Raw genomic sequence first — 43,665 nt, forward strand, 5'->3', positions numbered from 1 at the left:
ACTTCATCAATAAATAATAATTTTCAGATTAATTGATGAAAAATTGGGCAATGCGATCGCATTGCCCAAAAAACTGTGCTACAGCCAACTTTCCCAAACCGAGTCCGAGGCATATCCTTAAGAAATTTGGATTTTGGTATATTTTGTAGCCGTTTTCAGGATCTGCATTTAGATATTGTGGGACGACCTTAAATACCGCAGAAAACGATGAGTCTAAATACAGCCCGCACCCAAGCAATTTATCAAATTGCCAATCGAGACTCGATGCCCCCTAAAGCCCCAAAATCTCTAGAAACAATCTGGGCAGAAAATGTCTTTAACCTTGGTAAAATGCAGGCTACGCTTCCCAAAGCTGTTTTTAAATCGATTAAAAGAACAATTATCACCGGTAAAAAACTCGACCCCTCCATTGCCGATGCCGTTGCGACGGCAATGCGAGATTGGGCCATGTCCAAAGGGGCGCTCTACTATGCCCACGTATTCTACCCGATGACCAACCTGACCGCAGAAAAACACGATGGCTTTATCTCCGTACAAGGAGATGGTAATGTTATTTCCGAATTTTCCGGCAAGGTGTTAGCGCAAGGAGAACCGGATGGCTCTTCCTTCCCCAATGGTGGCATCCGAGATACTTTTGAAGCGCGAGGATATACCGGTTGGGATGTCACCAGTCCCGCCTATATTATGGAAACCGATAATGGGGCTACATTGTGTATCCCCACGGTGTTTGTCTCTTGGACCGGAGAAGCCCTCGATAAAAAAGTTCCTCTCCTGCGCTCCATTGCAGCAATGGATAAAGCCGCCAACAGAGTTTTAAAACTTTTAGGCAATACTGATGTTGCTCATGTCAATTCTAGCTGTGGTGCAGAACAAGAATATTTTTTAGTCGATACTAACTTCGCCAGCCAACGTCCCGATCTCCTTTTAGCCGGGCGTACTCTATTTGGTAAAGCACCGGCCAAGGGTCAGGAATTCGACGATCATTACTTTGGTGCGATTCCTGAACGGGTGCAAGTGTTCATGCAGGACGTGGAAGAAACCCTCTATAAACTCGGTATTCCAGCGAAAACCCGACATAACGAGGTCGCCCCCGGTCAATTTGAAATTGCTCCCTATTTTGAAGCGGCAAATGTGGCCAGCGATCATCAACAATTGATCATGACTGTCCTGCGCCATACCGCTAAAAAACACGGGTTTATGTGCTTGCTCCATGAAAAACCTTTTGCTGGAATTAATGGTTCTGGCAAGCACGTGAACTGGTCTGTGGGGAATTCCACCCAAGGGAATTTACTCGATCCCGGAGATTCTCCTCACGACAATGCTCAATTTCTCGTTTTTTGCGGTGCGGTCATTCGCGGGGTTCACAAGTACGGTCCCCTGATGCGGGCGGCGATCGCAACGGCCAGCAACGATCACCGATTGGGTGCAAATGAAGCCCCTCCTGCTATCATGTCCGTTTATTTAGGCTCCCAACTCGAAGAAGTTTTCGAGCAAATTAAAACCGGAAGTGTCAGCGACTCCAAGAAAAAAGGGGTCATGGATCTCGGGGTTGACGTGCTGCCCCATCTGACCAAAGATGCCGGCGATCGCAACCGAACTTCTCCTTTTGCGTTCACGGGAAATCGCTTTGAATTCCGAGCAGTCGGCTCGAGCCAGTCGGTATCGGGTCCCTTAGTCGTTCTCAATACCATGCTGGCAGATTCTTTAGATTGGATCGGCAACCATTTAGAAAACGAATTATCCCAAGGAATGGAACTCAATACGGCAATCCTAACCGTGTTGAAAGAAGTCATGGAAGCGCATGGTGCCGTTATTTTCGGTGGCAATGGCTACTCTGAAGAATGGCACAAAATGGCGGTTGAGGAGCGAGGTTTAGCCAATTTGCCGACCACCGCCGATGCCTTACCCGCACTTAAAGCTGAATATGTAGAAGACTTGTTCCAAAAAACTGGGGTTTTAACGCCTGTTGAGTTGGAAAGCCGTTTTGAAGTTTATGCAGAGCAGTATATTCTCTCCATTGAAGTAGAAGCTAAGTTGGTGGCGAGCATGGCTAAAACTATCATTTATCCAGCAGCGATCGAGTATTTAGCGAAGCTGTCCTCGACGATCGCCAGTTTGACGGGTTTGGGTATCGATCTCGAAAAAGAGAGTGCTAAGAAAGTGGCGGATCTGACGAATTCGATGGTGGCAGCGATCGCAAAATTGAGCGCTATGATGGCAAAGCATGATTTTGCTTCAACTGAAGAGAAGATGCAGTATTGTGCAAATAATCTTTGTCCTCTCATGAATGATGTGCGCCAATATGCTGACGCATTGGAAGGTGAAATTGCCGATCGTTTCTGGCCGCTGCCCACTTATCAAGAAATGTTGTTTATCAAGTAACTTCTACGTTGACATAATCCAACATAAGTTTCTGATTGAGGTAAGGAAGATATCTTTGCCTCACCTCAATTTTCTTTCTTTTTGGCCCTCCCCATTCTAAAGAGACGGAGATTCGGAAGCAGCCCAATCGACCCATTGGGCTGCTTCCCAAATTTGCAAATACATCCTTTCTTGATGATAAATATCGTAATTAATAATCCGTATTTTTCCTCCATTCAATGTGATTTCTTGTACTCCTAATATTGGATTCAGGTAAAAGGTTATGAAGCCAATTTTACTCGATCGCACCGATGAAAGCCTTCAACTCAACATCTTGGCAAAAAACAGTATTCTTGCTCTAATCCTAAAATTTTTAGGGATTATTCTGGTCTATTTGCTTCAAATTTGTTTAACGAGATGGATGGGAAAAACCGAATATGGAGCTTATGAATACACCATAACTTGGTCTCTGTTTTTAGCAGTCCCAGCGAGTTTAGGTTTACCTCGCGCGATAATTCGCTTTATTTCTGCATATCGAGTTCAACAAGAATGGGGACTTTTGCGAGGAATTGTCTTGAGGAGTTGGCAAGCAATTATTGTTATCAGTTGCCTTTTCTGTTCGATCGCGACGGGAGTTATTCTCTGGTGCGATCGCTACCATATTTTGCCAACAATTCCCCTTGCGATCGCTGGAATTTGGCTCATTCCCCTGCAAGCATTAGTCTTACTCCAAGAAGATATGGGACGAGGGGCTGAAAATCTCATTTTTGCCTATGTTCCCACCAAAGTAATTTATCCGCTTTTGGCGATCGCCGGCGGATTTTGGCTGTTTTCTCAGCACAACTCTCTCCCTAGCTCAATCATGATTCGCATCGCTGCGATCGCCTTATTCTCGGTGCTTCTCATACAAGCAGGACTACTTTGGTGTAAATTCGATCGCGAGATTCCCTCCGAGAAAGTAAGCTATAGGCTGCCCGAGTGGTTGAAAGTTGCCATCCCTTTGTTATTATTTCAGTCCTTGCGATCGCTCCAAACCCAAACTGATATTCTCATGTTAGGTGCATTGGTGGGAACAGAAGCCGTGGGTCTCTATAGCCCTATAGCTAAAACAGCATTATGGGCAAGTTTTGTGTTGGAAGCTGTTAATCTTGTTGTTGCACCAGCTTTCGCTATTCTCCACGCACGAGGCGATCGTCAAGGTTTGCAAGATTTGCTCGCGAATGTAACCCAATGGATTTTCTGGTCTTCGACAATCATCGCTCTTCTTTTAGTAATGTTTGCTCGAGACATTTTGGGTTTATTTGGTTCTGAATTTCAGGCCACAGATTTAGAGTTGAAAATCTTAGTCTTTGGACAATTGATTAATGCTTTCAGTGGCTCTGTAGGAAACTTACTATCAGTCACGGGCTATCAAAACCAACTGATGGTTGTCTCTGCAATTATAGCCTTTGCCAATTTGGGTTTAAATGCCATTTTTATTCCACTTTGGGGAACGGTTGGTGCAGCCATAACAACCAGTATGACACTCATTGTTTGGAATATTTGGCTGGTCATTATCGTCATGCGGAATTTACAAGTTAATCCAACAGTATTTTCTGTTTGACCCTTTACCGGTCTACAGGAAATTCCGAGGGCTTTTTTCACTTTTAACAGAGAAAAACTTACACACTTTATCTCTTATTGTTTGTGGGTCATATCTAAAGCATTTTTCACTAAACCGCGACCGTAAAACATCGTAAAAATACCCAAAACAACTAGCCCAGATCCACTCCAAGTCAGTCCCGTAACCCAAGCAGGCTCTCGCTTCACTTGTAAGGTAGACTGTTGCAAATCTCCCGGATTCCATGACGCTTGGGCAATCTTCCAACCTTGATACCAAGTTGGATGATTCATCCAGACTTTGCGATGTGCAGAAATGCCTTGATGAGCATCATCAATGCGAATTTTACTCGTCCACATGGCGACAGATTCTGAACCCTCATTTCTGTCTACAATAAAATCTTCGAGTTTCACGGCAAAAGGTAATTGTAATAATTTGGGACTAAATGCCGCAAATATTTCCCTATTGGAGTCATTAATTGCTGTGGGTTGCCCCCAAGATAACCATGCTTTTGTTCCTGACTTGGTTGCGATTAATAACGCCGGATTTCCAGTTCCATTGGTATCGGGAACAGGAACTGTTTCTCGTTGTAATTGAGCATCGGGAATATATTCTTCTAAAGTAATTTGAAAATCTGCCCAACCGGGAGTAATAGACTGTGCGATCGCCAGTTCTCCAGATTTAAATTCGCGAGAAGATTTTGCCGCAAAGTATAACTTATCTTCTTTATCAAGAATAACTCGAAAATAATCTTCAGATTGCTGGGGAGGTAACGTATAATTAACGCGAATTCCGGTTAAAGACTCCCCAGAAACAAGAGAACGCACGGGAGGGAAATCGCGACCGAAAACAAACCATTGTTCGACTCCGCGATCGCTGCTAATTTCTAGCTGGAGTGCAGGATTATTTAAACGTTCCGAAACACTGGTCGCTTGTCTGTTGCCATCTAATTTAAAATCGGGAAAAAAATCCACAAAGCGAACTCGTAAATTGTCATCGATACCCACTTCTCGCTGTAAATATGACTCCACATCCAGAGCAATTTCGACTGCATTCACAACAATTTTTACCGTCCCCAAAGGCTTATTATTTCCTTGGGCTGGAGTCGTTAATAACGCTTCTAATTCTGATGAATTATCGACTTGTATAATCTCTAAATCTGCCGGACCCAAGGCAATTTTACGGTAAGGAAGCGGCGCAATAGCCAACCATCGTTCTAAAGTTTGTCCCATGCGATCGCTATGCAAACTCAGTCGCACTGCCGGATTTTCTACTGTTCCCCCTTTAGTAAAACTGACAGTTTGTACCGCATTGTCCGTATATCCTAATAGCGAAAGACCTGCAAAAGATTGAGGTGAAATCGAACCATCTGCTTTCACAAAAATCCCAGCTTGTTGGACCTCTCCCTCTCTATTGGCAACTTCGAGTAAATCCCCTTGAACCCGAACTTGATTATTCGCCGCTAAATCCGTTCGTAAGGGTAACATCCCTTCCGCCCCCAAATGAATCACTGCTGCCGAACCCGCAATAATGACAATGAGACCGAGATGAGTCAAGGCAAAACCGATTTTACGCGCTCCTCGCCACGGATAGCGACTCAGGGCAGAAACACCCAAATTCAACGCGAGCAGGAACATTAACCCCCCAAACCACGGACTTTTATAGATTTCCTGCTGTACCGTCGCCGAACCCACTTGCGACTCGTAAAACGTTGCTCCAATGAGAATAATGGCGATCGCACTCAATAAAGGAACGGCAAATTGAATCGAACCGAGAAAACGGAAAATGCGGTTTTGCATAATTGTTGTTGACAAATTTCGAGCGAACTGCAAAAAGACGGCCAAACCTTACGGTAATCGGCAATTTAAAAACTTTTGTGTAGTTAAAGTTGCAAAAAGGATCAATTTATGAGACTTTTGCATTAATATAATAAGTTTTAATCATACAAGAGCGCGATCGCCGACCCCGGCTCGCTTTGATTTAAGAATTCGGCAATAGTAAAGCAAGAGAAGCGTATTACGACACCTTCTCAATTTGGCAATTTTGTTAAACTAGAGAAACGTTAAGAAATTTATCAATTTTTTGACAAACGCGATTTTTTCTGAATCGTCAATCGAATTTTCTAAAATCCATGATGGCAACCCAAATGGCCTCGGCATTAATCGAGCAAACCCCCCAAGACGAGCGATCGCTCAAAAAAGTTTGGGCAAAAATTCAGCCAGATAGCTGTCCCCGTCACTATAACTTCCATATGCACACCTTTTGTTCTGACGGACAATTGCACCCGAAGGAAGTTATCGAACAAGCGGTTGCCATCGGTCTCAAAGGTTTGGCAATCACCGATCACCATACCGTTAACGGCTATCGCGTTGCGCGGTGGTGTTTGGCGGAAATGGGGCAATGGGGAGAAATGCCCCAACTGTGGACGGGAGTTGAGATCACTTCAAGATTACTGGCAACGGAAGTTCATATTCTCGGCTATGCCTTCGATCCCGATTGTCCGGCATTAAACTCCTATTTAGAAGGATTTGCCCCCAAAGGCCAAGCCGCCCAAGCCGATCGCGTCATTGAAGCCATTCACCAAGCCGGAGGATTAGCCGTTCTTGCCCACCCAGAACGATATCGTCGTCCTGCAGCCCAACTGATCCCCACAGCAGCAGACGCGGGGATCGACGGCGTTGAAACTTACTACGCCTATCGTCATGTTAATCCGTGGCAACCATCCCCCCAACAAACCCAGCAAGTTAAAGCATTAAGCGATCGCTACGGTTTATTGAATACTTGTGGCACCGATACCCACGGACAGGATTTACTTTTACGACGTTAATTGAGGCGAATTGTAGAGACAAATTTTACGTTTCTATGGATTTGAAATCGGCGTTCCGATTTGAGTTAAGTCGATCGCGTATCCTCCCGTGATGAGATAGACAGTAGAAGCGATCGCGCCGATGCGTCGAGTTAAATTGCCAAGGCGATCGCGGAAGGTGCGACCGAGAGGATAAACAGGAACCAGACCCCATCCCGTTTCCTCAGCAACTAAAATGACCGTTCCCCGTGCTTGTTGCAAACTGTCTAACAGGTCAATAACCATCACTTCCCATTCTTCCTCCTCGCGATCGAGAAGATTTGCCAACCAAGTCCCCAAAGAATCGACTAAAAAACAATCTCCCTCTGCGATCGTGCGAACGGTTGCAGCTAAGTCTACCGGGATAGATAGTGTTTTCCATGTCCTCGGACGGCGTAAAGCGTGTCGAGAAATCTTCTCCTGCCATTCCGGATCGTCAGGATTTTCTCGTGCTGTCGCCACATAACTGACTGGTTTGCCCGAATCTTGTGCCAAGCGTTCTGCCCATTCGCTTTTGCCTGAACTGGCCGGCCCGATCGCTAAAATTAGAGGTGAGGGTAATTTTTTTCTAGACATTTCCTGAATAAATATGAAGAATGCAAAGAAGAGACAATACAATAGGAGCAGAGAAATTTACGATGGGAAAGAAAAATCATTTCCTAAACTCAATAAATTTCCCTTGGCGATCGCGGACAGCAGCCAGTTTAATTGCCATCCCCAGTCAGGCCCAAGTTAAATAGTGGCGAGAGATCCAACATGAGACCAGAACTACAACGCATCGAAACCGCTTTAGCTCAACTCGACAGAAATCCTCGAGAGTTACACAGCCCTCGAAGAACCCAACTCCCACTTCAATCCAAAACTCGCAATCCGTCTTTTTCTCTCGCCAAACCCGTTCAATTACCGCCATCTCAAGCTCAATTACCTCAAGCTCAATTACCTCAAGCTCAATCTCGGGGGGTCTCTTTTCCCCAACCTTACCAAAGTCAACTCACAACACTACCAAAGCTACAATCCGCTCAAATCAGCACTCATCGTCACGGTGTCAATCCTGCGCTTGCCACCAACCTGCTTAAAGAAATCGAGGAAATTACCCTAGGTTGGCAACAAGAACTCAAACGAGTTTTGATTTCCATTCAAGATCTTTATCTGGAAGGACCAATTGTGGATGGCTGGCTCGAATCTCAATCTCCCCTTCCCGATCGCCCCAGTTCCCCATCCCATTCGCTAGATTTAGAACGGTTTAACTCACCCGATCGCCCCGGTTATCGCCTCTGTGGTTTGGATGAGAATGGCCGTCTCTGGTCAAGAACTTGTCCCCCCGAACAAGTCGCCGGTGTTAGTGTTGCGATCGCGCGTTACCAAAAATTACGCCAATTACTCAAGAGCAAACAAAGTCTTGAAAATCGTCTGAGTAATCTTGCCGAAACATTAGTCATGGTTCACGGCAAACTAAAAGAAGAAGTTTAGCGATCGCTCATCTCCGATCTATTTTTCTATTCTTAACACTTCCTCAAAATCAAGATAATGACCATAACAAAAGTTCCTGTTTCAGTTCTCATTCCCGCTAAAAACGAGGAATTAAATATTGCTAATTGTTTGCGGAGCGTTTCCAGAGCAGATGAAATTTTTGTTGTGGATTCAAACAGTACTGATAAAACCGTAGAAATTTGTCAAGAACAAGGTGTAAATATCGTTCAATTCAAATACGAACGAGGAAGCTGGCCAAAAAAGAAAAACTGGGCATTAACAAACTTACCATTTCAGAATGAATGGGTGTTAATTGTCGATTGTGACGAACAAATTACAGATGCACTTTGGGAAAAAATTGAAACAATTCTTGAAAATCCCGAACACGACGGTTACTATCTCAATCGTCAAGTTTATTTTTTCCATCAATGGATCAAACACGGTGGTAAATATCCCGATTGGAACCTCCGCCTTTTCAAACATGAAAAAGGTCGCTACGAAAACCTATTGACGGAAAAAGATGGAGTCGATACGGGAGATAATGAAGTTCACGAACATGTCATTCTCGATACAGGATGTACGGAAGGATTCATTCACGATGCACCGATGCTCCATGAAGATTTTAAAAATATTTCTGCATGGCTGGAACGTCATAATAGGTACTCGAATTGGGAAGCAAGATTTTATAACAATCTTCGTCAAGGAGAGTATGAAAAATCCCCCGAACAATATGAGGGTAAAATTATTCAACCCAAATGGTTCGGAGGAACGCCATTAGAAAAAAAGCGCTTTCTCCGAAAAGTTTGGGTGTGGCTTCCTTGCAGACCTTTTTTGCGTTTTATTATTGTTTATTTTTTGAAATTAGGATTTTTAGATGGGAGAGCGGGTTATTTTTACGCAATTTTAATTAGTCAATATGAATCTCAAATTGGCATTAAATGGTATGAACTTAATAATTGTCAGCCTAGTAACAAAAAGCAAGCTAATTCTGATGAGATAAAAGATAATCAAAAACATCAAGCTAATACATCAGATAAAACAAAAACGGCTACACAATTAGAAACAAATGAAGCAAACTAAGTCATCTTCTTTTCTCGATGCCGAACCCTTTGCAGATTTGCGATATTATGACCAATCGGGATACGATCGCGGTAAGCCGAGTTGGTATATTTTATTATGGTGGTTTGTACAGGCAATCGCATTTCCTTTGACACTACACAATTTTAGTGGAATTCGTGGTGCAATTTTACGTTTGTTCGGAGCAAAAATTGGTAAGGGGGTTGTTATTCGTCCGACGGCTCGCTTTACTTATCCTTGGAAAATTGAGATCGGGGATTACAGTTGGATCGGAGATGATGCGGTTTTATACAGTTTAGATCAAATTAGGATTGGAGAACATTGCACAATCTCGCAAAAATGTTATTTGTGTACGGGAAGTCATGATTTTAGCGATCGCGCTTTTGCTCTACAAACCCAACCTATTTTAATTGGTAATGGCGCATGGGTGGCGACAGATTGTTTTATTGCACCGGGGGTTAAAATCGGGGCTAATGCTGTTATTGGGGCGAGAAGTAGCGTATATCGCGATATTCCCCCCGCGCAAGTTGCTTTTGGTAATCCCTGCCGTCCTCGCTATGAACGAGAAATGAAAGAGGAATAATTGATTATGTCCACGCTATCTCAAAAGTATCCTCAATTGGTCGTACCGCCTGCGATCGCACTGAAAATCAGCCATGAAGATTTTGTCCAATTGGCATTAAATAACCGAGAATTAAGACTAGAAAGAACTGCAACGGGAGAGTTAATTGTGAATCCTCCAACAGATGGCGAAACGGGTCGTAAAAATTTTAAACTAAGTGGGCAATTAGCCAGTTGGTGTGAAACAAATTCCCTATTAGGAGAAGGGTTTGATTCTTCTACAGGATTTACCCTTCCCAATGGCGCAAATCGTTCTCCCGATGCTTCTTGGGTGTGTCGAGAAAAGTGGGAGACTTTAACGGTAAAACAACGGGAAGGCTTTCTGCCAATTTGTCCAGACTTTGCGATCGAATTGCCCTCTAAATCCGATACTTTGGTTTCTCTACAAAGTAAAATGCAAGAATATTTGGACAATGGCATGAGTTTAGGTTGGCTCATCGATCCCAAGTCTCGTCGGGTGGAAATTTATCGTCCTCAACAAATCGTGGAGAGATTGGAAAATCCTTCTCATTTGTCGGGAGAGGGTGTCTTGCGGGGGTTTGTTTTGGATTTAACAAAAATTTGGTGACTTTGAGATGCGATCGCATCTCAAGAGAATTAAAAAAACCTTGTTCTCTCATAAAAACCTGTATCAAGACAACCTCTTGAGAAAAAAATGCGATCGCTGCAATATTTATTTATTTTTGTTGCTTTTGATTAAGCTCAGCTTTACATTTAAGCAAAATATATTGATGAGCAATTCTTATTTTGAAGGACGAACAGGCTCAGCTTATATTATTATCAATGACCTGAAGACTGATTGATGAAAGGCTCAATTTCCACAGCTTTCAAGTCTTAATCTCGCGCCAAATCCAAAGATTTAGCGTTAGATTTTAACGAAATCTTATCGATGCGCGATCGCTTACTCGGAAATTTATTGCAATGACCAATTTTCCTTTTACTCATTACCGCAATGCAACTTGTTAATCGCATACACTTTAAAAATCTTCGCGGTGACGTTTTTGGTGGTGTAACGGCTGCCATTGTTGCCTTACCTTTAGCTTTAGCATTTGGAGTCTCTTCCGGTGCAGGACCGATCGCAGGACTCTATGGTGCGATCGCAACAGGCTTTTTTGCAGCGCTTTGCGGGGGGACTCCCTCGCAAATTTCCGGACCCACGGGACCGATGACCGTCGTGATGGCGACAATTTTCACGGCGGTTGCTTCACAAAATTCTGAGACGGGCTTGGCGACTGCCTTTACAATTGTGATATTAGGAGGACTCTTTCAAATTCTCTTTGGGGTATTGCGACTGGGAAAGTACATCACTCTCATGCCCTATACTGTAATTTCCGGATTTATGTCCGGAATTGGTGCAATTATTATCATTATTGAGGTTGCACCCTTTTTGGGTTATCCCAACGTTGCCGGTGTTGTGGCTTCTTTCCGCGCCATTCCTCAAGAAGTTATCCATCCCGATCCTATTGCGACGGGACTGGGCATATTAACACTGGCGATCGTCTTTTTATCTCCCGCCAAACTCAATCGCATCATTCCTTCTCCGTTGTTGGCGCTGATTGTGGGTACTCTCATTTCTGTGTTTGCTTTTCCCGATAGTAATATTCCCCGCATCGGCGATATTCCCTCTGGGTTGCCTCAGTTGCATTTTCCTGTTTTTAATTGGGAACAACTCAATTTTATTGTCGGTTATGGCTTGATGTTGGCAGTTTTAGGAGCGATCGATTCTCTTTTAACTTCCCTTGTTGCCGATAATATCACCCGCACCCAACATCATTCCGATCGCGAGTTAATCGGCCAAGGAATTGGCAATACAATATCGGGACTCTTGGGAGGGCTTCCGGGAGCAGGGGCGACTATGCGGACGGTGATTAACGTGCAGGCAGGCGGAAAAACACCTCTTTCGGGCATCGTACACGCTTTGATTTTGCTGGCGATCGTCTTGGGGGCCGGGAATTTAACAGAAAGTATTCCCCACACCGTTTTAGCTGGAATTTTAATCAAAGTCGGGATTGATATTATCGATTGGGGCTTTCTCAAACGCGCTCATGTTGTCTCCAAAAAAGCAACCGCCATTATGTATGGCGTAATGTTATTAACAGTATTTGTCGATCTGATTGTTGCGGTTGCAGTTGGAGTTTTTGTAGCTAATATTTTAACCATCGAACGCTTGAGTAAATTGCAAAGCGAGAAGGTTCAAATTGTCACAGATCCTCAAGGAGAAATTCCCTTACAGCCAGAAGAACAAGAGATTCTCAAAGACGCAAACGGCGCAATTTTATTGTTTCACCTTGGCGGACCAATGAGTTTTGGCGCAGCAAAATCTATTTCTCGGCGCATGTCGATCGTCCAGCACTATGATGTTTTGATTCTGGATATTACCGATGTCACTTTGTTGGGGATTACAGCTTCTTTGGCAGTGGAAACAATGGTTAAAGATGCGATCGCAAAACGGCGGGAGATTTATATTGTCGGAGCAAAAGGTCAAGCTCAGGAACGCTTGCAAAAGTTGAAGGTTTTGGATCTGCTGCCGTTAAACAATCAATTGGATAATCGTCTCGATGCTTTACGCCAATCGCATCTTTTTCTCAATCCTTCTTTGGTAGGAGACCGGGAAAAAACGAATGTTTGATTTATTGTTGACGATCGGTTTGTCGGGATATTCACCGAGAAGTTGAAACCTTGAGCCGACAAGTCGTTCTCTTGATATCCCTACCGATGGGTTTGAATTTGGCAAAATAATCAGAAAAGCGATCGCATTACTCAAAGCGATCGCTTTTGCCACAAACTTCAGATCGCATGTATTGCAATTAAAGCTAAATCTTCTCGCATCGATAATTGTTCATTGTTCATTGCTCATTACCAAAGATTGTGTCAGAATCGGAAAGGAGATAATTCTAGACAAGTAGTGTAAATTAAGATGATCAAGCTGCGATTAAAGCGATACGGAAAGAAGAGAGAAGTTAGCTACCGCATTGTAGCCATGGATAGCCGCAACCGTCGAGACGGTCGCCCCCTTGAAGAACTGGGATTTTATAACCCTCGTACCGATGAGACTCGCCTGAACGTTCCAGCGATCGTGCAGCGACTCAAACACGGCGCTCAACCCACCGATACCGTGCGCGATATTCTCACCAAAGCCCAAGTTTTCGAGCAACTCAAAGATGCTGCAAGTAAGGATGTCTGAATCAATTACATATTCTCAGTCCAATTCTCAGTCCAATTCTCAGTCGGATCGTCCTAATTATGAAGAGTTAGTCCGGTTTTTAATTAAACCTTTATTAGATTCACCAGACTCTCTTAGCGTCCACTGCGAAGTTGCTCGGAGCAATGAACGAGTATTAATTCGCGTGGCTTTCGGCGAGGACGAACAAGGAGGACGAGTCTTCGGTCGCGGCGGTCGTAATATTGACGCGATCCGCACTACCCTCGAAGCAGCAGCACAGGCATCAGGTCAGTCTGCACGCTTAGAAATTTTCGGCGAAAGTAACCGCGAGTACAACTCTAACGGCTCGCGCTATAACGACGACGACGGCGATCGCCGTCGCTTCAAAAAACCCTATACCGTCCGTCCTCCCGCCCCAACACGCCGTCATTCCTTCCGACGCAAGCGATCGAGCGATAGTCGCATCAACGGTCGAACAGGCAATGACGAATGGTAAAAGTAACAAGCGATCTAATCCAGAGTGAGAACGGAAACCCTGCAATTTCCCAGTAATGAAAGCGCGATCGCTTTTGCCGGCTCGGGAGAAGAAAATCTCAAACTCCTCTCGCGCCATACGGGAGTGCAATTAGTCCTGCGAGGGCGGGATGTGATGCTATCAGGAGCGCCCAAAGCCGTTGAACGGTGCTTGCAGGTTTTTCACGCCCTCGCCCCTTACTGGAAAGACGGCAAAACGATCGTGCAACCCGATATTTTAACGGCATTTCACGCCGTGGATACGGGACAAACGGACGAATATAAAGATTTACAAAAAAATGTCTTAGCGGTTACTCGCAAAGGTGAAGGGATTCGAGCGAAAACTTTTCGCCAGCGCCAATATGTCAAAGCGATTCAAACTCACGATATAACCTTTGGGATCGGTCCGGCGGGAACCGGTAAAACTTTTTTGGCGGCAGTGCTGGCGGTAAAAGCACTGTTAAACGATGAATGCGATCGCATCATCCTCACTCGTCCCGCCGTAGAAGCTGGGGAAAAACTCGGTTTTTTACCGGGGGACTTGCAACAAAAAGTTAATCCTTTTTTGCGTCCTCTCTATGATTCTCTTTACGAATTCATTGAACCCGCAAAAATTCCTGACTTAATGGAGCGGGGAAAAATAGAAATTGCCCCGCTTGCTTATATGCGAGGGAGAACTTTAAGCCATGCCTTTGTTATTGTTGACGAGGCACAAAATGCAACCCCGGCCCAGCTTAAAATGGTACTAACCCGGTTGGGATTTGGCGCTCGCATGGTGGTCACGGGAGATATTACCCAAACCGATTTACCAAGCGATCGCGATTCTGGGTTAATTGTTGCCAAAAAAATCCTCAAAAATGTTGAAGGGATTGCCTTTTGTCATCTTTCCGCCGCCGATGTCGTGCGGCATCCCCTCGTACAAAAAATTGTCGCCGCCTACGAGAAACAATGAGCAATTATCAATGAGCAATAACTCATAAAAAATAATAAAGATAATTTTGATTTTGCTCATTGCCAGTTACTCGTCGTCGCCTTCAACTTGCGCTCGATATTCGCTTGCGTCAATCGTTTCTAATTCCTCATCGGGATTATCGAGGCGAATTTTGAGCAACCACCCCTCCCCATAAGGATCTTCCGCGATCGCTTCTGGGGTATCGAGTAGGGGTTCATTGCGATCGATAACCGTACCAGAAACTGGAGAACTAAGGTCTTCAACGGCTTTAACCGATTCAATGGAACCAAAATTTTCGCTTGATTCCACCGCATCCCCCACCTCGGGTAATTCCAGAAAGACAATATCCCCCAATTGATCGACCGCAAAAGCGGTAATCCCTACCGTCGCAATTTCACCATCCAAGCGCACGTATTCGTGGCTGTCCAGATACTTTAGATCTTCAGGATATTCAAAAGCCATTTATCTCTACCTCTCTCAAAACATTAGAAAAATTTCTGCAATGCAAGTTGATTCTCCCTAGGATAAAGGGAAGCGCGATGAAGCGTAAATAAGTATTTTTTTACTATTTCAGCAAAAAGAACCCAGAGCGATCGCCAGCAAAAAGATAAATATCTAAAGAGAAGTTCTTAACGAATCAGAAAAAACCGCCTTTCGCGAGATAATAGAGGGCTATAATGCAAGCCTTACCGCCCCCGCGAAACTCGTTTATCGTTTCTCCATCATGCAATTGTCCCCCCATCCCCCCGATTCCCCTTCCTTAACGGAAAATTACCGCGATCGCGTCCCCTTAAACCTAAAAAACTCGCCGTCGCGCCCGATTTCGAGACGCACCAAGATTGTTGCGACAGTAGGACCGGCTACCCTCAAACCCGATGTTCTCCGTCGCCTGATTGAAGCCGGTGCCACTACCCTGCGCCTGAATTTTTCCCACGGAACTCACGACGATCACCACCGTGCCATTCGCCTCATCCGACAACTGGCTTTTGAATTAGACCGCCCGGTAGGCATTCTCCAAGATTTACAAGGTCCGAAAATTCGCCTTGGTAAATTCGAGTCGGGATCGGTACAGTTGTCCAAAGGCGATCGCTTTATCCTCACCAGTCATCCGGTTTCCTGCAATCGCGAAATTGCCTTTGTCAGTTACCAAGGTTTAACTGATGAAGTCCCTGCCGGAGCGACTATTCTCCTCGATGATGGCAAAGTGGAAATGATCGTCGAGAGCGTCGATCGCGAGAATAAACAACTTCACTGTCGCGTCGTGGTAGCGGGTAAACTCTCCAACAACAAAGGGGTCAATTTTCCCAATGTTTCCCTCTCCGTTAGTGCCTTAACGGAAAAAGATCGCAAAGATTTAATCTTTGGCTTGGATCGGGGGGTGGACTGGGTTGCCTTGAGTTTTGTCCAACGCCCTCAAGATATTTTAGAAATCAAAGAACTCATCGCCAGTGCCGGAAAATCCGTCCCTGTCGTGGCCAAAATCGAAAAACATGAAGCGATCGAACAAATGGAGGCAATTTTATCCCTTTGCGATGGGGTAATGGTCGCCCGAGGGGATTTAGGGGTCGAATTACCCGCCGAACAAGTCCCAATGCTGCAAAAACGCCTGATCGCCATGGCCAATCAATTTGGCATTCCCGTCATTACGGCAACCCAGATGCTCGATAGTATGGTCAATAGTCCTCGTCCAACCCGGGCGGAAGTCTCTGATGTTGCGAATGCCATCCTTGACGGTACCGATGCGGTTATGCTTTCCAACGAGACGGCTGTCGGGAATTATCCCGTCGAAGCCGTGGCGACGATGGCTAGAATTGCCAATTGCGTAGAACCCCAGATGTTAAGCGATCGCGCTATCAAGACGAACACGCGATCGATTCCTAATGCTATCTCTGGGGCGGTGAGTCATATTGCCCAACAACTCGATGCGGCCGCTATTATGACCTTAACCAAAACCGGGTCAACCGCCCGCAATGTCTCGAAATTTCGTCCCGACACCCCCATTCTCGCCGTGACTCCTCACGTTGATGTCGCCAGACAATTACAACTGGTTTGGGGTGTTAAGCCTTTATTAGTTTTAGATTTACCCTCCACCAGCCAAACATTCCAAGCGGCCATTAACGTCGCTCAAGAAAAGCACTTACTCTTTGATGGAGATATTGTTATTCTCACTGCCGGCACCTTGCAAGGTGTTGCTGGTTCTACAGATTTAATTAAAGTAGAAGTCGTCACGGCAGTCTTAGGAAAAGGCATCGGTATTGGGGAAGGCACCGTTACCGGACGCGCTCGAGTCGTGCGAAATGCTAAGGATATTGCGAACTTCTCTCAAGATGATATCCTTGTCGCCACTGCAACTAATGTCGATTATGTGGAAGCCATCCGCAAAGCGGCGGGAATTATTACTGAAGACCCGAGTTTGACCAGCCATGCGGCGGTGATCGGCTTGCGTCTGGGCATTCCTGCGATCGTCGGCTTAAAGGATGCGACAGAGGTGATTCGAGAAGGAGCCATTTTAACTCTCGACTCTCAACGAGGTTTGGTTTATTCTGGGATGCGACCGGAACATCAGGGGCATAGTGTGGGGATCAAAGTTCCGGTGATTTAAACAATAGAAACGGTGATTTTTGGTTCTGTTTTCTCAACTTCCAACTTTTTCATTGATAATTGTTCATTAATAATGGCAACTTTAGTTACTGGTGCAGCAGGTTTCATTGGCTTTCATACAAGCAAGCGTTTATTAGAACGCGGCGATCGCATTCTTGGTCTCGACAATCTCAACGACTACTATGATGTTTCGCTCAAACAAGCACGCTTGGCAAAATTAAAGCAGTATCCTAATTTTACCTTTGTGCATCTCGATCTTGCCGATCGCGAAGGTATGGCAAAACTTTTTGCCGAACAAAACTTAGAAGTTGTTATTAATTTAGCTGCACAAGCAGGGGTTCGTTACTCCTTAGAAAATCCTCATGCCTATATCGATAGCAATATCGTCGGGTTTATGAATATTCTTGAAGGTTGTCGATACGGGAAAGTTAAACATCTGGTTTTCGCGTCTTCCAGTTCGGTTTATGGCGAAAATAAAAAGATTCCTTTTGCAGTCGAAGATAATGTTGATTATCCCATCAGTATTTACGCTGCCAGTAAAAAAGCCAACGAATTGATGGCCCATACCTATAGTCATTTATACGGCTTGCCCGTAACAGGACTGCGCTTTTTTACCGTTTACGGTCCTTGGGGCCGCCCGGATATGGCATTGTTTTTGTTTACCAAAGCAATTTTAGAAGACCGACCTATCAACGTTTTCAATCACGGAAAAATGCAACGGGATTTTACTTATGTTGATGATGTTGTTGAAGGAGTCATTCGCGTTAGTAAAAAAATCCCCGCTCCTCATAAAATTAGTGGTGCAAAATACAAAGTTTATAATATTGGCAATAATAACCCAGTAGAATTAATGTATATGATTCAAACTCTCGAAAAATGCTTGGGGAAAAACGCAGAAAAAAATATGTTGCCCATGCAGCCCGGTGATGTTCCTAGAACTTATGCTGATGTTGATGAATTAATAAAAAATATTGACTTTAGACCGAATACTCCCATCGAAGAAGGAATTCAAAAATTTGTAGACTGGTATCGAGAATATTACAATAAATAATGGAAATTATCCTCACACTAACCGTTATTATTTTTGCATTTGTTGGCTTTATTACTGAAATTCTTCCTGTCGATCTTATTGCTATTATCGTAACGGTTGTTTTGATGATTTTGGGGTTAGTTACTCCTGATGAGGGTATTTCTGGCTTTGGCAATTCAGCGACTATTACTGTTTTAGCAATGTTTATTCTCAGCTCGGGAATTTCTAAAACAGGAGTCATTCAAATCGTGAGAGATTTGTTAATTAAATGGGGAGGAAAACAACTCAATCAACAAATTTTGATTTTAGGGATTTTGGTGGGGCCGATTACTGCTTTTATTAATAATACTGCCGTTGTTGCCATTTTTTTACCGATTATTGAAGATTGGTGCAAACAACAAAAGATATCGGCTTCTAAACTTTTAATTCCCCTTTCTTATGTTTCAATTTTAGGTGGAGTTATGACCACAATTGGGACATCTACTAATATTTTAGCCAGTGGTTTATCGGCACAATTGGGTTATGGGGAATTCAGTATTTTTCAGTTTAGCAAAGCCGGAATTTTGATTTTTATTATCGGCTTGATTTATATTTCTGCGATCGCACCGCGACTTCTCCCCGATCGCAAACCTGCCAGTAGCGATTTGGTATCAGACGATTATGGTTTGCGAGACTATGTGAGTGAAGTCGTCATTACACCGCGATCGAGTTTGGTCGGACAGACTTTGCGATCGAGCGAAATTCAACGGAAATTTGATATTGATGTCTTAGAATTATTAAGAAATAAAGTTCGTTTTGCTCAACCTCTCGCCGATAAAATATTGCAAGTCGGAGATATTTTAATCGTCCGCAGCGGTCGAGAAGATCTATTAAAAATTAGGGATGAACGTGGGTTGGATATTCTCGCCGATGTTAAATTTAATCAAGATGAATTAGAAACTGTTTTAACTTCAGGAGAAGAGAAAATCGCCGAAGTTCTCATCCTTTCTAACTCTCGCTTAATCGGTACGACCTTAAAAGATTTACGCTTTCGTCAGCGCTATAATGCAACAGTTTTAGCCATTCGTCGAGGTGCGGAATTAGTGAGAGGACGATTGGGGAAAATCCCCTTACGATTTGGCGATGTTTTACTGGTACAAGGTCCAAAGCAAAGTTTTATCGGTTTACAAACTGCACGAGAATTACTGGTTTTAGAACAACGAAATGTAGAAATGATGCGCCAAGATAAAGCAGGAATTGCCGTTGCGATCGGATTGGGAGTGGTGTTGTTAGCCGCATTTAATGTTATGCCAATTTTAGTGAGTGCCTTAGCCGGAGTTGTCCTCATGGTTTTAACAGGCTGTTTGCGACCGGGAGAAATTTACGGTGCAGTTCGTTGGGATATTATTTTTCTTTTAGCCGGATTAATTCCCCTCGGAATTGCGATGGAAAATTCGGGGACGACGCAATGGTTAGCCGATCGCATTGTTGCCGTCGGGGGAGGATTATCGGGATATTGGGTATTAATGTTCTTTTTTCTGATTACCGCATTCCTAACAGAAATTCTCTCGAATAATGCCTCTGTGGTTCTCATGCTTCCCATTGCTGCTACCGTTGCGACAACCTTAGAACTCAATCCTTTTGCTTTTATGTTTGCCGTCACCTTTGCGGCCTCTAACAGTTACATGACTCCTATTGGCTATCAAACTAATACAATGGTTTACGGTCCGGGAGAATACAAATTTTTTGATTTTACCCGCGTGGGTGCGCCATTGACATTATTAATGGCATTTGTTATCCCACTTCTCATTATTTGGATTTATGGATTGTAATCGATAATGGGGAAGAGTTGACGAAGAATCCAAAAAATTGTTTACTGATAACTGTTAACTGATAACTGGTGACTGTAAAAGATGGAACATAAAGGTGTAACGGTCTGGTTTACGGGTTTGAGTGGAGCCGGTAAAACAACAATCTCTCAACAAGTGGCTGAAGAATTGCGATCGCTTGGCTATAAATTAGAGGTTCTCGATGGCGATATTGTGCGAACGAACTTAACAAAGGGTTTGGGATTTAGCAAAGAAGACCGAGATGAAAATATTCGCCGCATTGGGTTCGTTTCTCATCTCTTAACCCGTAATGGCGTTATTGTTATCGTCTCTGCGATTTCTCCTTATCGGGAAATTCGCGAGGAAGTTCGCAAGCGCATTGGTAATTTTGCTGAGGTTTATGTGAATGCACCTTTGGAAGTTTGTGAAGAGAGAGATGTCAAAGGTCTCTATAAACGAGCAAGAGCAGGAGAAATCAAACAATTCACAGGAATTGACGATCCTTATGAACCTCCTTTAAATCCAGAAATTGAATGTCGTACGGATAAAGAAGATTTATCAGAAAGTATCAAGAACGTATTGGATGGGTTAAAAAAATTAGGCTATTTGAGTTAGGTTATTGGTTTCAGAATAAGGACACGAGCGATCGCAACTTAGTAATAGATATATCTAGCAAATACTAGGATATACCGAGAAAATACTAGAGCGTAAATTCACTGATTTTTGACCTACGAAATTTACGCAATCCTTGGCACAATGATATTTTTTTGCTGTCTTCCTCTTTTCGAGGGAGACACTTTTTTTAGCTGAATTTGTTAGAGTGAAGATTGATATCCCTTTCGTATGGAGAATCGATAAGAATGATGAAAAAAGTGGGAACCCATTTAGTTGTAGATGCGTGGCAGGCACCAGGAGATTATCTCAACGATCCCGAGCGGATTCGCCGTGCTTTGCTCGAAGCAATTGATTCTGGAGAAGCAACCCTGATTGATTTATGCGTTCATCAATTTAGTCCTCACGGTGTTACAGCAACTGCAACTTTAGCGGAATCCCATATTGCAATTCATACATGGCCCGAATATGGTTATTTTGCAGCAGATTTATTCTTTTGCGGGAGCGGCAAACCCAAGCAAGCGATGCAAGTTTTGCAAACGGTTTTGCAAGCGAAGGAAGTCGAAATGCGCGAGATCGATCGCGGTTTTCCCGAACGTGCATTGCGTCCTACCATCCAAAAAAGCTCTACAATCCAAAAAATATGGGAGCAAGAAATTGTAGGAGTGTAAGCGAGATCGCGCGATCGCGCGAGTTGTTATAAATTTAACAGTTAACAATTTTATTAGAGGAGAGAGTGCATTCACCCTCTCCTTATCTTCGTTGTTTATCAAGATAACTGAGACCTAAAAAAAGTGCAGATATTGTCCCAGCAACACAGATTTCCTGATTTTTGATTCGTTCTTCTATTTCTTCTAGAGGAATTAAAACTACCTCAATATCTTCGGTGATATCGAGTTTTTGCTTGCCGGAATAAATCGTATTTTCGGCAAGAAATAAATGAATTGTATTGGTATTTTTCACAGGATTGTCATATAGTGTTGCCAGCTTGATTAAATGTTCTGCATAATATCCCGTTTCTTCTTCTAATTCTCGTTTTGCCGCTTCCAGACTATTTTCCTGTTGAGACTCAAAACGTCCTGCGGGCAATTCTAATAAGATTTGACCGGTACCATGACGATATTGACGAACAAAAATAACATCGCGATCGCTGGTAATCGGAAAAACTAAAGCAATATCCGGACGAACATTGATAAAATAGTCTTCAACAATCGTACCATTGGGTAACTGTACGCAATCTTGTCGCACTCGACACCAAGGATTATCGAAAACAAATTGAGATTTTAAGGTTTTCCACTTTTCGATTTGACTCATTGTTACGGGTCGTTGGATGTTTTTTGAGAAGTCTTATTTTTTAGGAGCGCACTGCGCTAACTATTGGCTTTTTGCGATCGCAACAGGCGCAAAATTCGTAATCTTAGCATATTACATTCTGAGGTGTGGAATGAGGTATCTAAACTTGTATCCAGTACAGCTTAGTTTGCTCGATCTGTTGGGCTACTGAAATCTCCTCCCTCAACGGAGTAGAGAGAGTATGTTCACTCAGTTACATTGCCTGCTGGGTCTACCAATATAGGATCTGAAGCTCCGTGTCTAACTATGTGTAAACGTGTAAGTCCAAAAGCGTTGATAAATTGGTCGTACTGTTCGTCACCTCGATGCAAATAAGATGGGAGGTGATAGATATGAGCGGTGTGGGCCGCAGCAGCTAAATTCCTAAATGCTCCGAGGTTGCTCCATCTCGTGGGATTCATAAAAGCGTGCTCCGAGTCAATATGAGCCAGCGTTCGCGTGTTGCCAGGTCCGAGTAGAATGACCCCTACACATCCTGCAAAACCGTAGCTTTGAAGTGTTGTATAATCATCGTTCGTAGTTGTGTATCCGGGATTACCCAAACCACCCATCGGGACGAACTCAGTACGGGGTATCGGCACATCCTCCCCAACAGGTACCGGCACATCCTCCCCAACAGGTACCGGCACATCCTCCTCAACAGGTACCGGCACATCCTCCTCAACAGGTACTGGCTCATCCTCCTTAACAGGTGCCGGCTCATCCTCCTTAACATCCTGACCTTTAAAACAACCTCTTTGAATTACGTTGGATTTTTCTCTTGTCTCGATCGACATTGCTAGGCTGTCAGAATCGAGCTTTCTTTGTACGCTTTGACTTTCAAGCATCTTGTGCTGTACTACCATTTCTGGAGAAGGGACGATGCCTTCTCCTTCTTGTTGGGATATATCTTCTGGGAGTTCGACGATCTGACCAGTTTTTACTTGCTCTTGGAATCCTTTTCTAGCTCGCTCACAAACTTTATCAATTAACTCGTTAGCATCAGTAACTTCTGAGGCCGAAGCATATTTGCATACCGCACGTTCTATGTGATAGCTATCTTTTCCTTGATAACGCTCGAACCATCGTTCTATGTAAGGGCATCCTTTCACAGTGAGATTCGTTCCCTTATACGCTTCTGTACCAACTTTGTAAATGTCTTGGTATAACTGCTTGAGGAATTCACTTTTGGTCATCTGTCCTGATGACAGGTCGCTCGTAACATCTTCAACGATTATTGTTGAGGTTTCTTGGGGTTTCTGCGGCTTGTCTTTTCGTTGGATTTGGCGAGACTGCTGCACCACATTTATTGCCATCCGATCGGCTTCCTGCTCATCCTTATCGTTGGGTTCGCCGATCGCCAATTTCGCTTGCACTTTCGCAGTATCTCGCAATTTTTCCAACAGACTCGGCATTCCACTTCCTCCCGGTTTCCATTCTGGGAGCTCTTTCTTCGGTTTCTTCGCTGCTTTGGGTTGAATAACAGGTGGTGGGCTAAACCGAGGCTGTTTTTTAACCAAGGAAGATGCTTGGGAGAAAATTCGCGTTTGGTACTGACGATTCATGACAATACTGAGAACAAGATTGGGCGCTATTTAGCGTAATTTAATCACAACAAATTTTCTTCCTGCTAGAAAAAAGCACAAAACTTTATCTTGGCGTAATGTTTAGAAAAGCAATCGTGAAGTGCCAAGATGAGGAGATAAAGTTCCGATTTTGGGTTTGGACTCGGCACAATGACTATTTTTAAGGACAGAAATCGAACATTTAAACTTAAAAATGTCCCAAAAGTTCCGACTCTTTGTTTAATTCTTCTTTAAGCATATTTTGATAAATATTGGGCAAGCGATCGCTCATAGAATTCGTTTCAATGCCATAACCCAAACTCGTCCAAGTTCCTGAAAGCAGGCGCAAAACCTCTTTGATTTTCCCGTCTTGCAACATTTGGGAAATGTCGGTATTCCATGCCTTTGCATCCTTCAACCATTCATAAACCACAGCATCTTGATATTGTGGTTCAAAACTATAGGTCGTCCACCAAAATAACCCCGAGGGTTTGGGGTGGTAGCGTTCGGCTTTTTCCTGCCAAGTGGTATTGATAAATTGATAGCGACCCGCCGCCGTTGTACAATTCCCTTGATTGGGTCCCGTGACAATAGGAACGCACCATTCCGGATGCTGACTGAGATCTGTAATGCGCCGACCGCCATAAATAATCGTATAGGGTTCGGGGTCGTTGGCTTCGCTGGCGGTAATAGTACGCATGAGGGCGCGAATGTGTGGATCGCCTCCTTCCATCACGAGGGGCTGGGTCCCCGCGATCGCATAAGATTTTTGTGTTTTTTGGCCGCGATCGGGTTGCGGTTGAAACATAAACACTAAAAATAATAATGCGATCGCACTGCCAACAGTGACGCAAACCGAGATAAGAGAATTAGAAAAAGGTTTAGATATGGTCATGGAACAAGTATGAGGAAGGTGAGGGCTGTTCATCCTTTATCTTTACGCTTTTTGGAAAAGTGCCTGCCAGTCTTGAGGTTGCGCGTCGGGTTGGGCAATAATCTCAACGATTTTATTGTGAGAAGCGGTTTCAAAAAGTGCCGCAACTGCAACTTGCGCCACTTTTAATCGAGGAATTCTGCCACTAAATAAGGTATCGGCCCCCGCAGCCACGATCGCATCGCTATTGTCCTCATCGAGTAAACCCCCCGGACGGACGATAGTATAAGTTAAGCCGCTATTTTGCAGATCTTTTTCTGCTTGACTTTTCCAGTACAGCACCAACCAAAATAAATTCAAAGGATGAAAAAATTGCGAAACACAGAGGGAAGATACAAGCACGAAATGCTCGATTTCGGCAATTTTAGCAGCATCAATTAAATTATTCGTTCCCCAGTAGTCCACCCGAAAGGGTTCGGTAAAATCCAATGAGGGCATTGCACCTACTGCCGAAAAAACAGCATTACAGCCTTTCATTGCATTGGTCAGGCGATCGCGATCGGCCAAATCTCCTACAACAAGTTCAATGTTGGCGGGTAATAATTCCTTCGCCTTAGCTGCATCTCGGACTAAAGCAACGACGGAAATTTCCTTCTCCGTTAGAACTTGAACGATACGTTTACCCGTCCGTCCGGTTGCTCCGGCTACAAATACTTTCAAAATCCTACCTCCTTTATAAACACTTTATCTATTGACCCTTGCGGGTTGGGAATAATGAGTTAAGTTGAAAAAAGAAAGAACTCTACCTCAACTATTTTATTGTCCCTCGAGGGTGTCTCATGCAGCAATCGCAATGTACCGAAAGCATTACCGCCGCCGTTGAAATTTCCGCCGAGGAGAAGATTGACAGGCGATCGCGAGAATTGTTAGAAGAAGTATCTCTAGAAGAAGAAACTGTAGAGGGAGAGGCTTTTGTTATGGCAGGGGAAATTCCCCCAGAAGAACTGGAAATCTCTTCTCAATCGCCGTTTAACTTTGAAACCCATTTTCGCGGTTTAATGGGCATGGCTGCCGATATGGAAACGGTAGCCGACTATTTAAATGCCCATGAAGGTTGGTTTTGTCGTTGCGCCCAACCGATGACCGCAGAATCGTTTGGGGAAAATGGCTATATTTTGACCGTGGGAAAATTTAAGTCTTTTGGGTATGAAGTCGAACCCAAAATGGCGGTTGTGCTATTACCTCCTGAAGATGGGTTGTATCTGATGCACAGCGTTGAAGTTCCCGACTATACCTCTTTTGGTTATGATGTGAATTACACTTCCTCTTTAACTTTGGAAGAAGTTTCCGGACAAGATGTGGACTGGAATACAATTGATGCAACAACTGTAACCAAAGTGGAATGGCAACTGCATCTATTTGTGACGATTCAATTTCCTAAGTTTATTTATAAGTTGCCCCAAAATTTGTTGCAAACTACTGGCGATCGCTTACTCTCTCAAATCGTGCGCCAAATTTCCCCTCGTCTAACTTACAAAGTGCAAAAAGACTTTCACGATCGCATGAGTTTGCCTCTTCCCCCTAAAGCCTCTCGCCAATTATTACGATTGTAGAACGGATTCGTTATTCCTCTCCGTTAAGCTGGCTCGGGTGGCTAAACTGAGACAGAATATCCTCGCAAGCATTGGCGATCGCTTTGAGAAAATGTATTTCTTGATGAGGAATTCTCAATGACTCTATTTGCGAGTTTCTCAAAGCCCAATTCTGTTTTTATTCGCGTCCTTGAAAAGTATTTCTCTGGGGAGCAAGATGTTAAAACACTGCAAATCTTAGAGAAACTCGATAGATAAAAGCGATTGAGGGTAGGTAATAACCTACCCTCAATCGCTTTTGTTATTGCTTTAAATTACACCCATTAAACCGAGAAGTTTCTGCACGATTTGCATCCCTGTAATTGCCTGCCAGCCAAATAACCCCAATAAGGTTAAATTGATGGAAATATGAGTGTAACGCGCGATCGCATTACCTTTCTGCATAAAGGGAACTAAAGAAGCCGAAACCGCGATCGCTACAGTCATGCCCAAACCCACCAGCAAGTGAGGTTGCACGAAGAGTTTGTCATTATTAATGTAAGTGACAGCCATACCGCCAACGGTTCCCATCACCATAAAAGCCAGCAGTGCAGAGCCAATTTGGTAATGACGGGTGTTAAAATTCTTCTTGACCAGTTCTTTTCGCGTATCCTTGTCCGCTTCGCGAGTGCGCTTGATGCCAATGCCGAGATAGAGAGCATAAATGCACAAACCTAGTAACATCCACATTAAAACAGGATGGAAAAATTGCGAGTAGGTTTTGACGGCTTCTGGAATTTCAAAACTCATAGGTGTCCTCTCGTCCTATAAAAATTACTGATTTAATAAAGTTAACATATTCTTCACATTTTGTAATCTATGAGAATTCTGATGAAGGATAGAGGGAGGAAGGGTAAATTTTTTGCAAAAATAGGAAAGCAACGATCGCACCTAGGAGTAAAACCAAAAGATGAGTCGAGCGGTAATTAAATTTTCTTCGGAAGACTGCGGCATCTGTCACAAAATGTCTTTTTACGACCAAAAAGTCGCTCAAGAGTTGGGCTTGGATTTCGTCGATGTCAAAATGCAGGATACAGCAACTTATCGCAAGTATCGCAAAATTTTATTAAGTCAATATCCGGATAAGGAAGGTATGGGCTGGCCAACTTATCTCATTTGTGACTCTCCTGAAGGTGAATTCTCGATCTTGGGAGAAGTCAAAGGCGGACATCCGAAAGGAGAATTTCGCACTCGTTTAAAAACTGTTTTAGAAGAAGCAGCATAAGGGCTTTTTATATGGGCGAGTATTCCCGCCCAAATCCTTAACTTGCCCAAGCGATATAGGGCAAACCTTTTGCTGTACTTTTAACTTGTTCTGCATTCGCGACCAATTGCCCGCAACTGTCCCATTTTCCGGTTAGGAACATTTGCCGCACTCCTTCTCCCATCTGTAGGGGAAGAGTGAAATTATCACAATGGATTTCCATTTTCTCCAGATTCACGGAAATTGCCGCCTCGGGGTTTTGTGCTAACTTATCTTGCAATTGTCCCACGGCTTCAGGGGTTGCCGTCACGCAGGGAATGCCTAAAGCGACGCAGTTACCCAAGAAAATTTCAGCAAAACTTTCTCCCACGATCGCATTTATTCCCCAACGCAGTAGAGCTTGTGGAGCGTGTTCTCGAGAGGAGCCGCAACCGAAATTCCCATTCGCAACCAGAACATTAGCCCCTTGATATTGAGGTAGATCGAACGGATGTTCTCCGTTGGTTTGTTGGCGATCGTCGGCAAATACTTGTTCTCCGAGGCCGTCAAAAGTCACGCAGCGTAAAAAACGGGCGGGAATAATGCGATCGGTATCGATATCGTTGCCTTTCAGAGGAATACCTCGACCGGAGATAGTTTTAACTTCACTCATCTTTGTTGTTTGTCTTGATCGATCTGAAAATCGCGCAATCTTTGCAGAAGCATTTCAGGGTAGATTGATATTTTACCGAATTACGAGACAAAGTGGGAAAATAATTCTTCCTTATTCAGATTGAAAACGTTGGGAAATCTTCTTGATTAACCAAGTTAACAAGGCACCCAAAAACAAAATTCCGATGGCGGGATTAAAAACCGGATACCATAGTTTGTACCAAATTTCCCAGCCCAAAGGAATTCCCGCAGACCGTCCGACGATCGCGATCGCAAACCACAAAAAACCCAGCAAGACGACAAAAACATCAATCACTAAGATTCGCTCTAACCCATTAATAATTTTTTCGCTCATTTTCATTTTCTTGGTTCCTCTCGACTGAATTAAGTTTACGGCAAATAGATTGCAATTATCATGCCAATTGTTTTTCCTTATAGAGTTTACTGTTAATCCGGAAATCCCTCCTCTGATAGACAGAAAATCTTAATTTATCGTTTAAATTTATTTACTATCATCGGCAATAACTCACCTGAACCCAGAAGGAGGACAAAATGCAACAGGAAGATCGAGAAGTTCTTTGGGTTACTTTGAGCGCAACCCTTGCAGCACTCTTGGCAGAGTTAGCTTTAACATTTTAAGTCAGAAATTTCTGCATTTCTAGCGATCGCTAGATTCTTCATGTTTGCTAATAACCGATTCAAGTCGGAGCAATGCCAATCGGAAGAATAATGATAAAATCGCTACCTTCACCCACTTTAGAAACGCATTCTAGGTTTCCTCCGTGCTGTTCGACAATAATTGAGTAGCTGGTACTCAATCCCAAACCTTTTCCCGATCCGATCGCTTTTGTCGTAAAAAAGGGTTCAAAAATTTTCGGTAATATATTGGCTTTAATTCCTATCCCATTATCAGAAAATTTAATCGCGATTGTGCCATTCTCGGCGATTATATTGGTACTGATTTTTATTTTCCCTAGATTGCGATCGTCTGCGGTAATGGCATCAATAGCATTATTAACAATATGAAAAAAAACTTGATTGATTTGACCGGGATAACAAGTAATTTCGGGTAAATCCCCATAGTTTTTAATTAATTCAATATTGGTGAATTTACTTTTTAAAATAGATAAGGTACTCTCGATACCTTCATGGATATTCACTTGTTTTTGTTGGGCTTCATCCAGCCGAGAAAAATTGCGTAGAGAATGAACAATTTCTTGAATGCGTTTTGCACCATTTTTCATAGATTCAAGAACGGAAGGAAAATCTGTACTCATAAATTCTAAATCAAGATTTTCAGATGCCTCTACTAATTGTGTATCTTGAGAATGGCTCGCTAAACTAGCAAGTTCGAGTAATTCCTCTGCATAACTTTTAGCATGGTCTAAATTCCCGCGAATAAAGGTGACGGGATTATTGATTTCGTGAGCGACTCCGGCCACCAATTGACCCAAAGATGACATTTTTTCCGCTTGAATGAGTTGAATTTGAGTCTTTTGTAAATCCTTTAAAGTATGATTGAGTTTTTGATTGGCCGTACTGAGTTGTTGTTGAGCTTCGTATAATCTTAAACCCGCTCGCACTCGAGCGAGTAACTCGGTTTTATCAATAGGTTTGGTAAGGAAGTCATCAGCACCGGCATCTAATCCTTTGACGCGATCGCTAACTTCTCCTTTGGCAGAAAGTAAAATAAAAAAAGTTGCTGCCAGTTGAGGATCTTGTTTGAGAGTCCGACATACTTCCAAACCATCATACTCCGGCATCATCCAATCGCAGAGAATCAGAGAAGGAGAAACTTGTTTTGCCAGTGCGATCGCTTCTGCTCCATCAGTTGCTTCAACTGTTTCGTATCCCCCTTGATGAAGCTGTCTTTTTAAAAGCAGCCGAGTGGTCGAGTGATCGTCAGCAATCAAAATTTTTATCATCAGTCTCGAGTAGGATATGCCAACATGATTTTAAAAGAACTCTCATGCTCGTTTCCCATTACAAAATACTCAGAAGGCGAGGAAAGTAAATCCATTATTACATTAATAGCAGCTTATTGAAATGTATTACAAGATGTAATATGAACTTCAAAGGTCTACACTAATTAATATTTGTTTAGACTTTCTTTCAGTCTTGTTTCGGATTGGTTTTTTGATTTTTCACTCATTAAAACACCCTTCCTGTTGTAAAAATGCTTTGATTTGCAGGAAACTATTTTCAACTTGAGACAATAACACCGAGATTGATGCAGATTCAAGTTCGTTGTTCCTCGCGAAATCCTCTAACTGTCTGGAAACTGCTAACACTTGCGATGCACCGATACTAGCTGCACCGCCTTTAATGCGATGAACGTGACGTTCTAGAGCGATCGCATCCCGAGCGGCAAAAGCTTGCCGTGCTTTGTCGAGATCGCTTTCTGCATCGCTTAAAAAAGATTGTATCAATTCGAGTTGAAAGGCGCGATCGCCATCGGTAATCTCATCGAGATATTCGCGATCGATAGTGATTGGTTGTGGGTTATTGTTGGTTGGTTGTGGGTTATTGTTGATTCTCTCACGAGTAACGGAAGAAGTCCATTTTGTCAATATTGCCGCTAAATCTTTGACGGCAACAGGTTTGGAAAGATAATCATCCATCCCGGCTGCAAGGCATTTCTCGCGATCGCCTTTCATGGCATAAGCCGTCAACCCAATAATGAGAGTATGGCGAGATTCTCCTTCTCGCTCTCGTAGGGCGCGAGTAGCGCGATATCCATCCAATACGGGCATCTGACAATCCATAAACACCAAATCGCAATCTTGCTGGTTTAAATAATCCAACGCCTCTTGACCGTTATTAACACAATTGGCTTGATAGCCCAGCAAGCGTAATTGATTTAATAACACCTTTTGATTGACCAGCGTATCTTCTACCAACAAAATTTTAGCGGGATTTAAAGGGACAGACTTACGAATGTTTCCTTGAGGGAACATCAGCGATCGCACCTCAAAATCTTGTTTGCCATTAAATATCTCCAGCAAACAAGCATGCAAGCGAGAAGATCCCGTGGGTTTAGTTAAAAATCCATTAAACCCGATCGCCTCGCAACGACTCATCAGATCGCCGCGTTCCACAGAAGTCATTAAAATTAATTTAATCTTATTAAAATCCGATTCACTGCGGATCAATTGCCCGAGAGCTTCTCCCGTCATCTGGGGCATTTGCCAATCGATGAGAACCGCATCGGGCAAGCGATCGGCTTTGGCCGCCTCCCGAAGTTGTTGGAGTGCCGCCACACCATTATCAGTTTCCTCGACCCTCATGCCCCAAGCGATCGCCTCTAAACGCACAAATTTACGATTGGTGGGATTATCATCAACGACAAGAATCGTTTTTCCTTGCAGGCTGGAATCAGCCGGGGAAGCAATGATATTATCCTCAAGAAACTTGCCGCTACCAGCCTTCAGGAATACCGTAAACCAAAACGTAGAGCCTTCCCCAGTTATACTATTAACTCCGATCTCTCCCCCCATCAATTCCACCAATTGCTTACAGATCGCTAGACCCAGCCCCGTCCCGCCATATTTGCGAGTGGTGGAAGCATCGACCTGAGAAAAAGAGCGAAACAATTTAGCACCATCTTCTGGGGCGATCCCGATCCCTGTATCCTTGATGGCAAAACGTAAAGCGATCGGTGGTAAAGTTGCCAGAGGAACGGGAAAAGGGGGAGAGGTGGAAACCGATACGGATACATCCCCCGTATTGGTGAACTTAATGGCATTGCCAATGAGATTAATTAAAACCTGACGCAAGCGGGTTGCATCGCCTTCCAGAAATTGAGGAACGTCAGGTTCGACCGAGTATCCCAACTCTAATCCTTTCGTATTGATTTGTGGGGTAAATAAATCCAATAAATCTTCGAGTAGTTTCTTGAGATCGAACTCGCGTACATCCAAACGCATTTCTCCGGCTTCGAGTTTGGAAAAATCGAGAATATCGTTAATTAAAGTAAGAAGAGACTCGCCACTGGTTCTCAGCGTTTTTACAAAATCTAATTGTTCTTCAGTCAGATCCGTGGTTAGCAATAATTCTGTCATACCCAATACGCCATTCATGGGGGTACGAATTTCGTGACTCATATTGGCGAGGAATTGAGATTTGAGGCGAGCATTTTCCAAAGCAGCTTCTCGGGCTTGCACCAGTTCGTCGATCGCCACAGAAGCAATGACAATGCCACCAATTTCATTTTCCCCCAAATACCACGGTTGTAGCGCCCACCGGAGATAGATTTTTTTGCCATCTGCTCTTGACCATAATTCTTCGGAATTAGCGAGAACTTCTCCTTGCAAACCTCGTTCGTAAAATTGTTTCCATTCTTCTTTTAGATCCGAAAAGATTTCATAATGGTTTTGACCGATGAGAGAATGTTCTCGATCCAATCCATAATCTTCTATCCATTTATTACTGTAGGCGAGATAGTTCATCTCGCGATCGAATAATGCCATTGCAACCGGAGCATTAATCACAATTTGCTGTAGTTGTTGGCGTTCTTGTTCTAAGGCACTTTCATAGCGTTTTCGTTCGGTAATATCCCGTTGAACCGTAGCAAAATAGAGAGGGTTTCTAGTTTGGCGATCGCGGATGAGAAACATATTCATCTCGACTTCGATCGCCTCCCCAGTTTGAAAATGCTTTAATTTTGTCTCTCCCGTCCATTGCCCAGTTTCTAAGGTATTTTTCAGGACAGTATTATGGATAAAATCCCAATCTGAGGCAAAGAAATAATCGGGGATTTTTTGGGAGCGAGCCTCCTCAATATTAGCTAATCCGATGAGATTGCATCCTCCTTGATTGAGATAAAAAGTTTGACCGTCGAGATCGGCTACACTAATAAAATCTTGGCTATTTTCTACCAGTAAGGCCAATTTATATTGTTCCGATTCAGCTTGTATGCGGATGAGGGTATTCGCAAAAATTTCTCCCACGACTTTTAATAAATTGATGGTTTCTTGCGCCCATATTTTTACCTCTGTGACTCCATCAAAAGCCAAAAATCCCAATAAGCGATCGCTGCCGGCAATGGGAATCGTTAATAAGGATTGAATGGTAAATCTTTGTAAAATTTCTTGTTCTGCTTTCGCCTCTGGAGGCAGATCGGCAACGGTCATATCAAGGGTTTCTAAACGTTTGAGCCGTTCCATAAACCAAGGCACGATCGCTACGGGAATATTTTGCGTCTGTTCAAGGGTTGGGGAAATCCCTTCGGCGCACCATTCGTGAGTTTTACTGTAGGTTTCCTCTTGAGAAAATTGAAAAACGCCACCGCGATCGCAGCCTGTAAATTTACAGATTTTTTCTAGAGCTTGCACGATCGCTTCATCCAATTCGCTAGCATTGATATTAATCAAGCGGCTAGATATTTGCGTAATCAGTTGTTCTAGATTGGCACGATATTTCAACGCTTCTGCTGTGCGCTGACGCTGCCGCATTTCTGCTTGTAATTGTTCTGTCCGTTCCGTGACTAAATCTTCTAAATGTTCTTGATAGCGTTGCAATTGTTCTTGGGCTGTTTTTCGCTCGGAAATATCTGCGATCGCTCCCACATAGCCGATGATTTCTCTATTTTCTCCTCGGATTGCTCCTGCTTGTGCTAATACCCAAAACTCTTCTCCTGTCGGTTTAACCATACGATATTCTGAGGTGAGAAACGTATCGTTTTGATTGGACTCTTCCCATTCTTGAAAGACGCGTTGGATATCTTCGGGATGAATTGCACGCACCCATCCATCGCCTCGAGCTTCTTCTCCACTTAACCCCGTGAGTTCGCACCAACGACGATTAACATAAATATTTTTCCCTTCGGCATTGGCTTCAAAAATACCGAGAGGAGAGGCTTCTGATAGCGTTTTAAAACGATTTTCGCTCTCTCGTAAAGATTTTGCGATCGCTTTCTGTTCGCTAATTTTTACTTCTAACTCTCGGGTTCGTTCTTCGACTCTTGCTTCTAAGACTTGATTAACATCTTTTAATGTGCTAAATTGTTCTTGCAATGTGTCTGCCATTTGTTGAAAATTAGTGACTAGCGTGTTAATTTCCCAGACAGGACTGCGCTTCCAAATCAAGGTTTCTCGCTCGAGCAATTTTTCCGGTAAATTCGTAGTTTTCTCAGCAAGTTGGGTAATCGGCAACATGAGTTTCTGACTGAGAAATTGCGCTAAAATAGCAGCAAAAAAGGCAAGACAAGAACCGATCGCTAAATCTAAAGTGTAGAATAAATGTAAATGATCGATATAAAAAGTCGGTAAAGCCTCAATTGCGATCGTCCAAGGAAAATCAAATCCAAACGGTACTTCCTGACGATAAAAAGAGCGTCGCCAGCGTAATATAGTTGATAAATTTGGATCTTTGGGAAGCCAATGAACAATTGAATTTGTCTGAGAAACTTCAGTATTAAATTCAGCTTTGAGTTGCCGGGCATTTTGGGTTTCGGGGCTACCGATAATTTTGTTTCCTTGGCGATCGAATAGGGCGAGGCGCAATTCAAAGTTGCGAGAGTCAATTTCTTCGAGATATTCTTCCCATTCATCAAATTCTGTTAAAGAAATTTTACCGAGAAGAGAACCTAAATTTTTTCGTTCTTTTGTGATATTAATTTTGAGATAAAAAGCTGATGTATTGGGATCGAAAGCTGCCAAAGTTTCGGCTTTTAAAACATCAAAAGTTAAGGGGAAATAATCCTCAGCAATCCGATCGATATTTTCGGTTTTTTCTAAATCATTACTTGGAGATGAAGCGAAAATATTTCCTTGTTCGTCAATCGCGACAATATAGAGAAACGCGGGAAAAATACTGTTGATTTTTCTCAGAAATAGGCTTAAGTCATTTGCCGGCTCTTCTCTTGCTTTTATGAATTCATCAATCGCGCCATTGAGTCCGGCTGCATTAACTTTTATTTCTTCCCCTAAATCATCTGAGAAGTGTACCAATATCGGCTTAAATTCATCGTTAATTTTATATTCAATATTCTGAATTTCATGCCTACTGTCAATCGCAAAAATCAATAAAGCAGGTATAAAAATAAACCCAAAAAACAAATTAAATAATATTTGTTGAAAAGAAAGAGTATGGTGCTTGCTTTCTTTTTTGAGCCATTTTTGTAAAGGAAGATACGATCGAATTAAAGTTGCAAAAAAAGCATTAAAAATACCATTAACAGGTTGTTTGAAAATAATCAACCAGACCGTAATGGCAGGAAATTGTAAAATTTGAGAATAAAATAGCCATCCTAAAGGACAGCCAATAAAAAGCCAAAACAAAAGATCGAGGGCGACAATATTACGCTCCCATCGCTGCCAGCAGAAGCCCACGATCGCAGTTTCTGCAACAAAAATAACCCAAGCATAAGGATGTCCCCAGAGGGCAATCGTATAGGTATTGATAATGAGAGAGACTAAAATTCCCCAACCCGTACCATAGAGAAATAAAGTCAACCAAACAGCAATACTCCCAAACAGAAAGTCAACCCCAAAGAAGAGAGGAAAATGATAATAGTTGCCCAATTCTCCCAAAATTGTGAGAATGAATAATACGATCGCATCTTTTGTCGTCAAAGAAGAAAATATTTTTTTCATCCGTTTGATGGTAAATTAAGAGTCTAATTCTATTTTTACACGATTTAAAATTTGTTCGATTTCCTTGAGAATTAGAGCGATCGCTTCTCGATTCCGTTGCGATGCACTGGCAACTAATTGAGTCGCCAAATCGGGAATAAGCCTGACTGCAACACTCTCTGCTGCCCCTTTAAAAGAATTCCCTCTCTGAACTAAGTCGATATAGTTTTCTGCTAAAAATGCAGTATTTGCCGCTTGCAATTCTGTCTCGATATCGATCGCAAATGAATTCAATAAGTCTACTTCAAAAGTGCGATCGCCTCCTGAAATGCTTTGTAAAAATTCGCGATCGATGATTGGTTGGTTGATGGTTGGTGGTTGGTTGGTGGTTGGTGGTGGTTGGTAGTTGGTTGGTTGTTGGTTGTTGGCTATTAAGTATTGCTGAACATCTTCAATGAGTCTTTCAATTTCTGCGAGAAGGCGATCGGGATTTTCTAATTGATTTTCTCTGGCTTGTCGTTCTAATGTTGCTGAAACTTGCGCTAATTCTGTAATCGCTAAATTCGCTGCTGCCCCTTTAATCCGATGTGTTTTTCGTTCGAGACTCGGCATATCTCTCTCTTTTAATGCTTCTTTGGCTTGCACTAAATCTATCCGTGCATCATCAATAAACGATCGCAATAATTCTTCTTGAAATTCGCGATCGCCATCCGTAATCGCATCTAATTGTTCTTTGTCAATGAGTTGTTGGTTATAGGTTGCACTTGCACTGGTGACTGGTGACGGGTGACTGGTGACTGGTAACTGGTGACGGGTGACTGGTAACTGGTGACTGGTGACTGGTAACTGGTGACGGGTGACGGGTGACGGGTGACGGGTGACTGGTAACTGGTGACGGGTAACTGAAGAAATCCATTTTTTCAAAATTGCTGCTAAATCATCCTTAGAAACAGGTTTAGCCAGATAATCATCCATCCCTGCCTCGAGACATTTTTCGCGATCGCCTTTCATGGCATAAGCCGTCAAACCGACAATAATTGTATGTCCTTCGTCTCCTTCTTGCTGCCGCAGGATTTGAGTAGCCTGATAGCCATCCATGACCGGCATTTGACAATCCATAAAAATCAGGGCGTAATTGCCTTGTTCCCATTGTGCCAATGCCTCGCGCCCATCATTGGCACAATCTGCCTCATAACCCAATAGTCGTAATTGATTTAACACTACTTTTTGATTGACGGGAGTATCTTCCGCCACCAAAATTTGACCGGCGATCGCGGTGGTCGGAATTTCTGACTCGGCAAAAAGAGTAATCTCTCGTTCCTTCGGAGAGGCGATCGGAGGAGGGGCCGCGATCGCGGAGGAAGGGTCTTTTTCCACCACCTCGAGCAAGCCATTTAATAAACGCGAAGCGACAATCGGTTTCAGAAAATACCCATCTAAGCCAATTTCCCGCAGCCGAGCCATGAGATCGACATCATCGAGAGAAGTCATCATAATCAATCGCGTTGCCGCGATATCGGCTTCGCTGCGAATTTGCCGAGCCAACATTTCCCCAGTCATCTCTGGCATTTGCATATCCAATAGTGCGAGATCGTAAGGTTTGCCCAGCACTGCAGCCAAGCGCAGGATCGCGAGGGCAATAGTTCCGGTTTGCGCCTCGTCCACCTCCATTCCCCATGCCTTTGCTTGCAAGCATACGACCTTGCGATTAGTCGCATTATCATCGACAACGAGTAACTTCTTCCCAGCGAGGGCAGCGATCGAAACTCGTGCATTTTTGCGAGGGGGAATATTTTCCTCCTCCTCGGGAGTTAAAGACTCAAAAATGGCAGTAAACCAAAACGTAGAACCGCGATCGCTGCTACTCTTCATGCCAATATCACCGCCCATTAACTGCACCAATTCTTTACAGATCGCCAGTCCCAACCCCGTTCCCCCATACTTGCGAGTATTGGAGGCATCTACCTGTGAGAAAGAACGAAATAGTTTCTTTTGCCCCTCGGGAGAAATACCAATTCCCGTATCTTTGATAGAAAAACGCAATTTGTAATGTTTAAGGGGTTGCTCGCCCTCATTTCCTATTGAGTCAGGGAATTCCTCAGAGATGGGAGGGTCGTTCATTTCTCCCTTGCTAGGGCTGGGTGATGGGTGACGGGTGACGGTCAATATAACTTCGCCGCTTTCGGTAAATTTGAGAGCATTGCCGAGGAGATTCGTGAGGATTTGGCGCAAGCGGGCTGCATCCCCCTTGAGGGAGAGAGGAACATCTCGTTCGATGATGCAAGCCAGTTCTAAGCCTTTCGCGCGGCTTTGAGGGGCAAATAAATCTAATAATTCTTCGATCGCGTCATTCAGATCGAATCCATGAGGATTTAAACGCATTTCACCAGCTTCGAGTTTGGAAAAATCTAAAATATCGTTGATAATCGTCAGTAAATTTTCGCCACTACTTCTTAGGGTTCGGACAAAATCTAACTGTTTTCGATTGAGAGGTGTGTTTAATAATAACTCGGTCATGCCCAAGACCCCATTCATAGGGGTACGAATTTCGTGGCTCATGTTAGCAAGGAATTGAGATTTGAGTCGGGCGGCTTCTAGGGCAGCTTCTCGGGCTTGGACTAATTCATCAATGCGATCCGTGACCATTACGATCCCGCCGATCGCCCCATCGCTTTCGTACCAAGGATGCAATGCCCAGCGCAAATAAAATTTTTTCCCGTCTTCGCGATGGAAGATATCCTCGGGATGAGAGAGTTTTTCGCCTTGTAGAGCGCTTTGGTGTGCCTCTCGCCAGCGATCGGGAATATCGGCGAAAATATCGTAATAATGCCAACCCACGAGGGGCATATCGGGGAGTTCGTAGTCCGTCAGCCAGCGATCGCTATGGGCAAGAAAATTCATTTGGCGATCGAACATGGCCATGGCAACGGGGGCATTCTTGACAATTTGTTGGAGTTGTCGGCGTTCCCGTTCGAGGTTGGCTTCGTAGTGCTTTTGCTCGGTGACATCATGGGCAACTGCATAGATCATACCTTCTTGGGGAAATGAGGTGGAATTCCATGCCAGCCACTTATAGGAGCCATCTTTGCATTGATAGCGATTCTCAAAGTAAACAATATTGTTGCCTGCCGCAAGTTGTTCTGCTGCTTCTAGAGTCGCAATGCGATCGTCTGGGTGTACGAATTCGATAAACGGGCGAGCTATAAGTTCTGCTGGGGTATAACCTAAAGTTCCTTCCCATGAAGGGTTGAGCCGTGTGAAGAAGCCATCGAAGCCCGCAATGCAAAGTAGATCGATGGATTGGGTAAAAAAGCGATCGCGTTCCATTTCCGCCCGCTTGCGATCGCTAATATCTCGCACCATGGCCAAGACTTCATCCTCTCCACAAGGCACGATCCGCACTTCTTCATCCCAAATTTTTGCCCCTTCGTTTAGTTGGTATTCGTAAACTTGAGGTTCTCCCAGTCTGAGCGATCGCTTTGCATACTCTATCCACTCTCGGGCGCGATCGGGGGGAAGAATATCGTGTAGATTGGCATTCTTTTGCATAAGATCGGGTTTAAATAACTCGACTTGACCGCCGCTAATCACATCCAGATAGGTCCCGTCGGTTCTCATGCGAATCAAAAGATCGGGAATGGCTTGAATGAGGATGCGATTTTTAGCTTCGCTTTGGCGCAACTCTGCTTCAGCCCGCTTGCGATCGCCAATATCCCGAATCATTATTAATACCTCATCTTCCCCGCAAGATACGATTCGCGCTTCTTCATCCCACACCTGCTCATCTTTCACCAGTTGATATTCATAGATTTGAGGTTGCCCGGTAGCGAGGGCTTGGTGAATGTAATCCATGCGCTCTCGAGCCGCATCAGGGGGTAAGATTTCCCAAACACTGGCTTTTTGGTTGGTCTTCTCGGGGTTGAATAATGGGACTTGCCCCTGACTCAAAATGTTCGAGCAAATACCATCTGCGCTAACTTGGAAGAGTAAATCGGGAATGGCTTGAATCAGAGCGCGATTTCTTGCTTCGCTTTGGCGTAACTCTGCTTCAGCCCGTTTGCGATCGCCAATATCCCGAACCATGACCAAGACTTCATCTTCCTTGTAAGGGACGATCCGCGCTTCTTCTTCTAAAATTGTCTCGTTTAAAACCAATTGATATTCATAAATTTGCGCTTCTCCAGTGGCGAGGGCGCGGTCAATATAGCCCATGCGTTCCTCTGCCTTCTCTTGGGGAAGAATATCGTAAATATTAGCCACTCCTCCTCTGAGTTCTGGATAAAAGATTTCTTCAACCCGTCCCCCGCAAATCATTTCCAGATACGTGCCATTAGCGTTCATGCGAATGAGCAAATCGGGAATAGATTCGATCAGGGCGCGTTGTTTGGCTTCGCTGTGGCGCAATTCTAATTCGGCTTGCTTGCGATCGCTAATTTTGCGAATGATACATACGGCTTGATCTTCAGAAAAAGGTACGGTACGACATTCAAAGGATTCTTCGCGATCGTCGATCGTGAGGGTGTATTCAACGGCGACTACGGATTTCTCCTCTCGGGCGCGATTGATACTTGCTTGAATTTTTTCGGCGATCGCTTCTGGGACAACTTCCGTCAAATTCTTGCCTAAAAATGCCTCGGGGGATACATATAAGTCAGCAAAATTTGAGGATTTATAATCTAAATATATCCCGTCGGCAGACATCCGGAAAAATAGATCGGGAATGGCCTCAAAAATGGCTTGCAACTCAGCATTTTTCTGAGCGAGGGTGGCTTCGGCGGTTTTGCGATCGCTAATATCCCGACTGATGCCGATAATCCCCAACAATTCTCCGTCTGCCCCGATAAAAGGGGTTTTCAGGGTATCGATAGGAATGCGCGTGCCATCGGGATAGGTTGCCCATTCTTCATGGCCTTGGGAACATTCGGTTTCGAGAACTTGGCGATCGCGTTCTCTCACGGCTAAAGCTAATTCCCGAGACTCAAATAGTTCGAAGTCCGTGCGATCGACGATTTCGGCTTCGGAATGTCCCAACAACTCAGCAAACGCTAGATTGCATCCTAAATAAACGCCATCGCAGTCTTTATAAAAAATGTAATCGGGAATGGAATCGATCAAACAACGCAGGAAGGCACGTTCGCGCTTGAGGGTTTCTTCAATTTTCTTGCGTGCGGTAATATTGCTGGTAATGCCATCAATCCGCAAGGGCTGTCCGGTTTCATCATAAGTGACTCGCCCGTGATAGGAAATCCAGCGTATCGTTCCATCGGGGCAAAGAATGCGATATTCGAGTTGGCGATCGCCCACTGCGAGCAATATCTGCGTTTCGTCTTGCACCCGTTGGCGATCGTCGGGATGCGTAGACTCGATCCACAAGTTGGAGTCGGCAATAAATTCTTCTCCTTTGCGCCCGAAAATCTTTTCCACGGCAGCATTAATATAAGTCAATTGCCAGCTTTTTGCGTCAAAAGACCAGACAATATCTTCCAATGAGGCCATGATGCGATCTAATTCTGCTTGGACTTCTTGTTTAGCGGCAGTAGTGGCTTGTAATTGGGCTTCGGCGGCTTTGCGATCGCTAATATCTTGAAAAATACTGACAAAATGTTTGGGGTTTCCTTCAATTGTCCAAACCAAGGAAACCGTAAGATGCGTCCAAACCGGGGAGCCATCTTTTCGGATGTAGCGTTTTTCGAGGGAATAGGTGTCTCTCTCGCGTCGCAATAACTGGTTAACGCGTTCGATACTAATTTCGGCATCCTCGGGGTGAGTAATTTCGCGGAAGTTTAATTGCAATAATTCCTCGGGACTGTAGCCCAAAATCTGACAGAGTTTTTGGTTAACCCGAGCAAATTTGCCATTGGGGTATATTTGAGCGATGCCCACTGCTGCTTGTTCGAAAGTATGGCGAAAGCGTTCTTCGCTGTCTTGGAGGGCGAGTTGCGTGGAAATGCGATCGCGAATATCCCGAATAAAAGCGCAAATATAGGCTTGTCCGTCAAATTCGATGGTATTGGCAAGAATTTCAACGGGAATAAAATCACCGTCTTGGGTTTGCAAAACTGATTCGAGTGTCAGCGATCGCTGTTGCTGAGCCTGTTCCCAGAAGTCCAGCCAATGGGGTTGAGAAAAATTGGGATCGAGAGCAAAAATACTTAAATCGAGCAGTTCCTCTTGAGAATAACGACTAATCGTGCAAGCGGCTTCATTCACCCGCACGAATTGCCCGCGATCGTCGATCCAAATAATAATTTCGGCGGCATTATCTACGGCAAATTGTGTAAAACGCAATTCCCGTTCGATACGCTTGCGATCGCTGATATCTCGCTTAATTCCCACATAACAGGTGGGTTCGCCGCTTTCATCTCGGATGGTAAAAGCCGAAATATCGAGATCGTAGCTTTCTCCGCTTTTGGCCCGAGAGGCAACCTCTCCGCGATAAATGCCTGTTGCGGCCAGTTCTCCCGCGATCGCGCCAAAAACTTCATTGCCAAGATGAATGCTAGGGGTTTCCTTCTCTAATTCCTCATTCGTATAGCCAACTAAATCAGCATGGGCGCGATTTTGTTCGAGATAGTAACCGGAAGGATCGATAATGGCGATCGCATCGTTGGCATTGGCAACAATTTCCCGATACAGTTTGAGTTGTTCTTCTGATTGTTTGCGATCGCTGACATCGCGAACAATCCCCGATACTCCCGATATCTCTCCTGCTGCCGTCACCTGTACATTGGCAAACACTTCTAACCAGCGAATGCTACCATCCACGTGCATCCATTTCATTTGGCAATGACTGGCGGAACTATGACCGTTTATCAGCGCCTCAAACTCCGCGATCGCTCTTGAGCGATCGCCGGGATGGATGAACTCAAAAGCATTTCTCCCGAGGGTTTCTGGGAGTTTGTAACCGAGAATATCCTGCCACGCTGGGTTGAGAAAAAGCCAATTGCCTTCGCGATCGGTTTGAAAGATAATTTCTTTACTGCTCTCAATAACAGAACGATAGCGGGCTTCGCTCTCTTTTAAATCTTCTTGCGATTGTTGCCGGCGAGCGATCTCTTGATGGAGTTCTGCGTTTTTGGCTTCTAATTCTGCGGTTCTTTTCCGCACTAATACTTCTAAATTTTCTCGCTCTTGACGCAATTGTATTTCGGCTTGTTGGCGGCGAGCAACTTCTGTTTCTAGCTCCCCTAGGGTACTCTGCAAATTGGCGGTTCGTCGATTCAATTCTGCATCGAGTTCTTCTGAAGCTTGCCGGAGCAATTCCTCAATTTTACTGCGTTCGATAGAATAGTGTAACGTGCGAATTAATAAACGGCTGCTGAGTTCCCCTTTCAGTAAATAATCTTGCGCTCCCACTTGAATCGCTTTCATGGCAATTTCTTCGTCTTCCAATCCCGTCAGAACCACGATCGGCGGTAAGGTTTGCCATTGTAGCGATCGCATGGTCTCTGAGGAGTTAGGACGACAAGCAAGACTTTCTTGCTTGAGGTGCGTTAATGTTTCTAAACCCCGACTGTCTGGAAGAAAGAGATCGAGCAGGATTGCATCGAAGCGAATATCTTTGAGGGAGGCGATCGCTTTGGCTAAAGTTTTAACGCAGGTGAGTTCAATTGCAAAGTTCGGAATATTTAACAGTAAAATTTTTAATAATCTCGTATCGACAAGATTATCTTCTACTAAAAGAATTTGATAGCTTGTATTTTCGTTCATCGTTTCGTTCCGAAAATCCCGCGATAAGCCTTGAGAAATGCAAAATCCCTTAAATCAAGGTTACTCATTCTGATAGTTTAACCTCTTTAACTGATTTCCCGTTCCTTCATTGATAATTGTTTATCGTTTTGTGGAGATGCCGCCGCTAACGGGAGGGATTAGAACTACTTCATCTTTGTCTTTTAAAAGAGTACTGCTCTCGACAAAATTAAGATTAACACCGAAACGAGTAACTTCTCGCCATCGTTCTAAGTGAGGGTGCTGTGCGATCGCTTTTTCCAACACGGCGGAAACAGGCGTATTATCGGGAAACTCCCAACACATTTCGGCACACTGATAAGCCTCTTGATAAGCCGCAAAGAATTTAACTGTCACGATCATTTTTGTTATTAGTTATTGATAACTGGTGACTGGTAATTGGTGACTGGTGACTGGTGACTGGTGACTGGTGACTGGTGACTGGTGACTGGT

At 43.9% G+C, this 43,665-nt stretch carries 34 protein-coding genes; 20 read left to right on the forward strand and 14 right to left on the reverse strand.

All coding sequences use genetic code 11. The features are described from left to right. The first annotated feature begins 207 nt into the window (after positions 1–207). Both AC6RV6_RS14865 and AC6RV6_RS14870 read left to right on the forward strand, forming a co-directional pair. Positions 208–2,382, forward strand: a complete 2,175-nt coding sequence (locus AC6RV6_RS14865; RefSeq protein ID WP_500241647.1) for a glutamine synthetase III family protein — start codon at positions 208–210, stop codon at positions 2,380–2,382. Between the two features lie 262 nt (positions 2,383–2,644). Beyond that, on the forward strand, positions 2,645–3,964 hold the full coding sequence (locus AC6RV6_RS14870; RefSeq protein WP_500241648.1) for an oligosaccharide flippase family protein: 1,320 nt from the start codon (positions 2,645–2,647) through the stop codon (positions 3,962–3,964). A gap of 74 nt (positions 3,965–4,038) precedes the next feature. Here AC6RV6_RS14870 and AC6RV6_RS14875 read toward each other — a convergent pair whose 3' ends face one another. Then, positions 4,039–5,760, reverse strand: a complete 1,722-nt coding sequence (locus tag AC6RV6_RS14875; protein ID WP_500241649.1) for a cytochrome c biogenesis ResB family protein — start codon at positions 5,758–5,760, stop codon at positions 4,039–4,041. Between the two features lie 335 nt (positions 5,761–6,095). Here AC6RV6_RS14875 and AC6RV6_RS14880 point away from each other — a divergent pair, with 335 nt between their 5' ends. Beyond that, entirely contained in the window at positions 6,096–6,788 is a 693-nt protein-coding gene (locus tag AC6RV6_RS14880; RefSeq protein WP_500241679.1) for a PHP domain-containing protein, read from the forward strand. Between the two features lie 33 nt (positions 6,789–6,821). Here the strand turns inward: AC6RV6_RS14880 and cobU are convergent, their stop codons facing one another. Continuing rightward, a complete protein-coding gene (gene cobU / locus AC6RV6_RS14885; RefSeq protein WP_500241650.1) occupies positions 6,822–7,382 on the reverse strand; it encodes a bifunctional adenosylcobinamide kinase/adenosylcobinamide-phosphate guanylyltransferase in 561 nt (186 codons plus the stop codon). Positions 7,383–7,402: 20 nt separating this feature from the next. On the opposite strand from cobU, the gene AC6RV6_RS14890 reads away from it, so the two are divergent. The 9 genes from AC6RV6_RS14890 (at position 7,403) to AC6RV6_RS14930 (ending at position 14,602) form a co-directional block, all read left to right on the forward strand. Then, complete coding sequence (locus AC6RV6_RS14890; RefSeq protein ID WP_500241651.1) at positions 7,403–7,546, forward strand: hypothetical protein; 144 nt, start codon at positions 7,403–7,405, stop codon at positions 7,544–7,546. Positions 7,547–7,562: 16 nt separating this feature from the next. Further along, complete coding sequence (locus tag AC6RV6_RS14895; protein WP_500241652.1) at positions 7,563–8,276, forward strand: hypothetical protein; 714 nt, start codon at positions 7,563–7,565, stop codon at positions 8,274–8,276. Between the two features lie 57 nt (positions 8,277–8,333). Beyond that, positions 8,334–9,356, forward strand: coding sequence for a glycosyltransferase family 2 protein (locus tag AC6RV6_RS14900; protein ID WP_500241653.1), 1,023 nt, complete (start codon positions 8,334–8,336; stop codon positions 9,354–9,356). Continuing rightward, positions 9,343–9,936 carry a hormogonium polysaccharide biosynthesis acetyltransferase HpsU gene (hpsU, locus tag AC6RV6_RS14905; protein WP_500241654.1) on the forward strand — a complete coding sequence of 198 codons (594 nt, stop codon included), beginning with the start codon at positions 9,343–9,345 and terminating at the stop codon, positions 9,934–9,936. The genes AC6RV6_RS14900 and hpsU overlap by 14 nt, the downstream gene beginning before the upstream one ends. 6 nt (positions 9,937–9,942) lie before the next feature. After that, positions 9,943–10,542: a Uma2 family endonuclease gene (locus AC6RV6_RS14910; protein WP_500241655.1), complete on the forward strand. Its 600-nt coding sequence runs from the start codon at positions 9,943–9,945 to the stop codon at positions 10,540–10,542. A gap of 384 nt (positions 10,543–10,926) precedes the next feature. After that, a complete protein-coding gene (locus tag AC6RV6_RS14915) occupies positions 10,927–12,603 on the forward strand; it encodes a SulP family inorganic anion transporter (RefSeq protein WP_500241656.1) in 1,677 nt (558 codons plus the stop codon). Positions 12,604–12,891: 288 nt separating this feature from the next. Continuing rightward, a complete protein-coding gene (rpsP, locus tag AC6RV6_RS14920) occupies positions 12,892–13,158 on the forward strand; it encodes a 30S ribosomal protein S16 (RefSeq protein WP_500241657.1) in 267 nt (88 codons plus the stop codon). Then, on the forward strand, positions 13,151–13,633 hold the full coding sequence (locus AC6RV6_RS14925; protein ID WP_500241658.1) for a KH domain-containing protein: 483 nt from the start codon (positions 13,151–13,153) through the stop codon (positions 13,631–13,633). The genes rpsP and AC6RV6_RS14925 overlap by 8 nt, the downstream gene beginning before the upstream one ends. A gap of 24 nt (positions 13,634–13,657) precedes the next feature. Then, complete coding sequence (locus AC6RV6_RS14930) at positions 13,658–14,602, forward strand: PhoH family protein (RefSeq protein ID WP_500241659.1); 945 nt, start codon at positions 13,658–13,660, stop codon at positions 14,600–14,602. Positions 14,603–14,668: 66 nt separating this feature from the next. On the opposite strand, the gene gcvH is transcribed toward AC6RV6_RS14930, so the two are convergent. Further along, positions 14,669–15,064, reverse strand: coding sequence for a glycine cleavage system protein GcvH (gene gcvH, locus AC6RV6_RS14935; RefSeq protein WP_500241660.1), 396 nt, complete (start codon positions 15,062–15,064; stop codon positions 14,669–14,671). A 262-nt stretch (positions 15,065–15,326) separates the two neighbouring features. Here gcvH and pyk point away from each other — a divergent pair, with 262 nt between their 5' ends. From pyk to speD, 5 genes are all read left to right on the forward strand, one after another. Further along, positions 15,327–17,204: a pyruvate kinase gene (gene pyk / locus AC6RV6_RS14940; RefSeq protein WP_500241661.1), complete on the forward strand. Its 1,878-nt coding sequence runs from the start codon at positions 15,327–15,329 to the stop codon at positions 17,202–17,204. A 72-nt stretch (positions 17,205–17,276) separates the two neighbouring features. Further along, positions 17,277–18,254: an NAD-dependent epimerase gene (locus tag AC6RV6_RS14945; protein ID WP_500241662.1), complete on the forward strand. Its 978-nt coding sequence runs from the start codon at positions 17,277–17,279 to the stop codon at positions 18,252–18,254. Next, complete coding sequence (locus tag AC6RV6_RS14950; RefSeq protein WP_500241663.1) at positions 18,254–20,044, forward strand: SLC13 family permease; 1,791 nt, start codon at positions 18,254–18,256, stop codon at positions 20,042–20,044. The genes AC6RV6_RS14945 and AC6RV6_RS14950 overlap by 1 nt, the downstream gene beginning before the upstream one ends. Before the next feature lie 81 nt (positions 20,045–20,125). Beyond that, on the forward strand, positions 20,126–20,656 hold the full coding sequence (gene cysC / locus AC6RV6_RS14955; protein WP_500241664.1) for an adenylyl-sulfate kinase: 531 nt from the start codon (positions 20,126–20,128) through the stop codon (positions 20,654–20,656). A gap of 248 nt (positions 20,657–20,904) precedes the next feature. Next, entirely contained in the window at positions 20,905–21,324 is a 420-nt protein-coding gene (speD, locus tag AC6RV6_RS14960; protein ID WP_500241680.1) for an adenosylmethionine decarboxylase, read from the forward strand. Between the two features lie 82 nt (positions 21,325–21,406). Here the strand turns inward: speD and AC6RV6_RS14965 are convergent, their stop codons facing one another. The 4 genes from AC6RV6_RS14965 to AC6RV6_RS14980 form a co-directional block, all read right to left on the reverse strand. Then, positions 21,407–21,967 (reverse strand): NUDIX hydrolase, encoded by a 561-nt coding sequence (locus AC6RV6_RS14965; RefSeq protein WP_500241665.1) that lies wholly within the window; start codon positions 21,965–21,967, stop codon positions 21,407–21,409. 224 nt (positions 21,968–22,191) lie between these two features. Beyond that, entirely contained in the window at positions 22,192–23,550 is a 1,359-nt protein-coding gene (locus AC6RV6_RS14970) for a hypothetical protein (protein ID WP_500241666.1), read from the reverse strand. Between the two features lie 208 nt (positions 23,551–23,758). Continuing rightward, the gene (locus AC6RV6_RS14975) at positions 23,759–24,358 is read right to left on the reverse strand and encodes a glycoside hydrolase family 24 protein (RefSeq protein ID WP_500241681.1); all 600 of its coding nucleotides are present in this window, start codon (positions 24,356–24,358) and stop codon (positions 23,759–23,761) included. A 129-nt stretch (positions 24,359–24,487) separates the two neighbouring features. Further along, the gene (locus AC6RV6_RS14980) at positions 24,488–25,144 is read right to left on the reverse strand and encodes an SDR family oxidoreductase (RefSeq protein ID WP_500241667.1); all 657 of its coding nucleotides are present in this window, start codon (positions 25,142–25,144) and stop codon (positions 24,488–24,490) included. A 119-nt stretch (positions 25,145–25,263) separates the two neighbouring features. Between AC6RV6_RS14980 and AC6RV6_RS14985 the strand changes: the two genes are divergently transcribed. After that, positions 25,264–26,037 carry a DUF1997 domain-containing protein gene (locus AC6RV6_RS14985; RefSeq protein ID WP_500241668.1) on the forward strand — a complete coding sequence of 258 codons (774 nt, stop codon included), beginning with the start codon at positions 25,264–25,266 and terminating at the stop codon, positions 26,035–26,037. A 117-nt stretch (positions 26,038–26,154) separates the two neighbouring features. Beyond that, positions 26,155–26,274, forward strand: a complete 120-nt coding sequence (locus tag AC6RV6_RS14990) for a DUF1810 family protein (RefSeq protein ID WP_500241669.1) — start codon at positions 26,155–26,157, stop codon at positions 26,272–26,274. Between the two features lie 51 nt (positions 26,275–26,325). Here AC6RV6_RS14990 and AC6RV6_RS14995 read toward each other — a convergent pair whose 3' ends face one another. Continuing rightward, a complete protein-coding gene (locus tag AC6RV6_RS14995; RefSeq protein WP_500241670.1) occupies positions 26,326–26,805 on the reverse strand; it encodes a DUF4079 domain-containing protein in 480 nt (159 codons plus the stop codon). A 160-nt stretch (positions 26,806–26,965) separates the two neighbouring features. Between AC6RV6_RS14995 and AC6RV6_RS15000 the strand changes: the two genes are divergently transcribed. Continuing rightward, positions 26,966–27,280 (forward strand): thioredoxin family protein, encoded by a 315-nt coding sequence (locus AC6RV6_RS15000; RefSeq protein WP_500241671.1) that lies wholly within the window; start codon positions 26,966–26,968, stop codon positions 27,278–27,280. A gap of 37 nt (positions 27,281–27,317) precedes the next feature. Here AC6RV6_RS15000 and leuD read toward each other — a convergent pair whose 3' ends face one another. From leuD to AC6RV6_RS15030, 6 genes are all read right to left on the reverse strand, one after another. Beyond that, a complete protein-coding gene (leuD, locus tag AC6RV6_RS15005) occupies positions 27,318–27,911 on the reverse strand; it encodes a 3-isopropylmalate dehydratase small subunit (protein WP_500241672.1) in 594 nt (197 codons plus the stop codon). Positions 27,912–28,022: 111 nt separating this feature from the next. Then, positions 28,023–28,295: a DUF8620 family protein gene (locus AC6RV6_RS15010; protein ID WP_500241682.1), complete on the reverse strand. Its 273-nt coding sequence runs from the start codon at positions 28,293–28,295 to the stop codon at positions 28,023–28,025. Between the two features lie 313 nt (positions 28,296–28,608). After that, positions 28,609–29,835 carry a sensor histidine kinase gene (locus AC6RV6_RS15015; protein WP_500241673.1) on the reverse strand — a complete coding sequence of 409 codons (1,227 nt, stop codon included), beginning with the start codon at positions 29,833–29,835 and terminating at the stop codon, positions 28,609–28,611. A gap of 219 nt (positions 29,836–30,054) precedes the next feature. Further along, positions 30,055–35,505, reverse strand: a complete 5,451-nt coding sequence (locus tag AC6RV6_RS15020; RefSeq protein ID WP_500241674.1) for a PAS domain S-box protein — start codon at positions 35,503–35,505, stop codon at positions 30,055–30,057. Positions 35,506–35,520: 15 nt separating this feature from the next. Continuing rightward, entirely contained in the window at positions 35,521–43,194 is a 7,674-nt protein-coding gene (locus tag AC6RV6_RS15025; RefSeq protein WP_500241675.1) for a PAS domain S-box protein, read from the reverse strand. A gap of 120 nt (positions 43,195–43,314) precedes the next feature. Beyond that, positions 43,315–43,575 carry a MoaD/ThiS family protein gene (locus tag AC6RV6_RS15030; protein WP_500241676.1) on the reverse strand — a complete coding sequence of 87 codons (261 nt, stop codon included), beginning with the start codon at positions 43,573–43,575 and terminating at the stop codon, positions 43,315–43,317. Between the last annotated feature and the right edge of the window lie 90 nt (positions 43,576–43,665).

The sequence above is a fragment of the Spirulina sp. LEGE 11439 genome (genome assembly GCF_059821285.1).

Excerpts from the sequence above, each read along its gene's own strand:
- AC6RV6_RS14865 (WP_500241647.1), top strand. The coding sequence starts at position 208 with ATGAGTCTAAATACAGCCCGCACCCAAGCAATTTATCAAATTGCCAAT.
- AC6RV6_RS14870 (WP_500241648.1), top strand. The coding sequence starts at position 2,645 with ATGAAGCCAATTTTACTCGATCGCACCGATGAAAGCCTTCAACTCAAC.
- AC6RV6_RS14875 (WP_500241649.1), bottom strand. The coding sequence starts at position 5,760 with ATGCAAAACCGCATTTTCCGTTTTCTCGGTTCGATTCAATTTGCCGTT.
- AC6RV6_RS14880 (WP_500241679.1), top strand. The coding sequence starts at position 6,096 with ATGGCAACCCAAATGGCCTCGGCATTAATCGAGCAAACCCCCCAAGAC.
- cobU (WP_500241650.1), bottom strand. The coding sequence starts at position 7,382 with ATGTCTAGAAAAAAATTACCCTCACCTCTAATTTTAGCGATCGGGCCG.
- AC6RV6_RS14890 (WP_500241651.1), top strand. The coding sequence starts at position 7,403 with ATGCAAAGAAGAGACAATACAATAGGAGCAGAGAAATTTACGATGGGA.
- AC6RV6_RS14895 (WP_500241652.1), top strand. The coding sequence starts at position 7,563 with ATGAGACCAGAACTACAACGCATCGAAACCGCTTTAGCTCAACTCGAC.
- AC6RV6_RS14900 (WP_500241653.1), top strand. The coding sequence starts at position 8,334 with ATGACCATAACAAAAGTTCCTGTTTCAGTTCTCATTCCCGCTAAAAAC.
- hpsU (WP_500241654.1), top strand. The coding sequence starts at position 9,343 with ATGAAGCAAACTAAGTCATCTTCTTTTCTCGATGCCGAACCCTTTGCA.
- AC6RV6_RS14910 (WP_500241655.1), top strand. The coding sequence starts at position 9,943 with ATGTCCACGCTATCTCAAAAGTATCCTCAATTGGTCGTACCGCCTGCG.
- AC6RV6_RS14915 (WP_500241656.1), top strand. The coding sequence starts at position 10,927 with ATGCAACTTGTTAATCGCATACACTTTAAAAATCTTCGCGGTGACGTT.
- rpsP (WP_500241657.1), top strand. The coding sequence starts at position 12,892 with ATGATCAAGCTGCGATTAAAGCGATACGGAAAGAAGAGAGAAGTTAGC.
- AC6RV6_RS14925 (WP_500241658.1), top strand. The coding sequence starts at position 13,151 with ATGTCTGAATCAATTACATATTCTCAGTCCAATTCTCAGTCCAATTCT.
- gcvH (WP_500241660.1), bottom strand. The coding sequence starts at position 15,064 with ATGGCTTTTGAATATCCTGAAGATCTAAAGTATCTGGACAGCCACGAA.
- pyk (WP_500241661.1), top strand. The coding sequence starts at position 15,327 with ATGCAATTGTCCCCCCATCCCCCCGATTCCCCTTCCTTAACGGAAAAT.
- AC6RV6_RS14945 (WP_500241662.1), top strand. The coding sequence starts at position 17,277 with ATGGCAACTTTAGTTACTGGTGCAGCAGGTTTCATTGGCTTTCATACA.
- AC6RV6_RS14950 (WP_500241663.1), top strand. The coding sequence starts at position 18,254 with ATGGAAATTATCCTCACACTAACCGTTATTATTTTTGCATTTGTTGGC.
- cysC (WP_500241664.1), top strand. The coding sequence starts at position 20,126 with ATGGAACATAAAGGTGTAACGGTCTGGTTTACGGGTTTGAGTGGAGCC.
- speD (WP_500241680.1), top strand. The coding sequence starts at position 20,905 with ATGAAAAAAGTGGGAACCCATTTAGTTGTAGATGCGTGGCAGGCACCA.
- AC6RV6_RS14965 (WP_500241665.1), bottom strand. The coding sequence starts at position 21,967 with ATGAGTCAAATCGAAAAGTGGAAAACCTTAAAATCTCAATTTGTTTTC.
- AC6RV6_RS14970 (WP_500241666.1), bottom strand. The coding sequence starts at position 23,550 with ATGAATCGTCAGTACCAAACGCGAATTTTCTCCCAAGCATCTTCCTTG.
- AC6RV6_RS14975 (WP_500241681.1), bottom strand. The coding sequence starts at position 24,358 with ATGTTTCAACCGCAACCCGATCGCGGCCAAAAAACACAAAAATCTTAT.
- AC6RV6_RS14985 (WP_500241668.1), top strand. The coding sequence starts at position 25,264 with ATGCAGCAATCGCAATGTACCGAAAGCATTACCGCCGCCGTTGAAATT.
- AC6RV6_RS14990 (WP_500241669.1), top strand. The coding sequence starts at position 26,155 with ATGACTCTATTTGCGAGTTTCTCAAAGCCCAATTCTGTTTTTATTCGC.
- AC6RV6_RS14995 (WP_500241670.1), bottom strand. The coding sequence starts at position 26,805 with ATGAGTTTTGAAATTCCAGAAGCCGTCAAAACCTACTCGCAATTTTTC.
- AC6RV6_RS15000 (WP_500241671.1), top strand. The coding sequence starts at position 26,966 with ATGAGTCGAGCGGTAATTAAATTTTCTTCGGAAGACTGCGGCATCTGT.
- leuD (WP_500241672.1), bottom strand. The coding sequence starts at position 27,911 with ATGAGTGAAGTTAAAACTATCTCCGGTCGAGGTATTCCTCTGAAAGGC.
- AC6RV6_RS15015 (WP_500241673.1), bottom strand. The coding sequence starts at position 29,835 with ATGATAAAAATTTTGATTGCTGACGATCACTCGACCACTCGGCTGCTT.
- AC6RV6_RS15020 (WP_500241674.1), bottom strand. The coding sequence starts at position 35,505 with ATGAAAAAAATATTTTCTTCTTTGACGACAAAAGATGCGATCGTATTA.
- AC6RV6_RS15025 (WP_500241675.1), bottom strand. The coding sequence starts at position 43,194 with ATGAACGAAAATACAAGCTATCAAATTCTTTTAGTAGAAGATAATCTT.
- AC6RV6_RS15030 (WP_500241676.1), bottom strand. The coding sequence starts at position 43,575 with ATGATCGTGACAGTTAAATTCTTTGCGGCTTATCAAGAGGCTTATCAG.